This window comes from Acinetobacter sp. 70_2 (assembly GCF_056736115.1).
The window spans coordinates 57,672-115,342 of sequence record NZ_JBWZIP010000015.1 but is presented as its reverse complement, the minus strand read 5'-3'; the positions used below and the strand labels follow the sequence as shown (position 1 = coordinate 115,342).

Here is a 57,671-nt window from a genome sequence, read left to right as displayed (position 1 = left end):
CAGTCCTCATCAAAGTCTTTATAAAAACCTTTTGGACGTAACAAAGAAGCAGCTTGCTCACGAGACTCCCAATGCTCACGACGACGTGCAGATAAACCTGCAGGTGTCATGTCATCAACTATCTTGGGTTTAAACAGTTTTGCCATATGAAAAGCAAAAGAGTATCTACCCAAAATAAGAGGTGGATCTAACATTATCACTTGTGAAAAAAGCTCAGGGCGTTTAAAAGATGCCATTAAGGTCAAAACTGAACCCAGCGAATGACCAAGTCCAATCACCTTTCGCCCTTTAGCTTGACGAACAATACTATCAATCACCTGATCAACTAAAAAAGGCCAATGATCGGTAATCGGATAACGTTTGTCAGGACCAATGAGTGGAACATAAATGATGTCATACTCATCTTTTAATTGATTAAACAATTTTTGATACACCATAGATGGCACACCGTTGGCATGCGCAAAGTGTATAACCGGTTTTACTGACATACCGTTATCCTGATTTAAATTATTGTAACTTGGCGTTTTGACTCGTCTCTAAACGTTGAGCAACCGACTCACTTAAGCCTTTACCCATTTCTGCACCCATTCGACCGAGAATAGATTGTAGTGGGTTACGTTCAATCGTGTAGTCAACTTTATTATCAAGCTTCAGTTCACGCATCAAGCTTGTAATGTTACCTGAGCGGTCAGCAACACCTAACTGGATTGCTTGTTCACCAGTCCAGAAAAGACCAGAGAAAATAGCAGGGTCATTCGATTTTAAGCGTTTCCCGCGTCCTTCTTTCACTGCATTAATAAAATGAGTATGGACATTATCGAGTACAGACTGAATGTGCTCTCTTTGTACAGGATTGATCGGTTTTGTCATACTTAAAATGTCTTTATTAGTGCCCGCTGTCAAAGTACGGTCTTCAATTCCGAGTTTTTGAGCTAAACCAGTAATGCCATAGTTCGGCATAATGACACCAATTGAACCGACCAAACTTGATGGATTCACAATAATTTCATCAGCAGCAGAAGCAATATAATAAGCACCAGAAGCACCCATATCACCAATTACTGCATAGACTTTCTTGTCAGGATGTTCTTTTTTCAAATAGCGAATTTCTTGCCAAATTTCATCCGACTGAACAGGAGAACCGCCAGGAGAATTAATATTAAGTGCAATTGCTTTACTATTTGAAGCTTCAAAAGCACGTTTAAGCGCTTTATTCGTATCTTCACTATTTACTGCTTGATTACTTGAAGCATCAATGGTTCCAACAATATCAACTACAGCCAGATGAGCACTGCTACTACTTGCTGCTGAGCCTTCTTTGCTGGTTGAGCAACCCTTGCCCATTAACACAACAATAAATAATAGATAAATAAAAGTAAGTGTTTTAAAGAATATACCCCAGCGACGACTACGGCGTTGTTCTTCTACAGAAGCCATTACAGCTTTCTCAAGGATTTGCCATTCTGGTCCGTTCTGTTTAGGGGTTATAGGTTCATTTTGTGGTTTTGGTGGCCAATCGGACATAAAATTCCAATCCAAATCAATCGAAATGATGTCATTATATACGTTGATTTGATAAAAACTGTCTAAATAATATGATTTCATTTATAATATTTTTGTCTTTTTTATTTGTTGTTCCCTCCTTACCTTACTGCTATAGATGACTAGACCAGATTCAAAAAGCATGAACTATCAATTACTCAAAACATTTAGCCGACTACCTATTCAATTTGGGCGCTCTATTGCTCGTCTATTGGCTGGTCTTGTAAATACCTTAAAAATTACTAAAACCTCAAAAAGTATAGAACTTAACTTAAGAATTGCTCTGCCCCACCTAACACCACAACAACGTATAGCAATTACAGAAAAGGCTATACGTAATGAATTAACCTCATATTTTGAGTTTTTAAGTATTTGGGGTTCATCGAACCAAGAAAATATTGCTCGTATTCATCGTATAGAAGGCGAACAATATTTTCATGATGCTTTAGCAGCGAAGAAAGGTGTTGTACTCATTGTTCCTCATTTTGGTACATGGGAAGTGATGAATGCATGGTGTGCCCAGTTCACATCAATGACCATTTTATATAAACCAGTCAAAAATGATGATGCTGACCGTTTTGTACGAGAAGCTCGCAGCCGTGAACAGGCGAATCTCGTCCCAACCGATGAAACTGGCGTAAGACAAATTTTTAAAGCACTTAAGCAAGGTGAAACTACAGTAATTTTGCCAGATCATACTCCGAACGTTGGCGGAGATATGGTGAACTATTTTGGTGTTCCACTTGCTTCAAGTAATTTAAGTGCCAAGCTCATCCAAAAAACTAAAGCGAAAGCTTTATTTCTTTATGCAATCCGTAATGAAAATGACGGCTTTACCATGCATATTGAACCTATGGATAAGAAAATCTATGAAGGCTCTGCGGACGATGGCACGTATGTCATCCATCAAGCAATTGAGCAACTCATTCATAAATATCCAGAACATTACCACTGGAGTTATAAACGCTTTAAAGCAAACCCAGCTTTAGATAATGTTTATAATGTTGACCCTTCAGAAGCGATTAAAACTGTGAATAGACTCAAAGCTGAAGCTTTAAAGAACACTACGCAACCAGAGCCGCTCAAAACGTCGGTCATGTAAAACCATTTTGTGATTTTCCAGAACAAAACTTAACTCCCCTTGCTCTACTGTGCTTTTAAGTGGGATATGAAGGGCTTTTAAACGATTTATAACCTCTTGGCTAGGATGGCCATAACGGTTATCAAACCCTGCCGATGCAATTGCCAGTTTTGGTTTTAGGGTTGCTAGAAAATCATAAGCCGAACTGTGTTTGCTTCCATGATGCCCTAATACCAAAACATCTACTTTTAAGCTTGGATAGTCTTTTAACAGCTCGTATTCTGCTTCCCAGCCCGCATCTCCCATAATCAGAAAATTTTGATAATCACTAACTCCTTTGAAATGAAGATATACCACACAGGAATATTGATTCTGTTGAGAAGGTACAAAAACTAAATCTTTTTGTTTAGGCCATAAAACTTGGATATCCACCTCTGGATATTGCCAGTGTTGACCTTGATGGCAATATTGAAATGACTGCTTGAAAGTATTTGAAGATTGTTCATTTGAGAGAACCTGCTTTACAGGAATCTCCTGCTGAATGGCAGGAAAAGCGCCACTATGATCTTGGTCAAGATGAGACAATACAACACGATCTAATTGTTTTACACTTTGTTGGCGTAAAAATGGGACTACAACATTTTTACCAATACTAAAGATCTTTTCATCGTAAGAGCCGCCTGTATCAATTAGCCAGTTTTGTTCAGGATGTTGTAAGAAAATAGCCTGCCCCTGCCCAACATCTAAAATATGAAGCTGAGTTTGCTGGTTCGTTTTATTCACTATAATGAGAGGTAAGCAACAGAGTAATCCCCACGTTTTTGGCAAGGCTCCTTTAGGCAAAAATAAAATAAGAATACCTAAACTAACTGCAAATAGAGCCAGTGGCGTCAAGCTTATACCCTGTAATGGTAAAGAGAGTTTTTCTAATAGGTCCAAACAACTCAGTAAGATACTGAGTAAAATATCATTGAAATGAAAAAGCATATTTCCAAATGGTTTTACTACAAACCATGCGCAAGCAGCCATGATATTTAAAGGGACAATAACACCACCAATAATAGGCACAGCAATAATATTGGTTAATGGTGCAACCCAAGAAATTTGTTGAAAGAACAGTAAGGTTAAAGGACTCAATGCAATAAATATTTTGCCTTGAGACTCAATTAACACCTTACTCATAAAAATCAGTTTTGAACTCAGACTTAAAAAATGTTGCTCAGGTAATTGCACTATAGTTTGGTAAATTCTTAATAAAATAAAGCATGCCCCATAAGACAGCCAAAAACCTGCAGAAAGGACACTAAACGGGTCCATTAGCAACAGTAGACTTGCGCTATATACCAGTAATGCAAATGGTTTAAGGGGTTGTTTTAATACTAGGAAAGAAATAAATATAAAGACTGACAACAATGTCCGTAGTGCAGGAATTTCAAACCCCACAAAAGCTGTATAAATTAAAACACCGAAGCAGCATGGCACAGCCATCAAAACCTGTTTCGGTTTCCATAAATAAATTTGAGGGTAATAACGACAAATGAGTTGATGACATACCCAAGACAACATAATGGAAAAAATAAGTACATGTGGACCCGAAATCGCCAATAAGTGAGCAATTCCTAATTGTTTAAATTGTAGTTGAGTTTCATCTGATAAAAGACTTTCATCACCAGTCAGCAAAGCTAAAAGTAGGCCCTTTTGCTGTAATGAAGAATTGTGTAATAGGTGCCTAAAAGTTAAGCGAAGCTTTTCTATATTTAAATGAAATCTATTAAAAAAGGACTGCTGTTCTCTTAAATGCTGTTGATATCCCAATCGATATATTTCATCAAGGCTTAAAAGCTCAATATGCTGAACAATAAAACCAGACATGATATTTCGCTGAACAAACCACCTTTCCTGATCAAAAGCTCCTGCTGTGGCATAACTATGAGCAGGTTTTGTTTTTCCAGATAGTCGATAGTAATGGCCTAATTCAAGTTCTTGACTGCCCTTCAACACACCCTGATTATTATTTTTTAAATACAATAGCCAATTTACTGGTTCTTTTGATAAGTTTAATACTTGTGCAGTTTGTTGAACTTTATTGTCTTTTTCTTCACTGATTTGCTTTATATAAACAATAATATCTAAATTTTTTGAATCCGTTTCTCTTTGTTGTAAGCGTTCGATCAGCGTATTCTCGGCATATTGATACCCGACAATAAACAGACTTGTTGTACATAGCAGGCAATAAATAGCCTTTAAAAGTGGTCGGCCAACGAATACTGAGCGTCTAAAAAGATAAAAAATAAAGGCAAGTAAAAGTAGAACTTTAGCTACTTCTCCATATTGCATAATTAAAGGTAAATTAATACCTATTAATGCAATACCGCCAATCCACCCCAATAGAATAATTTTAAACATTCAAAATCTTGTCATTATCATTTTAGGGGCAAAATTAAAGCCCAACTGAGTGGGCTTTAACAATGTGATTTAATGACAATTTTTTAAGAACCATTCACCCACAAACCATCTTCCATATGCAAGATAGAGTCTGCTGCTTGAGCTAATTGCTCATCATGGGTCACAATCAGCATTGCCATGTTTAGTTCTTTCTTCAAGTCAGTAAGTAACTCGAAAATACCTACAGCTGTTTTACGGTCCAAATTACCCGTTGGTTCATCAGCTAGAACGACCGCAGGCTTAGTCACCAATGCTCGAGCAAGAGCAACACGTTGACGTTCACCACCTGAAAGCTCACCTGGTTTATGGTCCATACGATGAGATAGCCCAACGCGATCTAGCAAATATTCAGCTTGTGCCTTGACCGACTTATATTGGCTGTCTGATCGAAGCATTAAAGGCATCGCTACATTTTCAAGCGCACTGAACTCTGGCAACAAGTGGTGAAACTGATAAACGAAACCTAAATACTGGTTACGTTGAAAACCACGTTCCGCTTCACCTAAGTTATCAAAGCGTTGACCATTTAAAAATACTTGTCCTTGTGTAGGCTGATCTAAGCCACCAAGTACATGTAACAAAGTACTTTTACCTGAACCACTCGCCCCTACAATAGATACAAACTGCCCTGCTTCAACCTGTAAAGAAAGACCTTTAATGACTTCAACCTTAGATTTACCATCATCAAAATGCTTATAAATATCTTTTGCTTCTAAAACGACTTTACTCATAACGCAATGCCTCGGCAGGTTGAACTTTGGCTGCACGAAGCGCCGGATAAATAGTTGCCAAGAAACTTAAGAGTAAAGAAACAATTACGATAATTGTGACATCTTGCCATCTTAAGTAAGAAGGTAAGTAATGTACAAAATAGGCATCGAACAAATTAAGTCCGAGCACATTATTAAACCAAGAAATAATATCGCTGATCGTTAGTGCCAAAACTACACCTAAAACAGTACCCGCAACTGTACCAATCACGCCAATCACGGTACCTTGTACCATAAAGATTTTAGTAATCATGGATGGTGACGCACCTAAGGTACGCAAAATTGCAATGTCCGATTTTTTGTCGGTTACAACCATGACCAAAGACGAGACAATGTTAAATGCAGCAACCACAATAATCAGTACGAGCAATAGGCCAACTAATGTTTTTTCCATTTGAATGGCATTAAACAAATTACCGTGGGTATAGGTCCAATTCGTTGCGTAGAAATTGCTTGGTAAGCTTTTCACAATATCATCGGCAACTTGAGGAGCAGCAAAGATATCATCCATTTTTAAACGGACGCCTTGAGCACCATCAGGTAAACGCAATAAAGTCGATGCATCATATAAAGCAATGTACCCGACCATCGAGTCCACTTCAGCACCTACACTGAAAATACCAACCACTTTAAAGCGTTTAAAACGAGGGACAACACCTGCTGGAGATGGCGTTGCTTCTGGTAACACCAATGTCACGCTGTCATTTAGACGTAAACCAAGTGAATCGGCCATGTCTTTACCAAGCACAATACCAAATTCACCCTTTTTAAGTGAGTCGAGGCTACCGGCAACAATATGATTTTGAATGATAGAGACATTCTTTTCATATTTAGGGTCAATACCCGTTACCATAATACCAGCCACTTGCCCTTGAGCAGTTAACATACCTTGCAATTGGGTAAAAGGTGCAACTCCAGTCACATGGGGATGATTTTCAACTCGTTTAACCAACTCAGGCCAATCCGTAAGAATTTGCGTCGATGAAACTGTCGCTTGCGGTACCATTCCCAAAACACGATTTTTCAATTCGCGGTCAAAACCGTTCATTACAGAAAGTACCGTGATCAGTACAGCGACACCAAGTGTCAAACCGACCATCGAAACCAATGCAATAAAAGAAATAAAATGATTACTGCGCCGTGCGCGAGTATATCTCAACCCTATATACAGTGAGATTGGTTTAAACATACCTTCTAAATCCAAGGTGATTGATGGAAAATAGAGAAGTGTGATCTACACTTCTTATTTGGCCATATCGTTAGATGCTGTATTAAGGTTTAAAAATCAGTAAGTTCTGACCTATCCTTAACAATCCTAATATTATATTGCTGCGCTATTTTCTACTACTTAAGATATGAGATCAATTTGATCATGCGTTTAGCTACGAATTAGAACAATTTAATGAATAAGCTCAACAAATTACCCAAATCCTCTCCTATTTAGACTTCATATGTTGAGCAAAGTTCCGGTTTGCCTGAATGTCTTTATAGAAATACAGGAATAGACCAAACAAGATAATAAATGCCCCCACAAAAACCATCATTGAAAGATGTTCATGGTTTAAAACAGCACCAATCACCATAGCTAACATAGGCGTAATCACAGTTGTAAGCGATAAAGTGGTTGCTTTGATATTTTGTACAAGTTTGAAATAACAGAACATAGCCACAAGTGAGGCCATCAGAACTGTATAAATTAATGCAAATAAAGATTTAGCTTGCGGTAAGTGGCTCGGCGCATATTGCCAAATAAATGGAATAAGACAGCTTGCCAAAAGTGATGAAACCAAGATTGAACCTGTTGCCTGAGCCATGGGCTGAACTTGGGCATTCACCTTTTTTACCCAAAAAATAGAAAATGAATAAACAAAAACACTGATCAACATAAGGACAATGCCAAATGGATGCACATGCTGACCTGATCCATTTAAGCAAATAATTGCGAGGCCACAAACAGCAATCGCCATACCGAGCCACTGCAATTTATAAAGATGCTGCCCAAATCCAAAACGTCCAATTAAACCCGCCATAATAGGCGCCAGACCAAACATCAAAGCGATCATGCCTGAACTTAAATATTGGGTCGCAGCATAGGTAAAAATTTGAGAGCCAATTAAGCTAAAAGACCCTGCAAAATAACTATGGAGAGCTTGTTTATGAATAGGAAAGGAAGTTCTTAGAACAAGTAAAACAATAACCGAAAGAGGTAAAGCAATATAAAAACGTAAGAGTAAGGCCCACATGACATGTAAGTCAGACACGCTCCATACAATGGCTAAAGGTGTCGTTGCCCAAATAAATACAAGCAAGACATAAGTTGAAGCCAAGTTGGTCTGGGATGGCATAAGAGGCTCACTAAGCTGTTTTACGTTTTTGCTTTAAAATTGTTTGATCGAGCGCACTCGAAAATTCACGTTTATCTCGTTCTGAAATTGGAGGTGGGCCACCCGTCTGGACTCCTGCACCGCGGAGCGTATCCATAAAATCACGTAAGTGCAAACGAGCCTTAACATTTGCAGTGGTATAAATTTCACCACGTGGATGAATCGCAATACCGCCCTTTTCAATAACTTGAGCAGCAAGCGGAATATCTTGCGTAATGACAATGTCATTTTCAGACATACGATCTACAATTTCCTGATCGGCCTGATCGGCTCCACTTAAAACCTGTATTGATTTAATACGTACCGACGGGGTAATTCCAACATTTTGATTGGCTACAAAAATCACTTCTAACTGATAACGATCTGAAGCTCGTAAAATGACTTCACGCAAAATTTTAGGTAATGCATCTGCGTCTACCCACAGCTTAAATGGCAGCACGTTATTCTCTATTTCCACTAAAAATCTAAGTCTAACAGATGCATTTCACTAGAGAATAGCGCTAAATATAAAACTTGTTTTCTAAATTTAATTTTAACAATACCTTAACAGTCAGTCATATTCGCTCTTAAAAATGAGTGATTTTCCCTATTAAAGGGCTTTTTAATAAGTAAATATGTGCTTTTACAAGAGAATTTACATATGTTGACTTGAAAAATAGCAATTACCCTCGATTTAATATAACAAGTGAGATAAACCCAACATCAATCGTACTTATGAAAAATCAAAACAGTCCAGAAGTTATTACGGTAAACGACCAAAATTTTGGTAGTCATGGAGAGCATTGGAATCTACTGACCTCCCATCCAGAGACAGATGTACCAAAATGGCTTGGACTGGCGCTTGATGCTCCTGTAATGCCAATGGGTTTATGCCAAAATGAAGATGAAATGGATCAATCTTTCTGGCTGATTCAAGGTCCTCAAGGGCAAAATGTCACTATTAACCAAATTATTGCGGTTGAAAATCAAAAACCTCGTGCTTTGAAAACAGCATTCCCTAGTTTTGAAAGTCCTTATCAATATAATGCGCAAATTGAGCGCATCATTACTTGTGACTCAGCAACTCAGGCAGTATTAAGTTTAAGATTAAATAAAAATACGACTGTTTATGCATTTGATAATTTATTTAGTGTTAATCGTTGTCAATATGACAAAACCCAAACTTACCAAGTTCAATTTAATGCATGGGCTTATGAATTAGAATCAGTCCCTGCTGGTGAAACCATTGTTGTAGATGATCCGGCATCAATTAAGCATCACCGTGCACTAAATGCAATTTTAACTGAACATAATGGAATTGCACCTGAAAACCTACAAGAACTCATTAATGAATGGCAGCCAAAAACTAAGGAAGATCAAGAACCTGTAGCGGTTGATTTTTCAAAAATGGTTGCATATTTATATGGAGAAAATCTTGGTCAGGAAGACGAAGCTTGGTTCCAAGGTAATATTGTCGGTAAAACTTCAATGACATTTATGGGTGCAGAATATACTCTTTATGATGTCACTTTAGTTTTGGAAGATGATCTTCCTGCCATATTAGTGCGCATTGCGACCCAAAATGATTTGTACAAAAACTTTAATATTGGTGAATATATTCGCGGTAATATCTGGATTCAGGCGAATATTTATGCTAAAAATAATGAAACTAATTGAATTTCACTAATATTTTAAAAATTAGGCTATTGAATGAAGATTATACCTGAACAAACCACCAGCCTCATTCAAACTAGTAACCCACGTATAAGGGTCGATACTGGTGCGTTTTGCTTTTTTGTTTTAGGTATGTTCTTAGCCGCAATGATGATCCATCAATTTGGTTTCGTCCCTTTTTAATGAATAAATTGCACAATAAATAAAGCCCTCTTTCGAGGGCTTTATTATTTGATTTACTTAACCATTACGTTTAGCAAAATCATCCATAAAGCGAATAAGCGCTTGAACGCCTTCTAATGGAACTGCGTTATAAATACTTGCACGCATACCACCTACTGAGCGGTGGCCTGCCAAGTTCAATAAATGATTTTCTTCAGCTTCTTTCAAGAATTGCTTTTCTAAAGCTTCATCTGCCAAAGTGAATGGTACATTCATAATTGAACGGTTTGGAATAGCAATCGGATTATTATAAAAATCGCTTGAATCGATATAACCATAAAGTAACTGAGCTTTTTCAAGGTTAACTTTATGAATAGCGTCTACCCCACCCTGCTCTAGTAACCATTCAAATACCAAACCAGACAAGTACCAAGCATAAGTCGATGGTGTATTTACCATAGAACCATTTTTCGCTTGGTCACCATATTTTAAAATGCTTGGAATTTCTGGCTTAGCTTGATCAAGTAAGTCATCACGAATAATAACGATTGTTAAACCAGCAGGACCAATATTTTTTTGTGCGCCTGCATAGATTAAACCAAACTTGGTCACATCTAATGGAGCAGATAAAATACTTGATGAATAGTCACAAACAAGTGGTGCTTTAACATCAGGAATACCTGCAAACTGTAATCCGCCAATTGTTTCATTATCTGCATAATGAACATAAGCAGCATCATCAGATAAGTTCCATTCGCTTTGATCAGAAATTGCGAACTTACCATCTACTTTAATGCCTGCTTCTACAGCATTAATGTCGCCATAGCGTTTTGCTTCTTTTAACGCTTTTTCAGACCAAATTCCTGTATGGATATAATCTGCTTTGTTATTTTTACCAAGCAGATTTAAAGGAATTGCTGAAAATTGTAATGACGCGCCACCTTGTAAAAACAGCACTTTATAGTTTTCAGGAATATTCATAAGCTTACGCAAGTCTGCTTCAGCTTTTTCGGCTACCGCAACATAGTCAGCACTACGGTGACTCATTTCCATGATGGATAGACCTTTACCTTGCCAATCCAACAATTCTTGTTGAGCTTTTTCTAAAACGGCAGTAGGTAATGCAGCAGGACCAGCACAGAAATTGTACGCGCGCATGATTTTTCCCTTGTAAAGTGAAACACAATAAAAAAAGGCATTTAACCACAGATTGCTTAAGCTTGCAGCAGCTTCTCTAGTAAATATTTCAATGCTAGGGCGTATTTAGGTTTATTTTTTCAATAACTATTTTATTTATTTGTTTGCTTTCACTTATTTTTTTATAAGTTTTACTAAATAAAGTTCAACTTGACTTGTGAATAGAGTTTCCCATACTGTGCTGAATATATAAAAACTTGCTGTATGATTTTCCATCACGCAAAATAAACTCAAAATCATTTTGTGCTTTTATACAATTGTATAATAAACAATATGATAATTGAATTTAATAACAAGAAATTTAAACTATAAGGGATGATCAAAAATTGTTATATAAAATGCCAACACATGAGTATCGACAGTCAATACGCCCTTTTTTCTTTAAACCCAATTACCTTGCGTTGGTATTGGGAGTATTTATTGCAACGCCTATTTATGCACAAAGCTTAAGTTATGCTGAAGCAGAACAACAAGCTTTAAAAAGCTCATATAGCACTCAAGCCAACCAAGCCTTACAACAAGCCTCTCAATTAGAAGCTGAAGCAGTCAAAGGTTTAGGGTTACCCAGAGTTGATTTAAACGTTCGAGCATACGCATTTCACAGTGAAACCGATGTGCCGCTGGGTGCTTTTAAACAAAAGCTTGAGAATGATTTAAGCCAAGGACTCAATGATAAGCTTTCACAGTGGAACAATGTCATTCCATCCGATGTTTTGGGACAAGTTCAGGAAGGTTCAAACCAAATCATCCATGACGGTATAAATCGTTTTCCTGACTACGCCAATTTAACTGTAGAAGATCAGGTCGTACGTCCGTCTATTTCAGTTGTGATGCCACTCTACACAGGGGGCTTAACCACTAGTGCCAAAAAGATAGCCAACATTCAGGCCCAGCGCGCTCAACTTTCAAGCCAACAACAACAAGATATTCAGCGGTTTGAAGTCGTACAAAGTTATTTTAATGTGCAATTACAACAACAACTGGTCGCAAGTAGTTTATTTAACTTTAATGCAATGCAAAAACATTACAGCAATGCACTAAAACTCGAACAGCAAGGTTTTATTAGTAAAGGACAACGCATGCAATTTGAAGTTGCCCGTAATAATGCAGAGCGAACTTTACAGAATGCACAAGCAAATCTGAATGCCAGTCAATTTAGTTTAAACAATCTTCTGCATCAGCAAAGTAATCCTGATTTAAGTACGCCTCTGTTTGTAAATACAATTCGTAGCCAATCTTTAGAAGCATTGCTAAGTAGTTACGCTCAAAAATCGAGCCTTGTACAAAAAATGCAGTTAGATACTCAATTAGCTAATACAAATATTCAAGCTCAACAAGCAGCAAAGAAACCAAGTCTATTTGCTTTTGGTGAATATTCACTCGATGAAAAGGAAAACTGGATTGTAGGTGTGATGGCAAAGTACAACCTTTTTTCGGGTGTAGATAAAAATAAGAATATTCATGCTGCCGAGTTAAAACGCTATGCTTCAGAACTCATGACTGAACGAACGAAACAGGAAATTGAAGGGTTATTAAATAAGTCATATAACGAGCTTAATTCAGCACAGCAAAGTCATACCTTATTACAACGAAACATCAGTGCAGCTCAAGAAAACTTACGTATTCAGGAACTGTCTTTCCGTGAAGGTATGGGAACAGCCACCCAAGTCATTGATGCACAAAATGCATTAAGTGCTCTAAAAACAGAAATGGCTTTAAATGCATATAAATATGTCATGTCACTTGCAACCTTATTGCAAAGCCATGGTTCTATGGACCAGTTTAAAGCTTATGTAACTCAACCACACACTGACTATATCCGTTAATAGGGGCATAAAATGAATCAAGAATCATCTTCTTCTCAGCAAGATTCACCTGTTACGGATACAGAGCAAACAGGTCAAAATCAACAGAGTAATCAAACCGACAATGCTCAAGAAGTAAAATCGAATAAAAGTGATACGCAACCACCTAAAAATTCGAAAATTAAACTAGTTATTGGTGTGGTCATTATTGCTTTGTTGGGTTTGATCATTTTCGGTTTATGGAAAAGCTATCAACCCAAGCCTATTGAGTTACAAGGTAGAGTTGAGGCTGAAACTCTTCACGTCAGCACTAAAGTACCAAGTCGTATTGAAGAAATTTATGTCCAAGAGGGCCAAAAAGTTTCTAAAGGACAACCTCTTGTTCGTTTAGTCAGCCCAGAAATAGAAGCTAAAAAACAACAAGCTTTAGCAACCTTACAATCGGCTTTAGCATTTCAATCGACTGTAGACCGAGGTTCCCAACAGGAAAATATCGATACTCTTTATGCCAATTGGCAAAGTACGAAAGCTCAAGCAAACCTTGCAAAAACCACTTATCAACGTGGTGAAAACTTATATAGACAAGGTGTCATTTCACGTCAAAGACGAGATGAGATGTTAGCAGCACAAACTTCTGCTCAAGAGTTAAGTGAAGCCTCTTATCAACAATATGCTCGAGCAAAGCGCGGAAGTACCAGCCAACAAAAATCTACGGCAGATGCTCAAGTTGATATTGCCAAAGCAGCAGTCAGTGAAGCCCAAGCACTTGAAGCAGAAACCCGTTTACTCGCTCCTATTTCGGGTACAGTTTCCAAAACTTATGGTAAGCCTTCCGAACTGGTTGCGATGGGTGTACCTGTTGTCAGCATTTTAGAAGATGATGATTTGTGGGTGAGTTTAAATGTCGGTGAAAATCAATATGCTTCTGTTTATAAAAACAAAACACTAGAAGGATTCATTCCTGCGCTGAATCAAACCGTGTTATTTAAAATAAAAAATATTGATGCAGAAGGTGAATTTGCCACGATTAAAACCACTCGTCAGACTGGCGGTTATGATATTCGTAGCTTTAAATTACATCTGGTGCCTGAGCGTCCTGTCAAAGACTTAAAGGTTGGCATGAGTGTTCTATTTAAAATTAAAGAAGAAAAATAAAGCATGTTTGCCAGTATATTACGTGAACTAAACTATCTAAGAAGCAATAAATGGGATTTGTGTATGGTGACACTCATCCCTGCTTTTATCATTTTTTTGTTTAGCAGCATGTTTTATGCAGGTAAAGCTGAACATTTACCCATTGCCATTATTGATCAGGACCAAAGTGAGCTGAGCCGTAATATTGAAAAGTATCTTTCGTTAAATCATACGGTAGATGTTAAAACGATTACGGCAAGCTCGACCGAAGCTGAAAAACTACTCAATGAAACCAAAATTTGGGGGTATGTTTTTATTCCGGATGGTGCCGAAAAACGTTTTGTGAAAGCTCAGGATGCTCAAATCAGCATTGCATTTAACCAATCTTTTTTTAGCGTAGGAAATACGATTTCCTCTGCCATGTTGGTCAGTACGCTCAATGCTTTAGCAGACTATGCAGGTCAGAGTTATTTAGCAAATAATATCCCCTATTTAGATGTTCCTACAGCACACGTTAAAATTTCAACGCTCTATAACCCAAGCATGAGCTATGAATTTTATTTAGAACCTTTCATGGTTCCTGCTGTTTTGCATCTATTACTCTGTTGTTGTGTGGCATTTGCCATTGGACAAGAACTTAAACGCGGCACATTAACCCAGTGGGTAAACCGTGAAAATTTTATTCGCGGCTTACTGGCTAAAAATTTACTTTATAGCTTTATTTTTTGTCTCTGGACTTGGCTATGGATGTTTTGGCTCGTTGAGATTCGAGGTTGGTTTGTCGCAGGTTCGCTCAGTTTCTTATTAGTTGCCCAGTTCTTGCTTTATTTTGCTTATGCACTCATTAGTAGCACCGTCATTCTGGCGACCAAAAATTTAAGTAAAACTTTTGGTTTTATTGCGGTATATGGCGGGTCTTCTCTAAGTTTTGCAGGGGTTACTCTGCCTTTAAATAATGCACCGATTTTCACTAAATTTTGGTCTTTAATAATTCCATATACACCTTATGCAAAGCTCCAAACCGAACAATGGGTGATTGGAAGTCCACTTTTTATTTCAGTGATGCCCTTTTTAATACTGATTGGCTACTGCCTTATTTATTTCATTTTGAGTTCCCTGCTGCTTAAAAAATTAGTTCGGGGGACAGCACAATGAAAGAATTCTTAAAGGCTTACGGACAAACATTTAAAGATATTGTTAGTAACAGTTCGGTTTTCACGACACTGATTTTATCAGTCATTCTTTATAGCTTTTTTTATCCAACTGCCTATAAAGCTGAACATGCCGAATCAATTCCAATTGTCATTGTTGATGAGGAACAGAGTCTTTTAAGCTCTCAAATTATTGGACAAACAAGCAATAGTCCGCACGTTAAAATTGTTGATGTCACTGCTAATTTTCTCGAAGCCGAACAAATGGTTCGCGAGCAAAAAGCAGATGGTATTTTACTTTTGCCCAACAACTTAACACAGAGCCTACGCCGCGGAGAAACTGGTGGAATTGGCTTATACTTAAGTACAACCAACTTTTTAAAAACAAAAGAAATTGGCCTAGGTCTTGCCACATCTATTGAGGCCACATTAAAAGAATATGTTGAAAAATTTGGAGAGCGTACACATTTCCAACCAGCGCTTTCTATTCATCAGGTTCCTTTATTTAACCCTCTTTCAGGTTATGGAAGCTATATTTTTCCAGCAGTTGCAACGCTCATTATTCATCAAACGATTGTATTAGGCTTAGCCATGCTAATTGCAAGCTACCGCGAAAAGCATGAAAAAATTACCTCCATTCGCTTTGCTGGAATTTTTGCTAGCCTGTTTACTATTGGTTGTTTAAGCAGTTTTTACCTTTTTGGTTTTACCTTGTGGTTCAACGACTATCCACATGGTGGTAATTTTATTGGTTTACTCGTCGCGGTTCCGATTTTTATTAGTTGTGTAATTGGATTAGGCATGTTGATTGGCTCACTTTTAGACATGCCTGAACGTGCCGGACATATCATTGTATTTAGTTCAGTTCCGCTTTTCTTATTAACTGGTGCAGCATGGCCTCACCATGCCATGCCTGAATGGTTACAGTGGTTTGCTTGGTGCTTACCTTCTACACACGGTGTACAAATGTTTGTACAGCTTAATCAAATGGGTGTTCCTTTAAATGTTGTGATTCCTAAATTGATTTTTCTTGCAACAATTGGAATCATTTTTTTAATTATTGCCCATTCACGTTTAAAAAATTCCAAGTAAATTTAAGGCTACATGAATGTGTATAAATTATATTTTTATTTACTATAAAATCTTATAGTTAAAGCTTATTTCTTAAATAATTGACTAAAAATTTATAAAAAAATAAATAAATTCAAAGTATTAATTTGTATCAATTGTCATGAAACCTTAAGAAAACTTTAAGTTGAAATTAAGAAATTTTCCCCATAGTAATTAGTATAGTTTTTCAGCAGCTAAGCAGAATAGTTCTGCAATCCTGCCCTATGGTGGAATTTGGATATGCCAAAAGTGTGTTATTGCGCAGATGACTTTGCAATGAATGCAGAAATATCTGATGCAATTATTCATTTAATTGAACAAGGTGCACTTCAAGCAACCTCATGTATGACCCAATCTGAACTATGGGAAACTGCTGCTGCCAAATTAAAACCGTTTAGCGATCAAGTTGATATCGGTTTGCATTTAAATCTTACCCATGCTTTCGCTTCAGGTAATACTGTTTTTTCCTTACCCATGCTTATTTTACGTGCATGGTCCTCAAGCCTGAATCGTGAATCAATTACCCAATGTATTGAAGAGCAATGGGATTTATTCGTTTCAGTCATGGGAAAACACCCAGATTTTATTGATGGACATCAGCATATTCATCAATTTCCATTCATACGCGATATTTTGCTGCAATTGTTAAAAGAGAAAAAATTTACGGGTTGGATTCGAAATTTACAGCACCCGATAGATTTACCTCGCTATCGTTTTAAGACTCGTGTGCTGTCTGCACTGGGTTCTAATTCCTTAGCAAAAGCATGTCAAACATATCATTTTAATCAAAATGACCAATTTGCCGGCATCTATGATTTTAAGCAAACTGACTATGGCGAACTGAATCAGTATTGGCTTGCAAATGCAAAAGACCATTTACTGATTATGTGCCATCCAGCGCTTGCAGAATCAAATGATCAAGATCCGATTCAACATGCCCGAATACAAGAATATGAATATTTCAGTTCGGATCAGTTTCAACTTGATTGTCAGCAATATGGTATCCAGCTCACTAGACTAGGGGCAATGCAATGAACACAAAACCATTTTTATCCTGCGTTGTTCCAGCCTATAACGAAGCAGAAAATTTAAAAACTTTTATTCCTGCTTTAGCAAATAGTCTAAAACAGCAAAATCTTAGCTTTGAAATTATTGTGGTAGATGATGGGAGTAAAGACGACACCATTCCTATTCTACAAACAATGATTGATGATTACCCATTGGTTGTGCTTGAACTTTCACGCAACTTTGGTAAAGAAGCAGCTTTAAGTGCTGGTTTAGATCATGTGACAGGTGAAGTTACCCTACTGATTGATGCTGATTTTCAACATCCATTTGAAGCAATTCCAACCATGATTAACCTTTGGAAAAATGGTTATGACATGGTGTATGGTATTCGCAATCGTACTACAGAATCTTGGCTTAAACGTGTGTTAACCCAAGGTTACTATCGTATATTAAACTTAAGCTCTCCGATCGATATTCCAGAAAGCGCTGGCGACTTCCGTCTACTAGATGCAAAAGTTGTTGAGGCAATTAAACAATTGCCAGAAAAAAACCGCTATATGAAGGGTCTTTATGCTTGGGTTGGATTCAAAAGTATAGGCGTTAATTTTTCTGAACAAGAACGTCAGCACGGCCGTTCTAGCTTCAACATAAAATCTCTATTTAACTTGGCTATGTCAGGTTTAACTGGGTTTTCAGATTTACCTTTACGCATCTGTATTTATTTAGGTGCAATCCTAGCTTTAGGTGCTATGGGTTACGGCGTATGGATCATCATTAAAACGTTAATTGAAGGAATTTCTGTTCCAGGTTGGGCAACACTTGCAGCCGGTATGACTTTACTTGGTGGTATACAGTTGTTGTTCCTTGGTATTGTTGGTGAATATGTTGGCCGTATTTACGCGGAAGTAAAAAACAGACCAAAATACATTGTTGCATCTGAACATTCTCGTATTAAACAAGAAAAATCTATCACAAAGTCGGAAAACACTTTCTCAAGTTTCTAACATGTTTGCTCATATTCTTCAGCTCACGCGGTTTGCCACTACTGGGGCCGCAGCAGCACTTACTCACTATAGTGTAGCCATGCTTCTTTTTCAGAAGCATGTTGCACTGCAATATGCCAATTTACTTGCATTTTTAGTCGCCTATTGGGTGAGCTATTTCGGGCATCGTATTTTTACGTTTAAAGCACAGCATCTTGATCATCGTCAGACTCTACCAAAATTCACATTGGTTGCAGGTTTAGGTTTTTTATTTAATGAAAGTTTTCTTTTACTCTCAAACCTCTATTTTAACATTCCTGTTTCAACCTTAGTGTGTATTGCAATTGTTCTGACCTCTGTCGTGACTTTTTTGCTTAACCGTTTTTTTGCATTTCAACATTAAGGATTGTGTATGCAGCAATGGCTTCGTAATTCCAAATTTTTATTATTTTTTTTACCGTTTTGGTTACTTCTTCTTTCCTGGATAAGACCTCTATCTGTACCTGACGAAGGCCGCTATGGAGATATTAGCCGAGCTATGGTCGAATCTGGAGATTGGTTAACTCCACGAATCGATGGTTTGCCATTCATGCATAAACCTCCACTCCTACACTGGTTAAGTTCTATGTTTATGGAGCTTTTTGGTGTACATGTCTGGGTGTTACGGTTAGTACCTGTGTTAGCTGGTACCCTCATGTTAGTGGGTCTATTCTTATTTGTAAAAAAGCATATTTCGGAAGGTGTAGCACAGCTTACGGTTATTATTTTAGCGACCAACCTGCTTTTCTTTGGTAGTAGCCAGTATATTAACCATGACTTATTAGTAGCATCGGGGATTACATTAAGCGTTTTATGCTTTGCTGATTTCACCATTTCTGCACGAAAATCTATTTTATTTTTAGGTTATGTCGCTGGTGCAGCCGCTTTTCTAAGTAAAGGTCTTATTGGCGTTCTCATTCCAGGTATGATCCTGTTACCGTGGTTACTCTACACAAAACAATGGAAGAAAATACCTTCACTTCTTAATCCATTGGCTATCTTGCTATTCTTACTTATTGTTAGCCCATGGTTGTACGCAGTACAAAGTAAATATCCTCAATTTTTACATTATTTCTTTATTGACCAACAATTTAGTCGCTTCAGTTCTAAAGAATTTAATAATAAGCAACCGTGGTGCTTCTATCTGCTTATTTTGTTTGTCGGTTCTTTGCCTTGGTTTTTTGCGAGTAGATTTGAATCTATTAAGACCGTCTTTAAAGATTATAAGCAATCGGGTATATTTGCCCTGCTTGTATGGTGGTTTATTTCTGTTACGGTTTTCTTCTCTATTCCGCCTTCTAAACTAGCGGGCTATATTTTACCTGCTGTACCACCCCTTACTATTTTCTTGGCGCTTGTGATTAACAAAGTTCTTGAAAGCAGTTATAAAACCAAATTACAGGTATGGGGTACTCCTGTATTTATTATGATTCTTGGGATTGGTATTGTGGCTACCCCACATTTTCTCCGTGCGGATCAACCATTTTTTCAACATCAAGCCATATTCATTTACACCATTGGTACACTGTTAATTGTACTTCCACTGGTTTTAGTATGCTTATATAAAAAGCAGAAAGTGAGCTATTTAAACTATATTTTTATGAGTTTAATTGTTCTATGTAGTTCGGTTCCTTTTGCTGTTCGTATTTTAGATACTAAAAATAATGTGGGCCAAACAGATTTTGCTGATCACATCACCCCATCTACAAAAATAGTTTTCTACAATTACTATTTTTATGATGTGCCTTTCCTTTTACAGCTTAAACAGCCTGTGTATATTGTAAATGAATGGGATAGTGTTCATTCAGATAGCGCTTCTTTAGAAATTAAAGATGGCTTGTTATTTGAGCCGCAACTTAAAAAGTATTTGTGGAGCGAACAGCAGCTCAAAGATGCTCTGGTTCAAAAGCAAGATTTGATCGTGGTCAGTCAGCCAAATAATTTTGCAACTAAAGACCCGTCAGTAAAAACTTTGCATTACAGAAACTATGATGTGTTTATTTTCCATTCAGCAAAATAAATAAATCAGAAATAAAAAAGGAAGCCTAAGCTTCCTTTTTTATTTTAAAACGTTTTACTCTTCAGAAGTATCTTCACTATTAGATACAACTTCTTCGCTATCGGTTTCAGTCGTATCTACTTCGCCTTCAAGAAGTTCTTCTTCATCTTCTACAGCTTCAATTGAAACTACGCCAACAAGAGTTTCTTCTTCACTTAAACGGATGAGACGAACACCTTGAGCATTACGACCTGTCATTGCAACTTCTGCTGCACGCGTACGAACAAGCGTACCACCATCAGAAATCAACAATAACTCTTTCGTTTCATCAATAGAAACTGCACCAACTAGCTCACCGTTACGTTCACTTGTTTTAATTGCAATAACGCCCTTACCACCACGTTTTTTGGTCGGGAAGTCATTTACAGGAGTACGTTTACCGTAACCGTTGGCACTCGCACACAGGACTTCACCAGTCTCAGGTACAACGACAAGCGATACGATGCGGCTTACTAGACTTGAATCTGCTGAATCATCATTATCATCTGATTCATCGTTTTCAACTTCTGCATCTTCTTCGCTTAAAGTACTGCTTGCAAAGCTCACGCGCATACCACGTACACCTTTCGCTGTACGACCCATTGCACGTACGTCAGTTTCAGCAAAACGAATTGCTTTACCTTCGTTAGAGAACAACATGATTTGCTGATTACCATCAGTAATCGCAACACCAATTAAGGTATCTTCTTCATTCAGTTCAATAGCACGTAAACCATTTGAACGAATGTTTGCAAACTGTTCTAACTCAACACGCTTAACCGTACCCGAAGCTGTCGCCATAAACACATAGTGGTTTTCTGGGAACTCTGTTAACGGCAAGATAGCAGTGACTGTTTCTGTTGCATCTAAAGGTAACAAATTCACGATTGGACGGCCTTTTGCCCCACGTGATGCTTGAGGAACCTCAAATACTTTCAGACGGTACACTTTACCCACGTTGGTAAAGCAAAGTACAGTCGCGTGGTTCGATGCCACAATCAGATGTTGAATAAAGTCATCATCTTTCATAGAAGTTGCAGACTTACCACGTCCACCACGGCGCTGTGCCTGATAGTCTGAAAGTGGTTGAGTTTTTGCATAACCCGTTTGCGAAACAGTTAATACCACTTGTTCTTCTGGAATTAAATCTTCACGGCAGAAATCGACACGAGATTCAACAATTTCGGTACGACGTGCATCACCATATTGTTGTAATACTTGTGCTAACTCTTCACGAATAACACCCATCAACAAGTTGAAGTCATTTAGAATAGCTGTAAGTTCAGCAATTTGACCCAAAATTTCAGTATATTCTGCGTGTAACTTGTCTTGTTCTAGACCTGTTAAACGGTGTAAACGTAATTCTAAAATTGCGCCTACTTGTGTCGGAGATAGACGATAAATTGAATCGCTTAAACCAAATGGACGATTTGGATCTTCACCTTCAATTTCATCTGGACGAACAGAAATAGCACCTGCTTTTTCAAGTAATGAAATAACACCACCACCTGCCCACTCACCAGCAAGTAAACGCTCACGCGCTTCAGCAGGGTTAGCAGAAGTTTTGATGGTTTCAATAATTTCATCAATATTGGCTAAGGCAACTGTCAAACCTTCCAAGATATGACCACGTTCACGTGCTTTACGTAATTCGAACATGGTACGGCGTGTCACAACTTCTTGGCGGTGACGAATAAATGCCGCAATAATATCTTTCAGATTCATCAATTTTGGTTGTCCGTTGTCTAGACACACCATGTTGATGCTGAATGAGTTTTCAAGCTGGGTATTTAAGAATAAGTTATTTACAACGACTTCTGCGTTTTCACCGCGTTTTAAGTCAATTGCAATACGCATACCGTCTTTATCAGACTCATCACGAAGCTCTGAAATACCTTCAAGTTTTTTCTCTTTAACTAACTCAGCAATACGTTCAATCACTCTTGCTTTGTTTACTTGATATGGAATTTCAGTAAAGACGATGGTTGTACGACCTGTCTTTTCATCTTCTTCGAAATGGTATTTACCGCGAATGTGTAAACGACCTTTACCGGTACGGTAGGCATCAACAATACCTGATTTACCGTAAATAATACCGCCTGTAGGGAAGTCAGGACCGGTAATGTATTCCATCAATCCTTCAATTGAAATATTCGGATTATCGGCATAAGCCAAACAAGCATTCACAACTTCTGTCATGTTGTGTGGTGCCATGTTGGTTGCCATACCTACGGCAATACCAGCAGCACCGTTAATTAACAAGTTTGGAACGCGTGTCGGAAGTACCTGAGGAATACGTTCCGAACCGTCGTAGTTATCTTCCCAATCAACTGTGTCTTTTTCTAAATCTGCAAGAAGCTCATGTGCCAGCTTAGTCATACGGACTTCGGTATAACGCATCGCCGCGGCACTATCACCATCGATCGAACCGAAGTTACCCTGACCATCAACCAATAAATAACGTAAGCTAAAGTCTTGAGCCATACGAACAATGGTTTCATAAACAGCTGAGTCACCATGCGGGTGATATTTACCGATTACGTCCCCAACGACACGAGCAGATTTCTTGTAGGCTTTGTTATAGTCATTGCCCAATTCGTGCATGGCATAAAGCACACGACGGTGAACAGGTTTAAGACCGTCTCTCACATCCGGCAATGCACGAGATACGATTACACTCATTGCGTAATCTAAATATGAATGCTTGAGTTCGTCCTCAATGGCAATCGGTCGGATTTCCGATACGCTCATGCATACTCCTTCTTACAGATAGATATTTCTATCCGTTTATATGTCTTGATCTTGCAAAAAATTTAGTTCCGGAAAGTGAACTAAAATCGAAAAAAATATAGCTGTATACTATAGCATAAATTGCTCGCTAACTGGGAGTTTAGCGATCTTAAAATAGCATTTTTTTACAATAAAAATTCTATTAGAATTAATAAGTTAAAATTATAGGTTTCTACTTTTAAATGTATTCTTTAAAACTCAATTATTCGATCAAAATATAAACAGCATGAAAGTACTCTTTTTAGAACACATTTCATCTATTTAAAGAATCAAACTTTTCGTCTTAACTCAACTTAGCAATATTTGAGCTAAAGATTCCAAGACTATTTTTCAAATTCATTGCTCTTTTTTTGAATAATCAATTTGAACTTATCATTTTACAGGACGGTATTGAGCCGGTATCCATTGATATCCCTTTGAGCTTTTACCAATGTGTCCAATGCCAGGAAAAGCGATATGTGCTGCCCCCACCCACCATTGGTTTTTATAGGCTTGTTCAAAGATACTCTTACGAACAGCTATAGCCTGATTCGAATGAGTATCGGGTTTGTAGCTTGCTTCAGGATAAGGAAATTGGACTGCACCGTAATGCACCACATCGCCTAGACCTAAGAACTTTTGACCGTTTTGTCCATCTACTAAGTATGAAGAATGACCTTCCGTATGACCATGAGTCACGATCAGTTGAACATTCGGTATGTTAAAAGTGGCTTTGGTAAAAGCAACTAGTTGCCCTGCCTTTTGGTATGGCTGCAAGGCATCACGCGTCATTTTAAATATTGGTTTAAAAAAAGCGGTGGCTTTTGCTTCATTTGCAGATGATGTCCAAAAGTCGACATCTTCTTTCGCCAGATAAACTTTCGCATTTGGATAAACCATTTTGCCATCAAGTGTAATACCGCATAAGTGATCAGGATGGGCATGTGTAATTAAGATGGTATCTATTTGTTCAGGCTGTACGCCTGCTTTCTTTAAATTTTCAGGCACATGGCCCAAGGTAGGCCCAAAACATTTTGCAGTGCCAGCATCAATTAAAATATTTTGAGTAGGTGTTTGCACAAGATAGGCAGAGAAATCCGTGACAATCTGATTATGCTCATCTACAGGAACAAAATTTTCTGCAAAGAGTTGATTGGCTTTTTCAGCCGAAATGCCCAGTAAGTCACTACGAGGCAATCCTAGTTCGCCATCAAACAGAGCCGTTACTTTAAGGTTTCCAATCGGTTGCAAAAAATAACCATCTACCTGATGTACGCTTGGCTTTTGTTCAGCATGAATAAGCGTACCCGCACTCAGGAGCAATAATATCGTAAGTGATTTTAATGATTTCATCATAGAGGCCTTGGTATTTTAATACTTTAACTCTATCGACTTTTATTAGTTTAAATCGCTCAATAAGCTATAAGAAACGCTCAAATTGACTTATTCGGCAGCTAGAACAGCTGGATCTATACCATAACGCTCTATAAAGCGATCACGAAAAATAGCAACAGACTGGTATCCAGATTTGGCTGCAATGGTTTTCATGGGTAGTTTTTTGGAATACAACAACTCAAGTGCATAAGTAAGACGTGCATGCGTAATCGTTTCTCTTAAGGTCGTATCTTCATGGCTAAGCTTGCGGCGAAGTGTTGCACTGCTCAAACCTAGTCGCATTTCAAACTCACTAGACTGCCAATGATGCTGTGGATTCTCTATTACCCAATCGTGAATGATTTTTGTCAATTTAGGTGGCGGTACAATTAGCACATCTGAACAATGCTGTTGGCATAACTGTACAAGCATAGCGGTAATACATAAACGTGCTTTCACCACATCATGATTAAACAAAGCCGTTTGCCACTCGGTTAAAGAGGTAGCGAAATCATCAATTGAAAACTTTAATATTGCTTCGGTTTTGTCGACTACAGGCTTCGCCCAAATCATTTGTGCGGCTTGAATGACTTCGTCACACATAGGCACCAGAATAGTGAGATATTCACCCGTTATAGGGTCAGGCAAATTAACTGCATCGATAACCGTATCGGGTTTTATAATATAGAGATCGCCGGCACTAAAATTGATTTGTTTTGTTTGAAGATTTAATTGTTGTTGCCCATATAGAATAAATCCCATATGCAACTGGCTAACTTTAATATTGGAAAGGCCATGCTGATTTTTAGACCGAATACATAAATAATCTCGTGCCATATCTGCCCGCGCCAATCTCACCAATGACTGGTGCAATTGATGAGCTTCGATGGAAGCGGAATAATTAATATTCATAATAATGATCTAAACAAAAAAACGCCCTTGACTATTTATAGCACAAGGGCGTTTTTCGAATAAGTGACAAGCTGTAAATTACAACTTGCTTACTAACTCAGGTACTACAGCGTTCAAATCACCAACTAACCAGTAGTCAGCAACGCTGTTGATTGGCGCTTCTTCGTCTTTGTTGATTGCAACAATAACTTTAGAATCTTTCATACCAGCTAAGTGCTGGATCGCACCAGAAATACCTACAGCAATGTAAAGCTCAGGTGCAACGATTTTACCAGTTTGACCCACTTGGAAATCGTTAGGTACGAAGCCTGCATCAACTGCTGCACGTGAAGCACCTTGTGCAGCACCAAGCTTGTCAGCTAATGGGTCAAGTACTTTGTGGTAGTTCTCACCAGAACCTACACCACGACCACCAGATACAACAATACGAGCAGCTGTTAATTCTGGACGATCAAGTTTAACGATTTCTTCAGATACAAACTTAGAAATGCCTGCGTCTTTTACTTCGCCAACTGTTTCAACCGCAGCAGAACCACCTTCCGCAGCAACTGGATCAAATGCTGTACCACGAACAGTACCAACAATGATTGCTTCGTCAGATTGAACAGTTGCAATAGCGTTACCAGCATAGATTGGACGCTTGAATGTATTCGCAGATTCAACAGAAATAATGTCTGTGATCATGCTTACATCAAGAAGCGCAGCAACACGTGGAAGAATGTTCTTACCAGTCGTTGTAGAAGCAGCTAAAACGTATTTGTAACCTTTAGCCAAGTCAGCAACTAAGCCAGCTACGTTTTCAGCTAATTGGTTTGCATAAGCAGCGTTGTCAGCAAGTAATACTTTGCTTACACCAGCAACTTTAGCAGCAGCGTCAGCAACTGCTTGAGCGCCTGAACCAGCAACTAATACAGTAATATCACCACCGATTTTTTGAGCTGCAGCAACAACGTTTAAAGTAGCACCGTTAAGTGTCTGGTTGTTGTGATCAGCGATAACTAAAATACTCATGATTTTATCCTTCCGTATTAGATCACTTTCGCTTCATTTTTCAATTTTTCAACAAGCTCATCTACAGATTTCACTTGTACGCCAGCTTTACGTTCTGCTGGAGCTTCAACTTTAACAGTTTTAAGCTTAGTACCAGCTGTAACACCGTAATCAGCAGGAGATTTAGTATCAAGCGGTTTTTTACGAGCTTTCATGATGTTAGGCAATGCAGCATAACGTGGCTCGTTTAAACGCAAGTCAGTTGTAATAATTGCAGGAAGCGCAAGTTCAACAGTTTGTAAACCACCGTCGATTTCACGAGTCACTTGTACTTTACCGCCATCCACTTTCACTTCAGAAGCAAACGTACCTTGACCAGCACCTAATAATGCACCAAGCATTTGACCTACTTGGTTAGAATCATCATCAATTGCTTGTTTACCAAGAAGGATAAGTTCTGGTTTCTCAGCATCAACAACACCTTTTAAGATTTTAGCAACTTCTAGAGCGCCAATTTCATCAGTGGTTTCAACTAAAATACCGCGGTCTGCACCCAAAGCCATTGCAGAACGGATTTGTTCTTGAGCTTCTTTAGGACCAATAGAAACAACAACGATTTCTGATACTGTTCCTTTTTCTTTTAAGCGAACCGCTTCTTCCACTGCGATTTCACAAAATGGGTTAATTGACATTTTAACGTTGGTAAGGTCAACCCCACTATTGTCCGGCTTAACACGAACTTTAACGTTGGCATCAACCACACGTTTTACAGCAACAAGAGCCTTCATGTAATCCTCGGCTGTTCTAGCAAAAGTAAATGTTGAGAAAAGTATATTAACTCTTCAATTCAAATTTTTTAGGTACCCTATCTTGCAATGTGTTTGGCATTTCGGTCAAGTCACAATTTTCTGGAACAGTACAAAAAAAATGAAATCATCAGTTCATAAAAAAAATTTCACAGCTGACTCGCCCTTATTTTATTCTTTTTAAAGTCTATTTTATACATTGATTTTTATTATCTTTTTATCTTATTTACCTTATTAGTCAGAAACATAAGCGCCTTATAAATGAGTCAAATTTTGTCGTTTTTAGGCCATATATGCCGACAAAATGTGCAAAGTTCAAAATGGTCAATTGGGTAATTTCACATATTTCTTTTAAACAAATTTGTAAAAAAGTACAAATGATCTCTACATTCATCTGATTCAGTGCAATCAAAGTCGCGTATTGATAAATAATTTATCTTAAATGACTTAATGCTTGGTCGCTCGCGGATGAGCCTGATCATACACTTGAGCCAAATGATCAAAATCGATATGCGTATAAATTTGGGTAGTCGATAAGTTGCTATGGCCTAACATTTCTTGAACTGAACGCAAATCACCACTACTTGATAACATATGGCTGGCAAAACAATGTCGAAGTAAATGCGGATGTAAGTCGACATTTACACCTGCTCGTTGTGCCTGAAGTTTTACACGCTTCTCGATTTGCCGTGGAGTGAGTACACCACCACGCTGTGAAATAAAAACAAAAGCATTTTGGTCAAAATGACCTTTCCAGATTTTATAAATTTTAAGCCAGTTCAATAGACTTTCTTTTGCCTTTTTCCCAAATGGGACAATACGGGTTTTATTTCCTTTACCCGTAATACGAACAAGATGACGATTAAAATCGATATCTTTAATTGTGAGGCCTTGTAGTTCTGCGAGTCGTAAACCACTTGAGTAAAGTAGTTCCAACATGGCTTTATCTCGCAACCATAATTGCTGATCAACCGGTTTTTCCGGCATAGGTTGATCTAAAATTTGATTAACCGTTTCTATATCGATCATACCCGGCAAAGGCCGAGGCTGGCGTTTTAACTTAAAATCGTCAGTAGGATTAATTTCTAGATATTTGCCCTGTTCAGCCCATTTCATAAACTGACGAATAGAAGTGAGGTGACGCTGCATACTACTTGGGCTTAACTGGTCTTGCTCAACACGTTGAGCTAGATATTCACGTAAATCTGAAGCTTCAACATTTTTTAAATCAATTTTTTTTGAGTCACAGAACTCAAGAAAGCTTTTCACATCTCGCTCATAAGCCGTAATTGTATGCTCAGACTGATTTTGAATTTTTCTTTCTTTTAACCACATCGAGAGCAGTTGTAATGCAAAATCCAAATTGCTCTCCATTTATTTGCCCATTTTTTTGAGTGTACCAAAAACTATTTGATCATGAAAATTTCATATCGCACAGCATAATGAATCTAACTTATATATTACAATTTATACCAAGTATTCATTGGACCTTGCTGCCATGACCACCGTACTCATTCCTTATTTAATTGCCATTACTTTACTTACGCTTACTCCCGGCTTAGATACGACTTTAATTATTCGTACTGCTACACTTGAGGGTAAATCTAAAGCGTTCCAAGCAGCTCTTGGAATTAGCCTTGGCTGTATTGTATGGGGAATTGTCGTGGCCTGCGGTTTAGGTGCTCTACTTATGGCATCTGACTTAGCTTTTAATCTATTGAAATGGATGGGTGCCGCTTATTTAGCATGGCTGGGTTTAAATATGATTTTAAAACCACGTAGCCAACTTGCAGACATACAAGAAAATAATCCAAATCGCTCTACCTCAGAGAATTGGTTTGTTAAAGGTTTCTTTGGCAATTTACTCAATCCCAAAGTAGGTATTTTTTATATTTCATTTCTTCCCCAGTTCATTCCTGCCCAAGCATCGGCTGTCACTTGGGTAATGGGACTTGTGATGATTCATGTCGTGATTGGAATAATATGGTCAACTTTATTAATTTTAGCCATGCAGCCACTTTCACGTTATCTAAAACAACCTAAATTTGTGAAATATATGGACCGAATTACAGGCAGTATTTTTGTGTTGTTCGCATTGAAATTAGCTTTGAGTAAAAGGTAATAAAATCAAAAATTATTGTACATATAAAAGTAAGCCCCTTTTATCACTTTAACTGATGAAAAGAGGCTTCTATTTAGGCCATGCGATTAACCTTGGAAATAACGTAAATCCAAACGCCCATCATATACATGGGTTGTTGGACCAGTCATCCAGACCACATCACCTTCTTGCCATTCAATTTGTAACTTACCACCAGCAAGTTCAACTTCTACAGAGTTCGCAAGTAAACCACGGCGCATACCACTTACCGCAGCAGCACATGCTCCTGTACCACAAGCAAGTGTTTCACCAACACCACGTTCAAATACACGTAAGCGAACATGTTTATCATCAATCACTTGCATAAAGCCGGCATTCACACGTTCAGGGAAACGTTTATGTGATTCAACTTGTGGGCCAATACCTGCTACATCAGCAGTGAGTACATCTGGAACAATAGTGACCGCGTGTGGGTTACCCATGTTGACTACGTCAATACTAATGTTTTGGTCATTTGCCAACTCAAGGGTATATAAAGCTTCTGGCTCTTCGGCAACAAATGGAATTTCATTTGGTAGAAACTTTGGGTAGCCCATATTTACGCGCACCCAACCATTTTGCCCAAGCTCAGGCTTTACAATACCTGCTTTGGTTTGTACGGTAATGTTGGTTTTATTAGTTAAATGACGTTCATGTACAAAACGCGCGAAACAACGTACGCCATTACCACATTGTTCAACCTCAGAACCATCGGCATTGAAAATGCGATATTTAAAGTCAGCTTCTGGTAAATCTGGTGGTTCGACAATTAAAAGCTGGTCAAAGCCAACACCAAAGTGTCGATCTGCCAAACGTTGAATGGTTGCTGTATCTAAATAAGCTCTTTGGCTAATTAGATCAACCACCATGAAATCATTGCCCAAACCATGCATTTTGGTAAATTCTAATAACATCTCATTTACTCCTCAGGCAATAAACGTTCTTTTTCCCAAAGCGATTCAACCGTTTCACGTTCACGAATTAAATAGCTCTTTTCACCTGATACCATGACTTCTGCTGCACGGCCACGCGTGTTGTAATTTGAACTCATGACAAAACCATAAGCCCCTGCGCCGAGTACAGCCAACAGGTCATTTTCTTGTAGTGCGAGTGAGCGGTCTTTACCAATAAAGTCACCTGTCTCACAAATCGCCCCAACTAGGTCCCATACTTTTTCTTCAGTATCGGTACGTGGCACAACAGGCTGAATATCCATCCAAGCTTCATATAAAGCAGGACGAATCAAATCATTCATTGCTGCATCAATAATCGCGAAATTACGATGTGTCGTTGGTTTAAGCAAATCAACTTTAGTTAAAAGTACACCCGCATTTGCACTGATGCTACGGCCCGGCTCCATATAGACTTTTAAGCCTAACTTTTCTAAAGCAGGTTTCATGGAGTTTGCATATTCTTCAACACTTGGCGGTGTTTCATCTTTATAACAAACCCCTAAACCACCACCGATATCGATATGTTTAAGATTGATGCCTAGTTTTTTCAACTCATCGATCATCACAATGACACGGTCTAAAGCATCAACAAACGGTTTAGTTTCAGTGAGCTGTGAACCAATGTGACAATCAATACCTACAATTTCAAGATTAGGTAAAGAAGCCGCGTATTGATAAGTTTCATAAACTGTATCACTTGGAATACCAAATTTATTTTCTTTTAAACCAGTTGAAATATAAGGATGCGTTTTTGCATCAACGTCTGGATTTACACGTAATGAAATCGGCGCTTTCTTGCCTAAACGAGCTGCCACTTTTTGAAGGCGGTCTAATTCGGCATAAGACTCTACGTTAAAGCAAGCAATACCTACATTGAGTGATGTTTCAATATCTGCTTCGGTTTTACCTAAACCTGAAAAAACAACTTTAGATGCATCTCCACCCGCTTTTAAAACGCGAGCCAGCTCACCACCAGATACAATATCAAAACCCGCACCAAGTTTTGCCAAGACACTAAGAACAGCTAAATTTGAGTTAGATTTCACCGCAAAACAGATTTGATGATCAATAAAGTCAAAAGCACGGTCCATATCCAAGTAATGTTTTTCAAAAGCTGCTTTTGAATAAACATACAAAGGTGTGCCAAATTGCTGCGCAAGCTGCTCCATAGAACATTGCTCTGCATGCAATACTCCATTAATGCGAGTGAAACTCATGAATGTGTCCTTATTTCAAAGCTTAAGGTGATGTAGTTTGGTTTTGGGCTGATGATGACTCGACTGGCTGTTCAGACTTTTCATCCTTTTGCACAGCTGGTTTTGATTCTTTATTACGATAAAGCAAGTATTTTGCACGGTTGTCATAATTTGGATCAGAAGGTAGCTGCAATGCTCCTGACTGACCGCAAGCTGTAAGCAAAATACTGCTGCTCAATAAACTGATGAGGCAAATGACACGAAGCATCTGAGCACCTGATTTAAACAATTCGATGCAGTATACCGTGATCATGCAAGCGGCTAAAGAGTAAACTTGAATAGAAAAACAATATGCATAAAAAACGCCAGCTTTTCAGCCAGCGTTTAGTCATAAGCAAATCAATTTAATTACTTTTTATGCCGTGGTTTATAGAAGAAGAAATAACCAATGATCAAGATAACAAACCAGATTGGGCTGACTTTCAGAGCTTTAAACGTGTCTGGCTCTAAAGACAACACGTAAATCATGCCCACAAAGAAAATAATCGTGATCCAACAGGTAAATAAACCACCCGGCAATTTAAATGTTGATTTGGCATGCAGTTCAGGGCGTGTCGTGTAATAACGAATGTAGCTCCAGATAATCAGTAACCACACGCAAATGAACAAAATGGTTGAAAGCGTTGTTGCAAGTGTGAAGGCTTCAACTGTATTTGGTACAAAATACTGTAATGCCGCACCTAACAATAAACACGCAGCAGAGAAATACAATGCATTTGCAGGTACTGCACGTCTGTTCAATTTACCAAAAGCTTTCGGTCCTTGATCTTCACGAGATAAACCAAACAACATACGGCTTGTTGAGAATACACCGCTGTTCATTGACGACATCACTGATGACAATACCACTAAGTTCATCAAGATTGCTGCTGCTGCAATACCTGCTTGGCTAAACAAGTTTACAAATGGACTGATCGCCGGATCAATTCTATTCCACGGCGTTACCGACATTACAATAAGCAATGCCAATACGTAGAAAATAATGATACGAACTGGAATTGAGTTAATCGCTTTAGGCAAGTTGCGCTCAGGATCTTTGGTTTCAGCAGCCGTTGTTCCCACAAGCTCTACACCCACGAAAGCAAAGATTGCGATCTGGAAGCCAGCCAAGAAACCATGCACCCCTGTTGGGAAGAAACCACCATTTGCCCACAAGTGGGTAAATGAAGCCACCTCGCCCGTACTAGAAGTAAAGCCAGTAAAGATCATCCATAGACCCACTGCAATTAAAATAATAATCGCAAGAATCTTAATAAGCGCAAACCAGAACTCTAACTCACCAAATAGGCGTACAGTTAATAGATTCAAGCCCATAATAAATACAATAGCGGCAACGCTAATCATTGCACCTTCCATTGGTGAGAAAGGCTGCCCGTTATTGAAGAATTGTAAGTAGTAGATAATTGCAGAAAGATCGGCGATACCAATCGTGATCCAGCACAACCAATAGGTCCACCCCACAAAATAACCTGCCCATGGGCCAATTAAATCTGTGGTGAAGTCAATAAATGATTTATAGGTCAGATTTGACAGGAGTAATTCGCCAAGAGCACGCATGACAAAAAACACCATCACACCAATAATCAAATAAATGAATAAGATAGATGGGCCGGCAAGACTAATCGTTTTACCTGACCCCATGAATAATCCAGTACCGATGGCACCACCAATTGCAATCAGCTGTAAATGCCGATTGGAAAGACTACGATGGAGCTCACCTTGTTCATGAGGGTCGCTCAGATTTTGATTCGACATTTTATGAATACACTCCAGTAATTTTTTTAGTCCGTTAGCTAAATTCAAATCAAAAAGACGATATCGCACCATTTGCAGGTATCTTTTTAAATGTATATTTTTTGACAACTTTTCAGCTAACCAATTTTTGTCTGTATGGCTGATAATTTCAAGATACATACAATTAAATCCGATAATACGCACAAGAACATAGCAATACAACGCACCTTCCAGTCTACAAATAAGACTTGAACCACTTTGATTTTTCAATTAAAAAAGGCAATCTGATCGATTGCCTTTTTATATTTTGCTTCTAAGTTATTTATTCTTGGGCAAAATTACGTTTTATTTTTGACTTATAAAAACCAAAGTAACCAATTGCAAGTACAAGGAACCAGATTGGGCTAACCATAAGCGACTTAGCTGTATCTGCTTCAAGGCTTAAAATCGCAATCGTAAATAAGAAGAAAGCAATAACGACATAACTCATCGCTACCCCACCCGGCATTTTAAAGTTCGATTTTTCATGCAGTTCAGGAGATAACTTACGGTAGCGGATGTAACACACCAAAATCAAAATCCATACCGTTAAGAATAAAATGGTGCATAACGTTGTTGCCAAGGTAAATGCTTCAATGGTATTTGGCACAAAATATTGTAATAAAGCACCGCCCATAATACAGGCACAGGAAAAAATTAAACCATTTGCCGGAACTGCGCTTTTAGTCAGCTGACCCAAAGTTTCAGGTGCCTGACCATCACGCGATAAGCCGTACATCATTCGGCTAGTTGAAAAAATACCGCTGTTCATCGAAGACATCACCGATGACAACACCACCAGATTCATAATAATTGCAGCAGTTGGAATACCTGCCATTAAGAATAATTCAACGAATGGGCTACGATCTGCTTTTACCTGATCCCAAGGTGTTACAGACATCACCACCATTAATGCCAATACATAGAACAAAATGACGCGAATCGGAATTGCGTTAATTGCTTTAGGCAAATGTTTATGTGGATCTTTAGTTTCAGCGGCTGTAGTTCCGACCAACTCCACCCCAATAAAAGCAAAGATCGCAATCTGGAAGCCCGCAAGGAAACCATTTACCCCATGAGGAAACATACCGCCATGATTCCAAATGTTAGAGATAGCAGCAACAGAGCCAGATGGTGATTGGAACTTGGACACTACCATGTAGATGCCGGCAAGGACTAAAGCAATAATGGCAACAATTTTGATAATCGCAAACCAGAACTCTACTTCGCCAAATAGACGAACCGTTAATAAGTTTAAAACTAATAAAAAGAGAACACAGCCCGCACTAATCATGGCCTGTTCTATTGGACTAAAACTGACTCCATTGGGTAGCCAAAAACTCAAATAGCTCGTTACCGCGGTTAAATCTGCCATACCTACGAGCACCCAACTTACCCAGTAGGTCCACCCGACATAAAAGCCAGCCCAAGGGCCAATCAAATCATAAGCCATATCGACAAATGACTTATAATTTAGGTTGGAAAGTAAAACTTCTCCCAAAGCACGCATAAGAAAGAAAATCATGGTGCCAATAATTAAATAGATAAATAAAATTGACGGCCCCGCCAATGAAATAGTTTTGCCCGACCCCATAAACAGGCCTGTTCCAATGGCCCCTCCAATAGCGATCAATTGTAAATGGCGATTGGTCAGCTTGCGCTGTAAGTCGCCAGCATGATCATGATGCTGAAGATTAGACATAGGTAAATATCCTAAAAATTTCCCACCTTAGCTAAAGCAAAATACATTCCAATATTTTTGGACAACGCATGAAAAATAGGCCTTTGAAAAATGATCGGGTTCTGCCTACGTTCAGGGTGTCGTTTTGCTATACTCTATTTTTACTGATTATGAAGTTATCTAACCGAAGTCGAATATGAGCAAAGTCAAAACTGTTTACCGTTGCGAACAATGTGGTGCTGATCATCCTAAATGGGCCGGTCAATGTTCAGAGTGTGGTGAATGGAATTCTCTGACTGAAGTCAAACTCGAACCTACTACAGCGCATCGTGCGCGTCCTAAAATTGGTGGCTATGCAGGCCAAGTTGCCAATATCACAACACTTAATAAAGTCTCGGTTTCTCATGAAACCCGCTTACCTACAGGTATTAGCGAGTTTGACCGTGTACTTGGCGGTGGTTTGGTCACAGGCTCTGTTGTCCTAATTGGTGGTGATCCGGGTATTGGTAAATCGACTATTCTTTTGCAAACCGCAACCCACATGGCAAGTGCAAAAAGCTCTGCACTTTATATTACGGGTGAAGAATCGTTATCTCAGGTGGCCTTACGTGCTCAGCGCCTTGACCTGCCGACAGATCAATTAAAAGTCATGGCGGAAACCTGTGTCGAGCGGATTTGTGAAGTTTTAGAACAAGAAAAACCTGTTGTTGCAATTTTGGATTCGATTCAAACGCTTTACACAGAAACGCTCCAATCTGCACCAGGTGGTGTCTCACAAATTCGTGAATCTGCTGCGTTATTGACCCGTTATGCAAAAAATAGTGGCACGGCGCTATTTATTGTTGGTCACGTGACCAAAGAAGGTGCACTCGCAGGTCCGCGTGTTTTAGAACACATGGTGGACTGCGTACTTTATTTTGAAGGCCAATCCGACTCACGTTATCGTATGATTCGTGCTGTTAAAAACCGTTTTGGCGCAGTCAACGAACTTGGCGTATTTGGCATGACCGATAAAGGTTTACGCGAAGTAGCCAACCCTTCTGCTATTTTCTTAAGTCGTTACGATGAAGCGATTCCCGGTTCAATTGTTATGATTAGCCGTGAAGGGACTCGCCCACTTTTAGTTGAAGTTCAAGCTTTAGTTGATGATGCCCAAGGACAACCACGACGTGTCGCACTTGGTCTTGAACAAAACCGCTTAAATATGTTGCTTGCTGTCATGCATCGTCATGGCGGTGTGCAAACCACAGGACAAGATGTCTATGTCAACATTGTCGGTGGTTTAAAAATTACTGAAACAGGTTCGGACTTGGCTGTTTTACTTGCCTGTGCTTCGAGTTTACGGACCAAAGCATTGCCTCAGCAACTTGCAGTTTTTGGTGAAGTTGGACTTTCAGGTGAAATTCGTCCTGTACCAAATGGACAAGAGCGTTTAAAAGAAGCGGCAAAACATGGCTTTAAATATGTCATTTTACCTAGAGGCAACGCCCCACAAAAAGAGATTCCGGGCGTTCAAGTGATTGCTGTTGCTCGCTTACATGAAGCGCTGACCGAAGCGATGCAGCTCAGCGATGAATTGACATAAAAAAACATATTTTTATAGTTGAAATTTAGTGTAAATGGCTGCATAAATACTATTACAAATTAATTTTAAACAGGAATTTCCTATGGAAGTACACCAGCGCGGCTTGATAACCGGTATTTTAATGGCTGCTTTGGCAATTTCTCCTCTTGCTGAAGCAAAACGTGCAGGTGGTGGTAAAAGCCACGGCATGGCACGCTCTACCACTTCAAGCCAGTCATATCAACAACCTCGTCAAGTGGCTCCAGTTCAACAACCTGCTACAGCACCTCAGAGATCTGGTCCGGGTGTTGGTTCAATGGTTGCAGCTGGTGTAGCTGGTGCTGCCGTAGGTGCTGTTGCAGCACATGCTTTAGCTGATGACAAACCAACATCAACTGAACAACGTGTAACCCAGCCTGACAACGAGCAACAAGCTGCTCAACAGCAACAAGAGAAGAAAGGTGGTATCCCAGGTTGGTTATGGGTATTACTTGCTGCTGCTGTTGCCTTTTTTGTATTCCGCAAATTTGGCGGGAAAAAAAAATTAGCAGCAAATAATCCTTACGCTCCAAACAGCAACGGTCAAAACACATTTGGCCGTTCAGCTGCGCCAACGAACTCAAACGACAACACCAATATTTTTGGTCAGTCTGTTGGCGGTGGTACAGCAACTCAAGCTCCGTTTGGCGGTGCAACAACAAGTAATGGCAACCAGTTACCAGATGGTAGTGAACCTGCTTCTTTCTTACGTGTTGCTCGTCAGCGTTTTAACCACATTCAGTCAATTAACAGTGCAAGTAACATCGAAGAAATTCGTCGCTACTTAACACCTGAACTTTATAACTCTATGTATAACGACATCATGGAGAACCAAGATCAGGACGTTGCCGAGTTTAGTAACTTAAATGCAATGGTTGTAGACAGTGCGACTGAAAATGGTCAATACATTGTGAGCGTACGCTTTACAGGTACAGTAAGTGAAGATTTAAATAGCTTGCCACAGCCATTTACAGAAATCTGGCACTTTGTAAAACCTGTTGGCTCTCAGCAAGACTGGGTTGTTGCAGGTATTCAACAGGCTTAATTTAAATAAGCTTTAAATAAAAAAGCCACAATATGTGGCTTTTTTATTTGCTCGCGCTTAGGCAATTTCAGCTGGAAAAGCGATGACTTTTTCGATTTTAAGTTGATCTGTTGCAACCATGAGTAATCGGTCAATACCTAAAGCAATTCCTGAGCATTCTGGCATATGAGGTAACGCAGCCAGCAAGTGCTCATCTAATGGCATGACATGAAGCCCTTGCTTAGCTCGTTCTGCATTATCTGCTTCAAAGCGTGAACGTAACACGTCTGCATCGAGCAATTCATCGTAAGCATTGGCAAGCTCTAAGCCTTCAATATAAACCTCAAAACGCGCTGCGACCTCTTCCCCATCTTCATCTACTTTCACTTTAGCCAAAGATGCCATTTCTGGCGGAAAGTCAGTTAAAAAGACAGGTGCATCAAAACCTAAACTTGGCTCAACAAAATGAGAGAACAACAAATCCATATAAGCTAAGCGATCATCACCTAAATCAAGATTTAATCCCACACGATTTGCAGTATCTTTGAGTTGCTTTAAAGTCGCTTGCAAAGGGTTAATGTCCAAGCGGTCCTGAAAAGCATGCTTATAACTTAAAATAAATGGACGAACTTCACCAAAACGATGCTGCAAACATGTTTGTAATAAATCGGCTGTTTCATGCATTAATGCTTTTAAGTCCAAACCCGGACGGTACCATTCAAGCATGGTAAATTCACTGTTGTGTTTGCGCCCGTGTTCATCGTCTCGGAAAACTTTACAGATTTGATAAATCGGCCCGCTACCACTTGCCAATAACCGCTTCATGGCGAACTCTGGTGAGGTTTGTAAATATTGAGTTTGCAACTTGCCATGAATATGACGCAAAGTCTGAACCGAAGCCAAATGCACATCGGTAACGCCTGCTTGTGAAACAATTGGCGTTTCGACTTCCATGACTTCACGTTCTGCAAAGAACTGGCGAATTTGGGTATAAAGCTTAGCACGAGCCTTTAAAGCATCAATTGAACAAGTAGGTTGATAACTTAAACTCATGCCTGTGGTCCCCCATGTGCTGCCCATTCACGGCGCAGCGGATAATTCTTACGTAATAAATCAAATGCTTTTTGCTCTACTTTGCCATCTTTAACGCAGGCACGGATGTTGGCATCATCTTGAGCAATATCATAAATTTGAGATATTTTTTGCTTTAACACTGCCTTTAAATCATGTCCTGAAAAATAGTCTTCACATGCAGGTAACTGAGTTTCAAAACGCTTATTGATGTCATATCCAAACTTTTGGCAAAACGCTTCATAAATCATTTGCGTACCGCGTGCCTTACCTTCCAAGCTATAGCCTGCGATATGCGGTGTCGCCAACGCCAACATATTTAAAAGCTCATCAGATATGACTGGTTCATGTTCAAATACATCTAGCACGACTTTACGCTGAGTACGTTGAATGTCTTGCATTAAAGCAGCTTCTTTCACGACCGGACCACGAGCGCTATTAATTAAAATGGTGTCAGGTTGAAGTTGCGCAAAAGTTTGTTCATTGAAAAGATGATATGTCGCATGTTCATCGTTTTTAGTGAGCGGCACATGAATTGAAATGGCATTGGCTTGTTGCAATAGGGTTTTAAAGCTTACATTTTCAATTGAATCTAACTGTACATATGGGTCGAAGCCAATTACATTCCAACCAAGTAACTGAGCCATATAAGCCAAACGTTTACCCACATTTCCAAGACCAACAATGCCTAGGGTAAATTTTTCTTGTTGTTCTAAAAGGTTTGTATCTAAATGCAGTAAAGCAGTAATCACATATTCAGCAACTGCCTGTGCATTACAACCTGCTGCATTGGCCCATGTAATGTCATGTTTTTCTAAGGCTTGAATATCTAAATGATCGGTTCCGATTGTGGCACTACCCACATATTTTAAAGCGGTGTTTTGAATTAAACTTTCGTTCACTGCGGTGACTGAGCGAACCAATAAAGCTTCAGCATCTTTTACATCTGCGTGCGTTAAGGTGCGTCCTGCATGGTGTTGAATATCGCCAAATTCTGAAAAAAAGTAATCGGTAAATGCCAAGTTTTCATCTGCGACGATTTTCATTATCTGCAACTCATAGCTTATAAAAACGTTATTATCCTTTGAGTTGTAGCAAAGCACAATGTTCGGGGCGTTAAATTACAACAAGGTTTCAAAGGTTAGTTCACCTACAAACCACCACCAAAATAAAAATAAGCCATCACAGCAAGAGTGAGCCACATTAAAATAATAAGTACAGCAACCAAATAATTTCGTGGCCCTTTTTCATGTTCTTCTAGCCATTCATTAGCTTGCTGTTCCGCATCGAAAATAACCTGTTGAGGCGTAAAACGAAGCGCTAACCAAATGAGTATGGGTAAAATGATGGCATCATCTACAAAGCCTAATATAGGAATAAAATCTGGAATTAAATCGATGGGACTAAAAGCATAAGCCACAGCCACGACCGCAATCACTTTGGGTAACCACGGCATTTGAGGATGCCTTGATGCAAACCAAAGCATAATAATTTGTTTTTTTAGACGCTTTGCCCATTCTTTTATTGATTGTACCCAAGACATTTGGACAGACTCTGAACCTTTAGAGTTTTATAATAATCTATAAAATCTATCCTTAGCTTAAAAGCAACAGAAATGTCAGATGAGCTTCGTTTTAAGCCCATCATATTGAACGATATATTTTAAATTTCTGTATATAAAACAAACCTGTCTCCCCTACAGAAACTTGCCAATGTCAGGCCAGATTGTTTGGCTAACTGAATGGCCATACTGGTCGGTGCTGAAATTGAAGCTAGTAGGCTAATATTCAACTGGGCACATTTTCGTATCAGTTCATAACTTGCCCGACTGGTCATCACCACAAAACCTAAACTGGTGTCGTAGTTTTCTTGAGCTAAATAACCAATTAGTTTGTCTAAGGCATTATGGCGGCCAACATCTTCAAATAACGCCACGATTTGACCATCAACCACCCACGCTGCGGCATGTGCCCCACCTGTTAAAGCGGTAATTTCTTGCTGGGCTTTTAAATGGGAAATAGCACTTGGAATTTGCTCAAGCCATATTTTTGATGCATGTGTTGTAATTTTGGGAACATCTAACTGAAACTGTTCTAAGCTCTCAATTCCGCATAAACCACAGCCTGTACGACCTACCATCATACGGCGGTGTTCTTTTAATGCAGCAAATGCTCTCGATGAAATGGTCATTTCAACCGTAATTCCCATTTCACTTTGATGCACATCAAGCGCATATAGCTCTTTTAAACTGGTCAAAATGCCTTCTGAGAGACTAAAACCTTTGGCAAATAATTCAACATCGGTTGGTGTTGCCATCATCACCGCATGTGAAATACCGTTATACACCAAGGCGATTGGGTACTCTTGCACAATATGATCTAAAACATTTTCAGATTCGGTTTTGTTAAAACGCTGTACTTGTAATGTTTCAACCCCATAAGCATGTGGTGTCAAAATGATTTCCTTTATTTCAAAATGGCGCTTGTTTAGAGCGCCATTTGTTTGAATTACATTTTAAATATCGTGTTTGATTTAAAGGCTGCTGACTTTTCTATCTGCATCTTCAGGGTCAACTGCTGTTGCCAAGTTAAAGTGCTCTGGTGCATTCCCGGGATGCAAAATCACAGGAACACTTTTTGATGCCGGAATCTTGGCATATTTATCGTGACTGCTTAATGCCACCAAAGGATTGGTTTCCGGATAGTAAGCAGCTAAGCTGCCGCGCGGAATGTTGTACGGCACAATACGGAAACTATGCACGATACGCTTCACACCATCCGAGAAAACACTTTCAATATCGACCCATTGATTTGCTTCAAAGCCTGCTTCATCAATATCAGCTTGGTTCATAAACAACACACGGCGCTGACCAAACACCCCACGGTAACGGTCATCTAGACCATATAAAGTGGTGTTGTATTGGTCATGGGAACGCGTGGTCATTAAGGTATAGACCTTACTTTCGGTATATGCCGCAGCGTACTGATTTTCCTTATCGGCATAAACCTCACTCAGCGGTGTGATCATAAACTGCGCTTTACCGCTCTTTGTATTCCAGATGTGCTGATTGGCTGGATGCTCTAGATGGAAACCGCCCGGTTTATAGACGCGTAAATTAAAGTCATGGAACTCATCAAATACATCGGCAATTGAGTCACGAATACGGTCATAGCTTTCAATGTACCATTTCCATTTAATCTGACTGTCTGGAAGTACCGCTTCAGCCATTCTTGCCACAATATCCGGTTCCGACAATATGTTTTTAGAAATTGGCGTATTACGCCCTGCCGATAAGTGAACATTACTCATGGAGTCTTCAACAGAAATTGCTTGCGGGCCGTGAAGCTGTTCATCAATTTCGGTACGGCCTAAACATGGCAAAATAAGTGCGTCTTTACCACACACCAAATGGCTACGATTTAATTTCGTTGCGACATGAACAGTTAAATCACATTTTCTAAGCGCTTCTTGAGTATATGGAGTATCTGGCGTCGCGACCGCAAAGTTTCCGCCCAAACCAATGAAGACTTTGACCTCGCCCTCAGCCATAGCTTTAATGGTTTCGACCACACCATGCCCATTTTTTCTTGGTGATTTAATACCGAACACACGGTCAATGCTATCGAGTAGTTTAGGGCTAGGCAGTTCATTAATACCCATAGTTCGGTCGCCTTGCACGTTACTGTGCCCACGAACCGGACATAGCCCTGCACCCGGTCTACCAATTTGACCACGCGCCAACAATAAATTTGCCAGCATATGTACGTTAGCAGTTCCGTGACGGTGCTGGGTAATCCCCATACCCCAACAGAAAATAGAGCGCTCTGACTCTAAAAAGAGTTTAGAGAGTTTTTCTAAATGTTCAGGTGACAGACCTGAGTGCTTATGAATATCTGCCCACTCGGTTCTTTCTACCTCAGCAATCATTTCATCGAAACCAACAGTATTGACCGCAATAAAGTTTCGGTCAAAAACGCTTGGTTTACCTGAGGCAAGTGCTTTTTTATCCCACTCATTTAAGTGCTTTAACATCCCTAACATGAGTGCATAGTCACCCCCAATTTTAGGCTGGAAATAATAACGACTAATTGGCGTACTGCCGTTGGTCATCATTTCAAGCGGTGCTTGCGGGTCTTGGAAACGCTCTAGGCCTCGTTCTTTAATCGGGTTAATTGCAATAATATTGCCGCCGCGTTTAGAAACTTCACGTAAAGTACCTAACATACGCGGATGGTTGGTGCCGGGGTTATGACCAAAACTAAAAATAGCATCAGCTATATCGAAGTCATCTAGGGTGACTGTGCCCTTTCCTAAACCAATTGAGTCAAGCAAGCCGACACTTGTGGTTTCATGGCACATGTTCGAACAGTCTGGAAAGTTATTTGTACCAAAGCTTCTCACAAATAATTGATATAAAAATGCTGCTTCGTTACTGGCACGGCCCGACGTATAAAATGCCGCTTGGTCTGGGTTATCTAGCGCATGTAAATGTTGAGCAATGAGCTTAAATGCATCATCCCACGAAATAGGAACATATTTATCGGTTGCAGCATCATAACGAACTGGGTCGGTTAAGCGGCCTAGGTCTTCTAGGAAGAAGTCACTTTGTTCTGATAACCAACTGACGGTATGGCCTGCAAAATATTCGGGAGTAACGGTTTTACTGGTTGCTTCAAAAGCAACTGCCTTGGCACCATTTTCACAAAAGTTAAAGGCATGGGCATCTTTCTTTTCTGGCCATGCACAGCCGGGACAGTCAAAACCTGTCGGCTGGTTAATGTTGAGTAAGGTAATTGAGCCTTTGCCTAAAATATCTTGTCGCTTTAGGTTTCGAGCAACACTGAGCAGTGCGCCCCACCCGCCAGCAGGATGAGTATATGGCTCAATTCGCGCAAAACTATTATTTTCCTGTATGTGCTTTTGTTCTTCTGAATTATCCACTTTTTCATCCTCTTATCTTTTTTACACTCAACAGGCTCAGTAAAATCACAATTTAATTATGGTTTTATCAAAACTACCCGCTGTTTACCCATGAGTAGAGTCTGCTTTTTATGTTATTGCTCATCTTTTAAAAGCCGGCTCAACCGCTCTTATAATATGTGCCATATTATTTACAATTACAATCATTCAGCCCAAGCACATTATTTATATAAAAATATATAAAACAATGAGTTAAAAATTTAGTAGCTGTAGTTTTTACAGATAAAAACATTATTGGGTTTCATTTTTAACAGGTTGAAAGCGTTTTAAAATTGACACTTACATGTGTTTATCTATGGTTTTTTGGTATTAAGCAGTATAAAACAATGAGAAACTTATCCTTATTAGAGCATTTATGAAGGTTGTGATCGCCCCTGACTCATTTAAAGACAGCTTATCTGCTTTGAAGGTAGCGCAAGCCATTGCCAAAGGGTGGCAAGCGGTTTTTCCTCATGCAGAAACTGTTTTATGCCCAATGGCAGATGGCGGTGAAGGAACCATTGAAGCTGTTTTAGAAGTCTGCGATGGTCAATGGCGTGAAAAAACTGTAGTCGGGCCATTAGGTCAACCTGTTCAAGCCAAATGGGGATGGTTAGAGCATCAGAAAATCGCCATCATTGAAATGGCTCAAGCGAGCGGCATACAGTTGGTCACCCCATCTGAGCGTGATGCTTGCCACAGCACAACGTTTGGCACAGGCCAGCTCATTTTGGATGCTTTAGACGCAGGCGCAAAAGATATTATTTTAACCGTGGGCGGTAGTGCTACTAATGATGGCGGCACAGGTTTACTCAATGCTTTAGGCGCAGTTTTGCTCGATACCAATCAAAACGTTTTACCCGCAGGTGGGCTTGCTCTAAGCAACCTATCAAACATTGATTTAACGCACTTTGACTCACGCATTCAGCATACACGGTTTTTACTGGCTGCCGATGTGACCAATCCACTCTGTGGCCCAAACGGCGCATCACATATTTTTGGCCCACAAAAAGGGGCTTCCCCTGCTCAAGTACATTTACTCGATGCAGCCCTTGTCCATTTTGCCGATGTCACGGCACAACTTTTAGGTTTCGACAAACGAGATGAAGCAGGCTCAGGTGCTGCTGGCGGTTTGGGCTTTGCAGCCAAAAGTTATTTAAATGCTAAGTTTAAGGCTGGAGTTAAAGTGGTGGCTGAACTGAACCAACTTGAGCATAAAATTGCTCATGCAGATTGGGTCATTACCGGTGAAGGTAAATTTGACCAGCAAACCCTAAACGGCAAAACAGTTTTTGGGGTGAGTCAAATTGCTAAGGCGCATAATGTTCCCGTTATTGTTATTGCAGGCTCTTTAGGCGAAGGCTACCAAGCACTTTATGAACATGGCGTTACGGCTGCTTTTTCACTCGCCAATGGTCCCATTACATTAGAACAGGCCTGTGAACATGCAGCAGAACTCATTTATGAAAGAACCGTCGATATTGCGAGATTAATTCAGTTTAGCCAAACCAGCTTAAAGGATAAAAAAGCTTAATCGGCTAATTTTAAAAGACTCTCTTTACAGCTTTCTAATATTTCATCGCTAAGGTTTGATTGGTCTGGGCATGCGCGAGACAAGGCAATTGCCCCTACAGACTGAGCAAGAATATTAATGGCTTGCTTTCTTAACTCTTCTGTTTCTAAAGAAACTTGTTTGGCTCGTTCGTTCATAATGAACTGAATAAGTTGCTCAATGCCTTCTTCAAATTCGACTTTTACTTCGTCGGGCTGTCTTGCGGCATCACAAGATAGCGCTGTTAAAGTACAGCCCAAATCTCGATTATCTCGATGAGTACGAGACACATAAAGCTGAATAAATTGAGTTAAGTTTAAACCTTCTATTCTTTTTAAAACCTGCTCAAGTCCATGTTTAACAGTAATTGAGACAAGGTCTGTTTTCGAACTGAAATGTTTATAAAAGCCGCCGTGGGTAAAACCTGCGCTAGACATCAACTCGGCGATGCCGACCCCATCGTAACCTTTGCTACGAAACAGTTGAGTCGCCTTTTCAACAATTTTATCTCGGTTTTCCTTTACCTGAGTTTTACTGACTTTCATGTTGACGCACCCACTTTTATTCACCCTACTGGTGATAATTATACATTGATTATGATTGACATCAAAAATTAGTTATTTTAGATTATGATCATCATCTAAAAATTAAAGCGTGGAGACATCACATGTCAGCTCAGTCAAAAGTACTTATTACAGGGGCTTCGTCAGGGATTGGTTCTGTCTATGCAGACCGATTTGCGCAACGTGGTCACAACTTAATCTTGGTGGCACGAGACATCAACCGTTTAGATAAAATCTCAAAAGATCTTCAAGAAAAATACGGTGTACAGGTCGAGTTCATTCAAGCCGATTTATCAAAGGATCAAGACATTAGTAAAATTGAAGATGTACTTAAAAACGATGCCGATATTGAAATTTTGGTAAATAACGCAGGTATTACACTAAACGGAAACTTTTTAGCTCAGGATATTAAAGAAATTGAAACACTCATGACTTTAAATATGACGGCGGTGGTTCGATTGTCTCATGCAGTTTCAGAACAACTTGTGCGTAAAGGTAAAGGGTCAATTATTAATTTAGGTTCTGTAGTTGGGTTGTCCCCTGAATTTGGCTCTACCATTTATGGTGCAAGTAAGTCTTTCATACATTTTTTTAGCCAAGGTTTACATTTAGAGTTAAAAGATCATGGTGTGCATGTTCAAGCCGTATTGCCATCTGCAACCAAAACCGAAATTTGGGAACGTTCAGGCATCGACTTAAGCCAAGTTCCGCCATTAATGGATGTCAATGATTTGGTCGATGCTGCTCTAATCGGCTTTGATCGCAAAGAAACAATTACAATTCCTGTGCTTAAAGACGAAAATCAATGGAATAATTTTGAAAAATCACGTATCACTTTACTACCAAACTTTTCTTCGGCTGAAGTAGCTCAACGTTATAAAGCTAACTAGTATGGCTACCCACCTCTTAAGTAGGAAAATCTTATGAATGTTATTGATGCTCTCCGTAAGCGCCGTGCAATTAAACGCTTCGACCCTTCTTTTGAATTATCTGAAGATAACAAGAAAGAGTTATTACAAGAAGTTTTAGCAAATGCACCAAGTGCTTTTAACTTGCAACATTGGCGTCCAGTGATTATTGAAGACACTGAGTTAAGACAAAAAATTCGTGCCATTGCTTGGGACCAACCGCAAGTTACAGAAGCATCTTTACTGATTGTGTTATGTGCAAAAGTAAATACATGGGAAGTTGATGCCAAACGTGTATGGGATGGCGCGACTCCAGAAGTTCAAAATATTATGGCTGGTGCAATTGACCAATATTACCGTGACCGTCCACAAACCCAACGTGACGAAGTCATGCGTAGTGCGGGTATTTTTGCTCAAACCCTCATGTTACTTGCTCAAGAACATGGTTTAGACAGTTGCCCGATGGACGGTTTTGACTTTGACGCAATGGCAAAGCTCATTAACTTACCTGAAGACCACGTGGTGTGTTTAATGATTGCAGTTGGTAAGTCGGCTTCTGAGCCTTACCCACGTGTAGGTAAACTTCCTTACGACGATGTCATTATTCAAAATACATTCTAAGTCGTTATTCAAATTTTAGGCTTTCATCCTATTTGTTCTTTTTATTATAAATAGCTGGAAGCCTTTAATTTGGAATTTATTATAAAGTGGTCTTTAGTTTCTATTTAAACTGTCTTAAAAAGCGCATTAATAATCTCTCATTTTCATCAGCCTGTTCTGACATTAAAAGCTGAAGAATTGCGCCATCAATCATATATAAAAACAGTCTGGCATCAGTAAAAGAGACATCCGTTTTTAGTAATCGAAGTTGGCTATAAATTTCATTGGTCAGCCATGTTCTGTACCTCACCGCAGTTTGATAGGCATTTGGATAGCTGTTTTTAGTTTCAAAAATGGCCTTAAATAATAAGTAATACTGCCCTTCTAAGTTGGTATGTAATTCATAAAGAGTCGTAAGTTTATCGATTGTGCTTGTGTCATGGTCGTACTCCACCATTGCAACCACTTGGTCTTGCAGTCGTTCTTTTTGCACGATTAAACAGATATCAATGAAGCGTTCCTTCGAGTGAAAATAGTTATAAAACGTCATTTTATTCACTTCGGTTTCTCTCACAATTTTGTCGACACCGACCATGTGAAAGCCGCCGTAGTGGAATAAATCGATCCCTTTTTTGATAACTTCAAAAGCACGTGTTGGGAGAATTAAATTTGGCATAGTTTTACCGTTATAAAATAAATTGTTGTTGTATATAAATGAGATATAAAAGCCTTTTACTTTTTAAAAGCTGAAAAAAGGCATAGCAAAGCCATAAAGACTGTGCTTGGCACATCTCAAGTTTTATTGTTGCTGCAAGTTTTTAGTCGTGACGATTTAAAGTCTGATTTGCCGCATGGCGATCAAACTTGTTAAAAACTAAGTTGTGTTGTTATAGCTTTTGGCAAAGGTTGCCAAGAAATAATGGATGTGCAAAGCCAACTCCTTTTTATTTGGAGTTCTGCCAGACATTTATAGAATTATGGTGGCAGAACGAGAAAGGGTTAGCAGACTAGTATTATCTCAAACTAGCACACCCGAAGGTGTCCCTCTCCCGTCCTACCGCTACGGGAAAGGGACGAGTAGCTACCACACAAAACTGTTCCTCAGAAGGAATAGCTCTGATGCGGGAGATAATATACGGTCTGCTAAAACCGACTGGCAATGTGGCCAGCAGGCAAAGAATAGTGCTCAACCCTTTTTCAGTCAAGCACACAAAATGACATTTGTTTTAATTTAGATCATTAAAAAGTAAGGATAAATAATAGGTGAGTTATTGTTAAATGGGGGTTTATAAAGGTATGAAATTTATATCGATATATTAGTTTAAGTAGGAAAGAATAGAATATATAAAAGGGATATAGAGAAAACTTCCACCCTATGACAGACTCTTTGTATAAGGTATATTCTATTAATTCTAAGTGAAGTGAATAATATGAAATGAATGATACAGAGAAGTTTCAGCTCAAACTGGAATTAACATTAAACTTAAAAACTGCTCAAGACATTCAAAAATGGGCTATAGATAAATTAGACAAAAACCCAGCAGATCTATTAGCTTTAGACATTTGTTTTTTCTCTAAAGATGAGGAAATCTTAGATTATTTTAATAATATTAGTATTACTGAAACTAATGTAGAACCTACTCTTAAGAAAAAAATTCTTTATGAAATATTAAAAAAATATACAGAGATAACGCCCTCTATCGGATATTCAATAGAATTCATTTCTAATTTATTTGCAATATTAATAAAGATATCTAGATTTGCTGAAGATGAAGATCTATACGATTTTATAAATTATTATGATGATGAGTTATATTTGGCTTCAGAAGGTATATCTAAATTAGAACTAGATGAGATATGGTCTACTTTCTTGAATGATCTTAAAAATTGGCTTTCATTACAATGTGAGCTTCCTTCATAGAATAACTGCTCTTAGAAATTAGCCTCACTTAAGGAGGCTATATCGTATCTTTCTAATAATTTTCCAATTCAAGCTCTAAATCATTTAGTACCTGTTCTATCTCTGGAGTTACACCATTATTTAAAGGAGTATAAAAAATACCTATTAATACCTCATCATCTTTTAATGCAGGCAACAATTCATTCATAAAGTCATCTAAAGAAATCAGCTCAGCTTCATATCCTTCCCACTCATTCTCAGCACATAACTCGGCATACTCTTTGGCGGGCCATACAGGAAATACTTTTTGATTATCCTCTGTTCCAGCCAAGGCCCATCCATCCTTGTATAAACCCCAAACTTCTTGCGTATCGGCAATAACTTTTATGAAATGCTTATATCTTTTAGCACCTTCTAATGCAATTACAGCATCTATTTGCTTTTGACTAGTTTTCATAATTTTTGAACCTATAATTTATTAAAAATTAATCAAACATTACCAAACGAACCAAAACCATCAGTATAACCACCATATTGACTAGCGATATTATTTAGATCTTCTTCGAATTTTATAATGTCATCATAAAATGGAATCATTGTACTCGTACAATAACAAGTCCATTCCTTAGTAACATCATCTTGCTCAACGCTGGCTTTACAGCCTAATCTTTTAACCTCTGTAGAAATCTTTTCTCCAATCTCTTCTGAAGGTATTACAATAAAGAAATCTATTTCCATCGGCTTTGTTAAATCAAACCCATTTTTCTTAAATTCGTTTAAAGTATCCCCTGTTGCATCATTAGGAAATTGGCTCATTTGATTCTCTATTTTTACTAATTTTGGTTCTTTGAGATTATCATCTTTCAAAAGATTCTTGAGAATCCTTAATAAAATATTAGTAATAGATGTAGAACTAAAAATTTACTAAAACTATCTCAAAATTGGAACCAAGGTTTCTTTGGTGCAACCCCAGTATATGCAGGACTAACTTTAATTGACCCCTGACCTTTTTCGCATTCTTGAACACCCCACTCACTCGGGCGAAAACGAGCATTAGCTCCATCAGGCTCAGGCTTACCAAATTCTTTTGCAATATCATGATCAATGAGTGGAATTTCAAGTAGTACGATGTCTCCACGAGAACAAGCGATAGTAGGACGTTTCGTATCGTAAACCCATTCACCATAGCCATCGGCCTCATTAGGATCAAAGTGCATAACTGGACCTATTTGCTGATCCCACGCCAATTCCATTCGAGGAGGTTCCATCGCAGTTACCCACATTCCTGCGACTTGTACAGGATGAGGGAAACGTACAGCCTCTAATCCACGTAAGCTAAAGGGTACTTGTGGCTCGCCGTTGTCAAAAGCATCGTAACGACTAATTAAACTCCCTTTGGGAATCAAGAGTTCGCCATATTGTGCATCTTGAGATAAAACGAAATGGCTGCGACGTTCCTTGTAATGCTGCTTAAGAGCAATCTCATACTTTACCGATTCAGTCATATAAAATAAGTAACCTGCCCACAGGTCACATATTAATGCCACTAGCGTAATGAATAATGTCTTTTTAGAAAAAAACCTCACATGCTTTTGAGCCTTATTTCGCCAAAAGAATAGTGCTTTCACCACTAAACCTAGTGTTAATACAACACCAATCAATGGAGCAATAAACAACAGAAAAATTGCAAAAACCGAGAATGTCTGTACAGGTATCATAATTATTAAATCTTTAACTTCATTTTTCCAAAGGTGGTCCGCCAAGAAAATTGTATATACGAGTATTAAAAACAAGCCTTACGATTCAAAGACACTATTTTATAGCCTTAGCATTTTCACATACTAAATTAAGCATAGCTAAATCATTGTCACCCGTGGCTTTCATTACTTCACTCTTTTTATCGCTCTTGTACTTAAGTTCACCATTATTTTTATCACCAATCATAAAGTCTAAAATCTGTATCGTCTTATGTGAACAGTCAAAAGCCATATGAAATTGTGCGATATTATCTTTATCAAAATCACCTGTATAAAACTTTGTTTCGGGTACGCCAACTAGTTTTCTGGTAGCAGTAATTTTAAATTTACTTTTACTTGGTAAATAAAATTCGATTGAATCTAGTTCAAAAGCATAAGCGATATCTTCTAGTTGATAATAAACTTCTTCTGCTTGAATACTATTTGAAAAAGCTGCACAGGTAGCGAAAATTAAGCTTGAAATTGATTTTTTCATTTACTAAAACTCATAAATAATTTTTTGTTGCCTGATTTTATATAAATGAATGGTCTATGAATATAAAAAGCATTTGTTATTAGGTGATATATACAGTTAATATATCCTTTGAATAAAAGTATCCCCCCTTCTAAAAGAGGTTTATATGTTGGAGATAGTAATCATCTGATAATCACTCTCAATTTTCATTATTGAGTTGATTATCAATGTCGCAATTTTTCTGTGGTCATGTTTCTGATCACTTCTATTTGCACGTTTGATTATTATCAAGGCTCCAACATGAATCTTTCAAAGTTCGAACAACGAACTCTCCATGTCCTTGCCAAAGGCGGACATATTAAATACCAACGTGACGCATCAGGCACAGTCTATTTCGTTGAATGCTATACACGAGAAGGTTTTGTGCTATCTGATTGTTCCTTAGATGTATTTAAAAAGCTAAAAGCAAAACGCTTAATCAAGTCTAAAAATAGCCAACCTTATCAAATTACATTGTTAGGGCTCCAGACTGTCCGCCCTCAACTAGACAATCGTTGATATAAGTTGCTATTTATTAAGAGAAAGAAAAATATGAACATTAAAATTCGAGATGAACAACCCGAAGATATTAAAAATATCGAAGAGTTAACCAAAGCAGCGTTTCTGAATGCAGAACATTCTAGCCACACCGAACAATTTATTGTGAATAGCCTTCGCAAACATAAGCAACTCACGATTTCTTTGGTCGCCACAGAAAACGACTTAATTATAGGTCATGTGGCTATTTCACCAGTTACAATCACGTCAGGTGAAACTGGCTGGTATGGCCTAGGCCCTATTTCTGTATGCCCAAATAAACAAGGAATTGGCATTGGTTCTCTTTTAATGAATGCAGCACTTCAAAAGTTGAAAGAATTAGGTGGAAAAGGTTGCGTTCTATTAGGTGATCCAAATTATTACAGTCGATTTGGTTTTAAATCTTACCCAGATTTAAATTTACCTGATGTTCCAAATGAATACTTTCAAGCTATAAGCTTCATTAATCATATTCCCTCAGGAGAAGTTACTTATCATGAAGCATTTATGGCAACTGAATAAATAAGTTCACATCCAACACATAATAAAAAGCCCCTGTTTCTACAGAGGCTTTTTTCAATTCAACAATTTATTATTTATGAACCCAAGGTACAGCCGGTGAACCAATCCAAGCAGATTTAGCTGGAATATTTTCACCTTTCATGACCAATGTTAATGGCCCTAACACGGCATGGTTGCTTACGTTGGCGTTATACAAAATAATACTGCGTGTATTTACCACAACATCGTTACCAATATTCACTTGCCCGATTTTCATAATACGGTCTTCAAACAAGTGAGTTTGTGGACCCGAGAAGCTATTAAACTCAGCACGGTCACCGATGCTTACACAGTCAAACTCTGTAATATCAGCAGTATCCATATAGACATCTTTACCAATGCGAACACCTAAAATACGCAAGAAGAATGGCAACATTGGCGTTCCTCTCAAGTAGTTTAAGAAGTTAGGAATCGCAACTGACTCATATAAGCTCGTGATCCCTTCACTTAACCATACAAACATGGTCCACATTGGAGCTGAACGTGGTTGATAACGACCAATCAAAATCCACTTCAATAATGCAACAATAACGAAGCAGCCGACACCATAGAGCAAACCAGCAAGCGTTAAAGCCAACAAACCAGTTGGAATGTTGTATTTGTTAATAACATCAATAATCTCAAGCACAATCATATAACCCACACCAATCGCAAGAGCGGCAGGTAATACAACACGAAGGCCTTCAATAAAACCACGCATTAAACGGCGCTTGATACTTGGCAAGAATGTTAAATGATCTGGATATTTCTCAGCAGCTTCACGTGCAGGTAATAACAATGGTGGCGAACCAAACCAAGTTTGACCATCGTACATTTCAACGTTATCAGGTGTTTTAGATTGCACACCAATTAAGACGTTGTCTGGCAACACAGTACCATCAGCAATATACGCACTGTTTCCGACAAAACTACGGTTACCAATAGTCGTCGATTTTAATGTCATCCAGCCGCCTTTGATTTCTTCATCACCTAGCATTACAGCATCGGCAATAAAGCTTTCTTCACCCAAAGTCAGCATTTCTGGAATAACACCGTTTGCGGTAGAAATTTCAGTATTTTTACCTACTTTTGCACCGAGCATACGGAACCATGTTGGCGCATAAATCGTAGCAAACAAGCCATGCAAGGTTTGTAAGCTTGTTTCCAAGATTTGAGACGCAAACCATTTACGGTAATACGTACCGCCATGAACCGCATACCTTCCTGTTTCAAGACGAGGCAATGCAACTTTACGAATGACTGAAGAGATCACAGCAGTAATCATCATCATCATTGCACTAGCTGGAATCGCTAAAATGAAGTAGTACAGTGCGATTTGTAAATGTTCATTCGGGTTAATATTAAATACGTTTGCATCTAACCAGTCGACCAACAGGAAGCTTGGGAAAATTGGAATAAAGAACAAACACGCAATAATTAACGCACTAATTCCATAATATGCATATTCTGCAATTTTACGAATAAACGATAATTTTGGACGCTCTGGCAATTTAGCGTGTTCGTCCACATGCCCAATTTTCTTCGCAGGTGTACCATCCCAAATTTCTCCGGCTGGTACCACTGTGTCATATTCAATTGAGGTTAAGGCATTTACGTGAGCTTGTTTTTCTAACACTGTATTTTCTTCTAACACAGCATAAGAACCCACATAACTATCTTCTTTCAAGTGAATTGAGCCTAATACCAAGTGGCCATGTTCGACTTTGGCATTTTCCAAGTTTACTTGAGAACCAATGCTCACCCCATCTTCAACAGTAAGTAAAGATGGCATACGAATGTGTACTGAACTAATCGTCACATCATGGCCGATTTTCGCACCAAGCGCTTTCAAATATAAGTTAAGTAAAGTCGAGCCTGATAAAAGATAGACTGGTGAAATATTACTAATACGGTCTGCTAACCACCAACGGAAATAAGTTAATCCCCATAATGGATATTGCCCTGCACCAACGCCTGTCATTAATAATCGTTTTACCGTAATTGAAACCACAAAACTGGCAATAATTACGCTGATATAAACCAATAAAGACATCGCGATTGCATTTGGAATACTATCTCGTGTTCCACCGGTAAAATAATGATAGGTAAAGAATGGCGCCAACCACTGCAAAATGTTAATCGAAATTAAAACCGGAATAGTAATAAACTGAGCAATACCACATAACCATTTATAAGTTTGGTTACGAGGGTTATCTTGTCCAATCTGGCTATCAAATACAGTAGGCGTTGGTTGCTCTAGCATGAGTGCAGCAATTGCCCCAACCCTTCTCGCTTGATATAAGTTTTGAATAGTCAGATGGCTATATTCTGGATGTTCACGCAAGTTCGAAATTAAAACAGCCGCTAAAAGTGAATGGCCGCCTAAGTCGTCAAAGAAATCTGAATCGAGTTTAATCGGCATATTTGGGAACAAGCGGTTCAAAATACCAAATAAGATTTCTTCTGCCGGGTTCTGTGGTTGGTCAGATTCACTACGATCAATCACACTGGTGAGTGGTCGTGCTTTTAAAGCCTTACGGTCAATTTTTCCTGACAATAAACGCGGAACTTCTTCAATAATCTCAAAACGGTTTGGCACCATATAAGGTGGTAATCGCTGGCTGAGATTATGGCGAATCTCTTTAATTTCGATTGCTTTTTTTGCATCAATTTCTGGTGCAATAAACGCAATGAGCTGGTCAATACCGTCTTCAGGACGAAGAATAACTGCCGCAGTACCAATACCTTCAATATCGCAAAGCGCAGCTTCGATCTCACCAAGTTCTACACGGAAGCCACGGATTTTTACCTGATCGTCCGCACGTCCCAAGCAATGTACTTGACCAAACTCATCAATTTTAGCCAAATCGCCTGTACGATAGAGCGATTGTTCATCTGGACCTTCTGCCCACGGGTTTTGAATAAACTTATCAGCGGTTAAATCAGGGCGACCTAAGTATCCTTCTGCCACACTCGGGCCAAAGATACAGAGCTCACCTGTTTCACCTTGCGGCAGTAATTCTCTTTCAGCGTTAATGACCAACATGCCATAGTTTGGTAAAGGTTTACCAATCGTGACGAGTTTGCCACGCTCTAACGCCTCAAGGCTTGCAGTAACCGTAGTCTCAGTTGGACCATAAGTGTTAAACATTTTGTGATGAGGCAATGCCCAACGGTCAACCAGTGAATCCGGGCACATTTCCCCACCTAAGTTAATAATTCTTAAGTTAGGTACATCTTCTGGAAATAAAGCAAGTAATGTCGGTACAGCATGCAATACTGTAATTTGTTCTTGCTTTAATGTTTGGCATAAACGTTCAGGGTCACTGACAAGCGACTTAGGTGCAATCCATAAGGTTGCCCCAACCAAATAAGAAAGCCAAATTTCTTCAAATGACATATCAAAAGCAACAGAAAAGCCTTGATAGACTTTGTCTTGCTCTTGAATACCCAAAACATTATTTTCACTACGTAAAAAGTGACAAATATTTCTTTGGGTAATCACAATCCCTTTCGGCTTACCTGTCGAACCCGATGTATAAATAATATATGCAGGTTGTTCTGGGGTGGTTTTAGCTAAAGGAATATTTTCACTAAGTGGCTTTTGCAGTTCAGTATTGGTCCACTTTGTTTGTGGTACTTCATCTAAATGCGCATGCCATTCATCTGTAGTAATCATCCCTACAGCATCGGCATCTTCAAGACACACCGCAATACGGTCCGCTGGCGTATCCATATCAAAAGGAAGCCAAGCTGCGCCACTTAAACAAATCGCCAATTGAGCTTTTAAAAGCTCGATACCACGAGGCAACCATAAGCCAACAATATGACCAGGTTTTACCCCCCTTATCGTCAAATGCTGAGCCATAATTAAGGCTTGCTGATATAACTCACCATAACTCAACGTTTTATCTGCTTCAATTAAAGCCGTTTTATCAGGAAGAGTTTGTGCAGTATGGACAAAAATATCGGCCAAGACTTCATGCTGCAAAAATTCCGGATGATACTTTCCACGAATAATATTATTCGTGTTTGTTACAAACTGGTTCATTTTTATACTCTCTTTAATTTTCTGATTTGGCTCAAATGAAGTCATGTTTGTTTTTCTGACCCATTAAAGAAATCAAGATATGTCATAAATTAAATAATTGAACTTAAATCAAGATTAAAGTTTTAGTTTTGAAGTCTATTTAATAATATATAAATTCCGATTGTTTAGGCTCATATTTTCTAAAAAAATTAAGCTTTTAGCTGCAATTTTTGAATTTCGACATCATCATTAGGATGAAAAACGTACAAAACTAGCGAAGTAAAAACCTATAATTCACAAGATTTATATAACTCTAATTTTAATAAAACTAATAAATGCTATCCGGTATACAAATTCTCCATATTTTAAACTCAATTGATTCGTTCTGAACATTTAAAAAGTCCCAAAAAATCGAAGATTCTATTTAAATTTTTAACGGATGTTTGATTATTAACAGTATATTAAAGTCATTATGAGTCATTTCTATTTATCTTATATTTTTATCTGTATTTTTCTAAAAACTTATCCATCGAGTAGCTCAAACTTATAGTTGTTTAATACTGCTCACCCCTAAACTGTTTTTGCGCTAAAAGTATGGCGTGTTTATGGGAATAAGTACTTGCATGCTCAGCTGTGACTAGCTGTTCCGTTTAAGCATGTCGAAGCCCCTTCATTTATAATATATTCAAAATGGACTTAAAACTTAAATAGTGGGAATGATATGAGTCAACACATAATAAACCCAGAAGACATTCCTTTAGCATTTCAAATTGCTTGGAATAATCATGATATGAAGTCCTTTGCTGCTCTTTTTCATCAAGATGCGACTTTCGTTAATCGTTTTGGCCATTACGTTAAAGGCGTTGATGAAATTATTGCACTTCATCAGCCTATTCATGACACCATCTATAGCGACTCAACACTAGAAAATGAACTCATAGACATTACACCGATGAGTGATGATATCTGTATTTCACA

Annotated in this window: 51 protein-coding genes and 2 pseudogenes (2 of these 53 cut by a window edge); 22 read left to right on the top strand and 31 right to left on the bottom strand. The window is 38.7% G+C overall.

The genetic code is table 11. The features are described from left to right. Positions 1-488, bottom strand: partial view of an alpha/beta fold hydrolase gene (locus tag AC1PJ9_RS09550; RefSeq protein ID WP_263614388.1) — the 5' portion only. It extends 322 nt beyond the left edge of the window; 488 of the gene's 810 nt are visible here — the first part of the coding sequence; it begins with the start codon at positions 486-488; its stop codon lies beyond the left edge, outside the window. A 19-nt stretch (positions 489-507) separates the two neighbouring features. Continuing rightward, the gene (gene sppA / locus AC1PJ9_RS09545; RefSeq protein WP_233929962.1) at positions 508-1,524 is read right to left on the bottom strand and encodes a signal peptide peptidase SppA; all 1,017 of its coding nucleotides are present in this window, start codon (positions 1,522-1,524) and stop codon (positions 508-510) included. Between the two features lie 136 nt (positions 1,525-1,660). Here sppA and AC1PJ9_RS09540 point away from each other — a divergent pair, with 136 nt between their 5' ends. Beyond that, on the top strand, positions 1,661-2,644 hold the full coding sequence (locus AC1PJ9_RS09540; protein ID WP_311086770.1) for a lysophospholipid acyltransferase family protein: 984 nt from the start codon (positions 1,661-1,663) through the stop codon (positions 2,642-2,644). Here AC1PJ9_RS09540 and AC1PJ9_RS09535 read toward each other — a convergent pair. From AC1PJ9_RS09535 to AC1PJ9_RS09525, 3 genes are all read right to left on the bottom strand, one after another. Further along, positions 2,597-5,029, bottom strand: a complete 2,433-nt coding sequence (locus AC1PJ9_RS09535; RefSeq protein ID WP_311086769.1) for a DNA internalization-related competence protein ComEC/Rec2 — start codon at positions 5,027-5,029, stop codon at positions 2,597-2,599. The two genes, AC1PJ9_RS09540 and AC1PJ9_RS09535, sit on opposite strands and share 48 nt — an antisense overlap. A gap of 83 nt (positions 5,030-5,112) precedes the next feature. Continuing rightward, on the bottom strand, positions 5,113-5,799 hold the full coding sequence (gene lolD / locus AC1PJ9_RS09530) for a lipoprotein-releasing ABC transporter ATP-binding protein LolD (protein WP_311086768.1): 687 nt from the start codon (positions 5,797-5,799) through the stop codon (positions 5,113-5,115). After that, on the bottom strand, positions 5,792-7,027 hold the full coding sequence (locus AC1PJ9_RS09525) for a lipoprotein-releasing ABC transporter permease subunit (protein WP_311086767.1): 1,236 nt from the start codon (positions 7,025-7,027) through the stop codon (positions 5,792-5,794). Before AC1PJ9_RS09525 ends, lolD begins: the two co-directional genes overlap by 8 nt. A 137-nt stretch (positions 7,028-7,164) precedes the next feature. Here AC1PJ9_RS09525 and AC1PJ9_RS09520 point away from each other — a divergent pair. Then, a pseudogene (locus AC1PJ9_RS09520) lies at positions 7,165-7,245 on the top strand (PilZ domain-containing protein); the annotation flags it as partial. A 29-nt stretch (positions 7,246-7,274) separates the two neighbouring features. On the opposite strand, the gene AC1PJ9_RS09515 reads toward AC1PJ9_RS09520, so the two are convergent. Together AC1PJ9_RS09515 and AC1PJ9_RS09510 are read right to left on the bottom strand one after the other, a co-directional pair. Then, positions 7,275-8,183 (bottom strand): DMT family transporter, encoded by a 909-nt coding sequence (locus tag AC1PJ9_RS09515; RefSeq protein ID WP_311086766.1) that lies wholly within the window; start codon positions 8,181-8,183, stop codon positions 7,275-7,277. Between the two features lie 10 nt (positions 8,184-8,193). Beyond that, positions 8,194-8,679 carry a YaiI/YqxD family protein gene (locus AC1PJ9_RS09510; RefSeq protein WP_079377047.1) on the bottom strand — a complete coding sequence of 162 codons (486 nt, stop codon included), beginning with the start codon at positions 8,677-8,679 and terminating at the stop codon, positions 8,194-8,196. Between the two features lie 257 nt (positions 8,680-8,936). Between AC1PJ9_RS09510 and AC1PJ9_RS09505 the strand changes: the two genes are divergently transcribed. Both AC1PJ9_RS09505 and AC1PJ9_RS09500 read left to right on the top strand, forming a co-directional pair. Beyond that, the gene (locus AC1PJ9_RS09505; RefSeq protein WP_311086765.1) at positions 8,937-9,878 is read left to right on the top strand and encodes a hypothetical protein; all 942 of its coding nucleotides are present in this window, start codon (positions 8,937-8,939) and stop codon (positions 9,876-9,878) included. A 33-nt stretch (positions 9,879-9,911) separates the two neighbouring features. Next, on the top strand, positions 9,912-10,058 hold the full coding sequence (locus AC1PJ9_RS09500) for a hypothetical protein (protein ID WP_019457296.1): 147 nt from the start codon (positions 9,912-9,914) through the stop codon (positions 10,056-10,058). A 57-nt stretch (positions 10,059-10,115) separates the two neighbouring features. Here AC1PJ9_RS09500 and serC read toward each other — a convergent pair whose 3' ends face one another. After that, entirely contained in the window at positions 10,116-11,195 is a 1,080-nt protein-coding gene (gene serC / locus AC1PJ9_RS09495; RefSeq protein WP_311086764.1) for a 3-phosphoserine/phosphohydroxythreonine transaminase, read from the bottom strand. 377 nt (positions 11,196-11,572) lie between these two features. Between serC and AC1PJ9_RS09490 the strand changes: the two genes are divergently transcribed. From AC1PJ9_RS09490 to AC1PJ9_RS09455, 8 genes are all read left to right on the top strand, one after another. Next, positions 11,573-13,060 carry a TolC family protein gene (locus tag AC1PJ9_RS09490; RefSeq protein ID WP_311086763.1) on the top strand — a complete coding sequence of 496 codons (1,488 nt, stop codon included), beginning with the start codon at positions 11,573-11,575 and terminating at the stop codon, positions 13,058-13,060. A 12-nt stretch (positions 13,061-13,072) separates the two neighbouring features. Next, positions 13,073-14,194, top strand: coding sequence for an HlyD family secretion protein (locus tag AC1PJ9_RS09485; RefSeq protein WP_311086762.1), 1,122 nt, complete (start codon positions 13,073-13,075; stop codon positions 14,192-14,194). 3 nt (positions 14,195-14,197) lie between these two features. Further along, on the top strand, positions 14,198-15,328 hold the full coding sequence (locus AC1PJ9_RS09480; protein WP_311086761.1) for an ABC transporter permease: 1,131 nt from the start codon (positions 14,198-14,200) through the stop codon (positions 15,326-15,328). After that, positions 15,325-16,416: an A1S_2622 family ABC transporter permease subunit gene (locus AC1PJ9_RS09475; RefSeq protein ID WP_311086760.1), complete on the top strand. Its 1,092-nt coding sequence runs from the start codon at positions 15,325-15,327 to the stop codon at positions 16,414-16,416. Before AC1PJ9_RS09480 ends, AC1PJ9_RS09475 begins: the two co-directional genes overlap by 4 nt. Before the next feature lie 258 nt (positions 16,417-16,674). Continuing rightward, positions 16,675-17,469, top strand: a complete 795-nt coding sequence (locus AC1PJ9_RS09470) for a ChbG/HpnK family deacetylase (protein WP_311086759.1) — start codon at positions 16,675-16,677, stop codon at positions 17,467-17,469. Continuing rightward, a complete protein-coding gene (locus AC1PJ9_RS09465) occupies positions 17,466-18,446 on the top strand; it encodes a glycosyltransferase family 2 protein (RefSeq protein WP_311069455.1) in 981 nt (326 codons plus the stop codon). The genes AC1PJ9_RS09470 and AC1PJ9_RS09465 overlap by 4 nt, the downstream gene beginning before the upstream one ends. A gap of 1 nt (position 18,447) precedes the next feature. Continuing rightward, a complete protein-coding gene (locus AC1PJ9_RS09460) occupies positions 18,448-18,828 on the top strand; it encodes a GtrA family protein (protein WP_311069456.1) in 381 nt (126 codons plus the stop codon). Positions 18,829-18,837: 9 nt separating this feature from the next. Continuing rightward, positions 18,838-20,484 carry an ArnT family glycosyltransferase gene (locus AC1PJ9_RS09455; protein WP_311069457.1) on the top strand — a complete coding sequence of 549 codons (1,647 nt, stop codon included), beginning with the start codon at positions 18,838-18,840 and terminating at the stop codon, positions 20,482-20,484. Between the two features lie 54 nt (positions 20,485-20,538). Here AC1PJ9_RS09455 and gyrA read toward each other — a convergent pair whose 3' ends face one another. From gyrA to xerA, 6 genes are all read right to left on the bottom strand, one after another. Continuing rightward, positions 20,539-23,253, bottom strand: a complete 2,715-nt coding sequence (gyrA, locus tag AC1PJ9_RS09450) for a DNA gyrase subunit A (protein ID WP_311086758.1) — start codon at positions 23,251-23,253, stop codon at positions 20,539-20,541. Positions 23,254-23,664: 411 nt separating this feature from the next. Next, positions 23,665-24,624, bottom strand: a complete 960-nt coding sequence (locus tag AC1PJ9_RS09445; protein ID WP_311069459.1) for an MBL fold metallo-hydrolase — start codon at positions 24,622-24,624, stop codon at positions 23,665-23,667. 90 nt (positions 24,625-24,714) lie between these two features. After that, a complete protein-coding gene (locus AC1PJ9_RS09440) occupies positions 24,715-25,557 on the bottom strand; it encodes an AraC family transcriptional regulator (protein WP_311069460.1) in 843 nt (280 codons plus the stop codon). 78 nt (positions 25,558-25,635) lie between these two features. Then, complete coding sequence (locus tag AC1PJ9_RS09435) at positions 25,636-26,568, bottom strand: electron transfer flavoprotein subunit alpha/FixB family protein (protein ID WP_272409704.1); 933 nt, start codon at positions 26,566-26,568, stop codon at positions 25,636-25,638. A 17-nt stretch (positions 26,569-26,585) separates the two neighbouring features. Continuing rightward, positions 26,586-27,335 (bottom strand): electron transfer flavoprotein subunit beta/FixA family protein, encoded by a 750-nt coding sequence (locus AC1PJ9_RS09430; RefSeq protein WP_000646180.1) that lies wholly within the window; start codon positions 27,333-27,335, stop codon positions 26,586-26,588. Positions 27,336-27,800: 465 nt separating this feature from the next. After that, complete coding sequence (xerA, locus tag AC1PJ9_RS09425) at positions 27,801-28,688, bottom strand: site-specific tyrosine recombinase/integron integrase (RefSeq protein ID WP_311069508.1); 888 nt, start codon at positions 28,686-28,688, stop codon at positions 27,801-27,803. A 163-nt stretch (positions 28,689-28,851) separates the two neighbouring features. Here xerA and AC1PJ9_RS09420 point away from each other — a divergent pair, with 163 nt between their 5' ends. Then, on the top strand, positions 28,852-29,475 hold the full coding sequence (locus AC1PJ9_RS09420; RefSeq protein WP_311069461.1) for a LysE family translocator: 624 nt from the start codon (positions 28,852-28,854) through the stop codon (positions 29,473-29,475). An 86-nt stretch (positions 29,476-29,561) separates the two neighbouring features. Here AC1PJ9_RS09420 and dapF read toward each other — a convergent pair whose 3' ends face one another. The 5 genes from dapF to AC1PJ9_RS09395 all read right to left on the bottom strand — a co-directional run bounded on the left by dapF (position 29,562) and on the right by AC1PJ9_RS09395 (position 35,177). Further along, positions 29,562-30,407, bottom strand: a complete 846-nt coding sequence (dapF, locus tag AC1PJ9_RS09415) for a diaminopimelate epimerase (RefSeq protein ID WP_263614409.1) — start codon at positions 30,405-30,407, stop codon at positions 29,562-29,564. Between the two features lie 5 nt (positions 30,408-30,412). Continuing rightward, positions 30,413-31,663, bottom strand: a complete 1,251-nt coding sequence (gene lysA / locus AC1PJ9_RS09410; protein WP_311069463.1) for a diaminopimelate decarboxylase — start codon at positions 31,661-31,663, stop codon at positions 30,413-30,415. Between the two features lie 22 nt (positions 31,664-31,685). Further along, positions 31,686-31,910 (bottom strand): LPS translocon maturation chaperone LptM, encoded by a 225-nt coding sequence (lptM, locus tag AC1PJ9_RS09405; protein ID WP_004699798.1) that lies wholly within the window; start codon positions 31,908-31,910, stop codon positions 31,686-31,688. Between the two features lie 140 nt (positions 31,911-32,050). Beyond that, positions 32,051-33,457 carry an amino acid permease gene (locus AC1PJ9_RS09400; RefSeq protein ID WP_263614411.1) on the bottom strand — a complete coding sequence of 469 codons (1,407 nt, stop codon included), beginning with the start codon at positions 33,455-33,457 and terminating at the stop codon, positions 32,051-32,053. Positions 33,458-33,758: 301 nt separating this feature from the next. Beyond that, positions 33,759-35,177: an amino acid permease gene (locus AC1PJ9_RS09395; protein ID WP_311069464.1), complete on the bottom strand. Its 1,419-nt coding sequence runs from the start codon at positions 35,175-35,177 to the stop codon at positions 33,759-33,761. A 175-nt stretch (positions 35,178-35,352) separates the two neighbouring features. On the opposite strand from AC1PJ9_RS09395, the gene radA reads away from it, so the two are divergent. Further along, a complete protein-coding gene (gene radA / locus AC1PJ9_RS09390; RefSeq protein WP_151761321.1) occupies positions 35,353-36,741 on the top strand; it encodes a DNA repair protein RadA in 1,389 nt (462 codons plus the stop codon). 82 nt (positions 36,742-36,823) lie between these two features. Beyond that, complete coding sequence (locus tag AC1PJ9_RS09385; protein WP_311069465.1) at positions 36,824-37,804, top strand: Tim44 domain-containing protein; 981 nt, start codon at positions 36,824-36,826, stop codon at positions 37,802-37,804. Between the two features lie 57 nt (positions 37,805-37,861). On the opposite strand, the gene epmA is transcribed toward AC1PJ9_RS09385, so the two are convergent. The 5 genes from epmA to AC1PJ9_RS09360 form a co-directional block, all read right to left on the bottom strand. After that, a complete protein-coding gene (gene epmA / locus AC1PJ9_RS09380; protein ID WP_191012029.1) occupies positions 37,862-38,836 on the bottom strand; it encodes an EF-P lysine aminoacylase EpmA in 975 nt (324 codons plus the stop codon). After that, positions 38,833-39,900 (bottom strand): 4-phosphoerythronate dehydrogenase, encoded by a 1,068-nt coding sequence (locus AC1PJ9_RS09375; RefSeq protein ID WP_311086756.1) that lies wholly within the window; start codon positions 39,898-39,900, stop codon positions 38,833-38,835. The genes epmA and AC1PJ9_RS09375 overlap by 4 nt, the downstream gene beginning before the upstream one ends. A 104-nt stretch (positions 39,901-40,004) precedes the next feature. Then, the gene (locus AC1PJ9_RS09370) at positions 40,005-40,397 is read right to left on the bottom strand and encodes a YkvA family protein (protein ID WP_209045448.1); all 393 of its coding nucleotides are present in this window, start codon (positions 40,395-40,397) and stop codon (positions 40,005-40,007) included. 119 nt (positions 40,398-40,516) lie between these two features. Continuing rightward, positions 40,517-41,308, bottom strand: coding sequence for a formate dehydrogenase accessory sulfurtransferase FdhD (gene fdhD, locus AC1PJ9_RS09365; protein ID WP_311086755.1), 792 nt, complete (start codon positions 41,306-41,308; stop codon positions 40,517-40,519). Between the two features lie 78 nt (positions 41,309-41,386). Further along, positions 41,387-43,795, bottom strand: a complete 2,409-nt coding sequence (locus AC1PJ9_RS09360; protein WP_311086754.1) for an FdhF/YdeP family oxidoreductase — start codon at positions 43,793-43,795, stop codon at positions 41,387-41,389. A gap of 394 nt (positions 43,796-44,189) precedes the next feature. Between AC1PJ9_RS09360 and AC1PJ9_RS09355 the strand changes: the two genes are divergently transcribed. Further along, complete coding sequence (locus AC1PJ9_RS09355) at positions 44,190-45,347, top strand: glycerate kinase (RefSeq protein WP_311086753.1); 1,158 nt, start codon at positions 44,190-44,192, stop codon at positions 45,345-45,347. Here the strand turns inward: AC1PJ9_RS09355 and AC1PJ9_RS09350 are convergent. Next, positions 45,344-45,910, bottom strand: a complete 567-nt coding sequence (locus AC1PJ9_RS09350; RefSeq protein WP_151750119.1) for a TetR/AcrR family transcriptional regulator — start codon at positions 45,908-45,910, stop codon at positions 45,344-45,346. The two genes, AC1PJ9_RS09355 and AC1PJ9_RS09350, sit on opposite strands and share 4 nt — an antisense overlap. Before the next feature lie 122 nt (positions 45,911-46,032). Between AC1PJ9_RS09350 and AC1PJ9_RS09345 the strand changes: the two genes are divergently transcribed. Beyond that, positions 46,033-46,818, top strand: a complete 786-nt coding sequence (locus AC1PJ9_RS09345; RefSeq protein ID WP_311086752.1) for an SDR family NAD(P)-dependent oxidoreductase — start codon at positions 46,033-46,035, stop codon at positions 46,816-46,818. A 33-nt stretch (positions 46,819-46,851) separates the two neighbouring features. Next, complete coding sequence (locus AC1PJ9_RS09340) at positions 46,852-47,457, top strand: nitroreductase family protein (protein ID WP_311086751.1); 606 nt, start codon at positions 46,852-46,854, stop codon at positions 47,455-47,457. Between the two features lie 100 nt (positions 47,458-47,557). Here AC1PJ9_RS09340 and AC1PJ9_RS09335 read toward each other — a convergent pair whose 3' ends face one another. Beyond that, positions 47,558-48,112, bottom strand: coding sequence for a TetR/AcrR family transcriptional regulator (locus tag AC1PJ9_RS09335; RefSeq protein WP_311086750.1), 555 nt, complete (start codon positions 48,110-48,112; stop codon positions 47,558-47,560). 759 nt (positions 48,113-48,871) lie between these two features. Here AC1PJ9_RS09335 and AC1PJ9_RS09330 point away from each other — a divergent pair. Continuing rightward, a complete protein-coding gene (locus tag AC1PJ9_RS09330; RefSeq protein ID WP_311086749.1) occupies positions 48,872-49,357 on the top strand; it encodes a hypothetical protein in 486 nt (161 codons plus the stop codon). 52 nt (positions 49,358-49,409) lie between these two features. Here AC1PJ9_RS09330 and AC1PJ9_RS09325 read toward each other — a convergent pair whose 3' ends face one another. The 4 genes from AC1PJ9_RS09325 to AC1PJ9_RS09310 all read right to left on the bottom strand — a co-directional run bounded on the left by AC1PJ9_RS09325 (position 49,410) and on the right by AC1PJ9_RS09310 (position 51,568). Then, positions 49,410-49,793, bottom strand: coding sequence for a DUF2750 domain-containing protein (locus AC1PJ9_RS09325; protein WP_311086748.1), 384 nt, complete (start codon positions 49,791-49,793; stop codon positions 49,410-49,412). A gap of 32 nt (positions 49,794-49,825) precedes the next feature. Next, a complete protein-coding gene (locus tag AC1PJ9_RS09320) occupies positions 49,826-50,203 on the bottom strand; it encodes a ribonuclease E inhibitor RraB (protein ID WP_311086746.1) in 378 nt (125 codons plus the stop codon). 68 nt (positions 50,204-50,271) lie between these two features. Beyond that, positions 50,272-51,012, bottom strand: coding sequence for a hypothetical protein (locus AC1PJ9_RS09315; protein WP_311086920.1), 741 nt, complete (start codon positions 51,010-51,012; stop codon positions 50,272-50,274). A gap of 136 nt (positions 51,013-51,148) precedes the next feature. Continuing rightward, positions 51,149-51,568 carry a hypothetical protein gene (locus AC1PJ9_RS09310; protein WP_311086745.1) on the bottom strand — a complete coding sequence of 140 codons (420 nt, stop codon included), beginning with the start codon at positions 51,566-51,568 and terminating at the stop codon, positions 51,149-51,151. Between the two features lie 279 nt (positions 51,569-51,847). On the opposite strand from AC1PJ9_RS09310, the gene AC1PJ9_RS09305 reads away from it, so the two are divergent. Together AC1PJ9_RS09305 and AC1PJ9_RS09300 are read left to right on the top strand one after the other, a co-directional pair. Continuing rightward, complete coding sequence (locus AC1PJ9_RS09305) at positions 51,848-52,105, top strand: YjhX family toxin (RefSeq protein WP_001054060.1); 258 nt, start codon at positions 51,848-51,850, stop codon at positions 52,103-52,105. A gap of 33 nt (positions 52,106-52,138) precedes the next feature. Then, positions 52,139-52,645: a GNAT family N-acetyltransferase gene (locus AC1PJ9_RS09300; protein WP_311086744.1), complete on the top strand. Its 507-nt coding sequence runs from the start codon at positions 52,139-52,141 to the stop codon at positions 52,643-52,645. Positions 52,646-52,715: 70 nt separating this feature from the next. Here the strand turns inward: AC1PJ9_RS09300 and posA are convergent, their stop codons facing one another. Then, positions 52,716-56,714 carry a delta-poly-L-ornithine synthetase PosA gene (posA, locus tag AC1PJ9_RS09295; RefSeq protein WP_311086743.1) on the bottom strand — a complete coding sequence of 1,333 codons (3,999 nt, stop codon included), beginning with the start codon at positions 56,712-56,714 and terminating at the stop codon, positions 52,716-52,718. Positions 56,715-57,369: 655 nt separating this feature from the next. Here posA and AC1PJ9_RS09290 point away from each other — a divergent pair. Continuing rightward, positions 57,370-57,671 (top strand): annotated as a pseudogene (locus AC1PJ9_RS09290) (YybH family protein) (it continues 172 nt past the right edge of the window).

Coding starts and splice junctions, on each gene's coding strand:
- sppA (WP_233929962.1), bottom strand. CDS start 1,524: ATGTCCGATTGGCCACCAAAACCACAAAATGAACCTATAACCCCTAAA.
- AC1PJ9_RS09540 (WP_311086770.1), top strand. CDS start 1,661: ATGACTAGACCAGATTCAAAAAGCATGAACTATCAATTACTCAAAACA.
- AC1PJ9_RS09535 (WP_311086769.1), bottom strand. CDS start 5,029: ATGTTTAAAATTATTCTATTGGGGTGGATTGGCGGTATTGCATTAATA.
- lolD (WP_311086768.1), bottom strand. CDS start 5,799: ATGAGTAAAGTCGTTTTAGAAGCAAAAGATATTTATAAGCATTTTGAT.
- AC1PJ9_RS09525 (WP_311086767.1), bottom strand. CDS start 7,027: ATGTTTAAACCAATCTCACTGTATATAGGGTTGAGATATACTCGCGCA.
- AC1PJ9_RS09515 (WP_311086766.1), bottom strand. CDS start 8,183: ATGCCATCCCAGACCAACTTGGCTTCAACTTATGTCTTGCTTGTATTT.
- AC1PJ9_RS09505 (WP_311086765.1), top strand. CDS start 8,937: ATGAAAAATCAAAACAGTCCAGAAGTTATTACGGTAAACGACCAAAAT.
- AC1PJ9_RS09500 (WP_019457296.1), top strand. CDS start 9,912: ATGAAGATTATACCTGAACAAACCACCAGCCTCATTCAAACTAGTAAC.
- serC (WP_311086764.1), bottom strand. CDS start 11,195: ATGCGCGCGTACAATTTCTGTGCTGGTCCTGCTGCATTACCTACTGCC.
- AC1PJ9_RS09490 (WP_311086763.1), top strand. CDS start 11,573: ATGCCAACACATGAGTATCGACAGTCAATACGCCCTTTTTTCTTTAAA.
- AC1PJ9_RS09485 (WP_311086762.1), top strand. CDS start 13,073: ATGAATCAAGAATCATCTTCTTCTCAGCAAGATTCACCTGTTACGGAT.
- AC1PJ9_RS09480 (WP_311086761.1), top strand. CDS start 14,198: ATGTTTGCCAGTATATTACGTGAACTAAACTATCTAAGAAGCAATAAA.
- AC1PJ9_RS09475 (WP_311086760.1), top strand. CDS start 15,325: ATGAAAGAATTCTTAAAGGCTTACGGACAAACATTTAAAGATATTGTT.
- AC1PJ9_RS09470 (WP_311086759.1), top strand. CDS start 16,675: ATGCCAAAAGTGTGTTATTGCGCAGATGACTTTGCAATGAATGCAGAA.
- AC1PJ9_RS09465 (WP_311069455.1), top strand. CDS start 17,466: ATGAACACAAAACCATTTTTATCCTGCGTTGTTCCAGCCTATAACGAA.
- AC1PJ9_RS09460 (WP_311069456.1), top strand. CDS start 18,448: ATGTTTGCTCATATTCTTCAGCTCACGCGGTTTGCCACTACTGGGGCC.
- AC1PJ9_RS09455 (WP_311069457.1), top strand. CDS start 18,838: ATGCAGCAATGGCTTCGTAATTCCAAATTTTTATTATTTTTTTTACCG.
- gyrA (WP_311086758.1), bottom strand. CDS start 23,253: ATGAGCGTATCGGAAATCCGACCGATTGCCATTGAGGACGAACTCAAG.
- AC1PJ9_RS09445 (WP_311069459.1), bottom strand. CDS start 24,624: ATGAAATCATTAAAATCACTTACGATATTATTGCTCCTGAGTGCGGGT.
- AC1PJ9_RS09440 (WP_311069460.1), bottom strand. CDS start 25,557: ATGAATATTAATTATTCCGCTTCCATCGAAGCTCATCAATTGCACCAG.
- AC1PJ9_RS09435 (WP_272409704.1), bottom strand. CDS start 26,568: ATGAGTATTTTAGTTATCGCTGATCACAACAACCAGACACTTAACGGT.
- AC1PJ9_RS09430 (WP_000646180.1), bottom strand. CDS start 27,335: ATGAAGGCTCTTGTTGCTGTAAAACGTGTGGTTGATGCCAACGTTAAA.
- xerA (WP_311069508.1), bottom strand. CDS start 28,688: ATGTGGTTAAAAGAAAGAAAAATTCAAAATCAGTCTGAGCATACAATT.
- AC1PJ9_RS09420 (WP_311069461.1), top strand. CDS start 28,852: ATGACCACCGTACTCATTCCTTATTTAATTGCCATTACTTTACTTACG.
- dapF (WP_263614409.1), bottom strand. CDS start 30,407: ATGTTATTAGAATTTACCAAAATGCATGGTTTGGGCAATGATTTCATG.
- lysA (WP_311069463.1), bottom strand. CDS start 31,663: ATGAGTTTCACTCGCATTAATGGAGTATTGCATGCAGAGCAATGTTCT.
- lptM (WP_004699798.1), bottom strand. CDS start 31,910: ATGCTTCGTGTCATTTGCCTCATCAGTTTATTGAGCAGCAGTATTTTG.
- AC1PJ9_RS09400 (WP_263614411.1), bottom strand. CDS start 33,457: ATGTCGAATCAAAATCTGAGCGACCCTCATGAACAAGGTGAGCTCCAT.
- AC1PJ9_RS09395 (WP_311069464.1), bottom strand. CDS start 35,177: ATGTCTAATCTTCAGCATCATGATCATGCTGGCGACTTACAGCGCAAG.
- radA (WP_151761321.1), top strand. CDS start 35,353: ATGAGCAAAGTCAAAACTGTTTACCGTTGCGAACAATGTGGTGCTGAT.
- AC1PJ9_RS09385 (WP_311069465.1), top strand. CDS start 36,824: ATGGAAGTACACCAGCGCGGCTTGATAACCGGTATTTTAATGGCTGCT.
- epmA (WP_191012029.1), bottom strand. CDS start 38,836: ATGAGTTTAAGTTATCAACCTACTTGTTCAATTGATGCTTTAAAGGCT.
- AC1PJ9_RS09375 (WP_311086756.1), bottom strand. CDS start 39,900: ATGAAAATCGTCGCAGATGAAAACTTGGCATTTACCGATTACTTTTTT.
- AC1PJ9_RS09370 (WP_209045448.1), bottom strand. CDS start 40,397: ATGTCTTGGGTACAATCAATAAAAGAATGGGCAAAGCGTCTAAAAAAA.
- AC1PJ9_RS09355 (WP_311086753.1), top strand. CDS start 44,190: ATGAAGGTTGTGATCGCCCCTGACTCATTTAAAGACAGCTTATCTGCT.
- AC1PJ9_RS09350 (WP_151750119.1), bottom strand. CDS start 45,910: ATGAAAGTCAGTAAAACTCAGGTAAAGGAAAACCGAGATAAAATTGTT.
- AC1PJ9_RS09345 (WP_311086752.1), top strand. CDS start 46,033: ATGTCAGCTCAGTCAAAAGTACTTATTACAGGGGCTTCGTCAGGGATT.
- AC1PJ9_RS09340 (WP_311086751.1), top strand. CDS start 46,852: ATGAATGTTATTGATGCTCTCCGTAAGCGCCGTGCAATTAAACGCTTC.
- AC1PJ9_RS09335 (WP_311086750.1), bottom strand. CDS start 48,112: ATGCCAAATTTAATTCTCCCAACACGTGCTTTTGAAGTTATCAAAAAA.
- AC1PJ9_RS09330 (WP_311086749.1), top strand. CDS start 48,872: ATGAATGATACAGAGAAGTTTCAGCTCAAACTGGAATTAACATTAAAC.
- AC1PJ9_RS09325 (WP_311086748.1), bottom strand. CDS start 49,793: ATGAAAACTAGTCAAAAGCAAATAGATGCTGTAATTGCATTAGAAGGT.
- AC1PJ9_RS09310 (WP_311086745.1), bottom strand. CDS start 51,568: ATGAAAAAATCAATTTCAAGCTTAATTTTCGCTACCTGTGCAGCTTTT.
- AC1PJ9_RS09305 (WP_001054060.1), top strand. CDS start 51,848: ATGAATCTTTCAAAGTTCGAACAACGAACTCTCCATGTCCTTGCCAAA.
- AC1PJ9_RS09300 (WP_311086744.1), top strand. CDS start 52,139: ATGAACATTAAAATTCGAGATGAACAACCCGAAGATATTAAAAATATC.
- posA (WP_311086743.1), bottom strand. CDS start 56,714: ATGAACCAGTTTGTAACAAACACGAATAATATTATTCGTGGAAAGTAT.